General features: G+C 38.3%; 49 protein-coding genes, 5 tRNA genes and 1 riboswitch (1 of these 55 running past the window's edge). Of the genes, 45 read left to right on the top strand and 9 right to left on the bottom strand.

Translation table 11 applies throughout. The annotated features are described in order from the left end of the window. From AC1FXZ_RS16520 to AC1FXZ_RS16395, 26 genes are all read left to right on the top strand, one after another. On the top strand, positions 1 to 723 hold the 3' portion of the coding sequence (locus tag AC1FXZ_RS16520; protein WP_480055632.1) for a YkvI family membrane protein. The gene continues 297 nt to the left of window position 1, outside the view; the window shows 723 of its 1,020 coding nt (coding positions 298–1,020); its start codon lies off the left edge, out of view; it ends in the stop codon at positions 721 to 723. A gap of 70 nt (positions 724 to 793) precedes the next feature. Then, positions 794 to 997, top strand: a complete 204-nt coding sequence (locus AC1FXZ_RS16515) for a DUF951 domain-containing protein (RefSeq protein WP_480055630.1) — start codon at positions 794 to 796, stop codon at positions 995 to 997. Positions 998 to 1,161: 164 nt separating this feature from the next. Then, positions 1,162 to 2,262, top strand: coding sequence for a redox-regulated ATPase YchF (gene ychF, locus AC1FXZ_RS16510; protein WP_480055628.1), 1,101 nt, complete (start codon positions 1,162 to 1,164; stop codon positions 2,260 to 2,262). A gap of 579 nt (positions 2,263 to 2,841) precedes the next feature. Continuing rightward, complete coding sequence (gene rpsF / locus AC1FXZ_RS16505; protein WP_480055626.1) at positions 2,842 to 3,129, top strand: 30S ribosomal protein S6; 288 nt, start codon at positions 2,842 to 2,844, stop codon at positions 3,127 to 3,129. 24 nt (positions 3,130 to 3,153) lie between these two features. Further along, positions 3,154 to 3,660: a single-stranded DNA-binding protein gene (ssb, locus tag AC1FXZ_RS16500; RefSeq protein ID WP_480055624.1), complete on the top strand. Its 507-nt coding sequence runs from the start codon at positions 3,154 to 3,156 to the stop codon at positions 3,658 to 3,660. 68 nt (positions 3,661 to 3,728) lie between these two features. Next, positions 3,729 to 3,962 (top strand): 30S ribosomal protein S18, encoded by a 234-nt coding sequence (gene rpsR, locus AC1FXZ_RS16495; protein WP_480055622.1) that lies wholly within the window; start codon positions 3,729 to 3,731, stop codon positions 3,960 to 3,962. Positions 3,963 to 4,182: 220 nt separating this feature from the next. Next, a complete protein-coding gene (locus AC1FXZ_RS16490; protein WP_480055620.1) occupies positions 4,183 to 5,118 on the top strand; it encodes a YybS family protein in 936 nt (311 codons plus the stop codon). Positions 5,119 to 5,129: 11 nt separating this feature from the next. Beyond that, entirely contained in the window at positions 5,130 to 7,100 is a 1,971-nt protein-coding gene (locus tag AC1FXZ_RS16485) for a DHH family phosphoesterase (protein ID WP_480055618.1), read from the top strand. Continuing rightward, entirely contained in the window at positions 7,097 to 7,540 is a 444-nt protein-coding gene (gene rplI, locus AC1FXZ_RS16480; RefSeq protein WP_480055616.1) for a 50S ribosomal protein L9, read from the top strand. Before AC1FXZ_RS16485 ends, rplI begins: the two co-directional genes overlap by 4 nt. A gap of 160 nt (positions 7,541 to 7,700) precedes the next feature. Further along, positions 7,701 to 9,065, top strand: coding sequence for a replicative DNA helicase (gene dnaB / locus AC1FXZ_RS16475; protein ID WP_480055614.1), 1,365 nt, complete (start codon positions 7,701 to 7,703; stop codon positions 9,063 to 9,065). 333 nt (positions 9,066 to 9,398) lie between these two features. Beyond that, positions 9,399 to 10,685: an adenylosuccinate synthase gene (locus tag AC1FXZ_RS16470; protein ID WP_480055612.1), complete on the top strand. Its 1,287-nt coding sequence runs from the start codon at positions 9,399 to 9,401 to the stop codon at positions 10,683 to 10,685. A 513-nt stretch (positions 10,686 to 11,198) separates the two neighbouring features. Beyond that, positions 11,199 to 11,274, top strand: a tRNA-Lys gene (locus tag AC1FXZ_RS16465). Between the two features lie 13 nt (positions 11,275 to 11,287). Continuing rightward, positions 11,288 to 11,362, top strand: a tRNA-Glu gene (locus AC1FXZ_RS16460). Between the two features lie 11 nt (positions 11,363 to 11,373). Further along, a tRNA-Asp gene (locus AC1FXZ_RS16455) sits at positions 11,374 to 11,450 on the top strand. A 22-nt stretch (positions 11,451 to 11,472) separates the two neighbouring features. Beyond that, positions 11,473 to 11,548 (top strand) — tRNA-Phe (locus AC1FXZ_RS16450). Positions 11,549 to 11,558: 10 nt separating this feature from the next. Then, positions 11,559 to 11,631 (top strand) — tRNA-Thr (locus AC1FXZ_RS16445). A 209-nt stretch (positions 11,632 to 11,840) separates the two neighbouring features. Continuing rightward, a complete protein-coding gene (locus AC1FXZ_RS16440) occupies positions 11,841 to 13,295 on the top strand; it encodes a peptidoglycan DD-metalloendopeptidase family protein (RefSeq protein ID WP_480055610.1) in 1,455 nt (484 codons plus the stop codon). A 149-nt stretch (positions 13,296 to 13,444) separates the two neighbouring features. Then, the gene (yycF, locus tag AC1FXZ_RS16435; protein ID WP_480055608.1) at positions 13,445 to 14,155 is read left to right on the top strand and encodes a response regulator YycF; all 711 of its coding nucleotides are present in this window, start codon (positions 13,445 to 13,447) and stop codon (positions 14,153 to 14,155) included. Beyond that, a complete protein-coding gene (gene walK / locus AC1FXZ_RS16430; protein WP_480055606.1) occupies positions 14,156 to 15,976 on the top strand; it encodes a cell wall metabolism sensor histidine kinase WalK in 1,821 nt (606 codons plus the stop codon). It abuts the gene before it with no gap. Next, positions 15,973 to 17,301 (top strand): YycH family regulatory protein, encoded by a 1,329-nt coding sequence (locus AC1FXZ_RS16425; protein WP_480055604.1) that lies wholly within the window; start codon positions 15,973 to 15,975, stop codon positions 17,299 to 17,301. Before walK ends, AC1FXZ_RS16425 begins: the two co-directional genes overlap by 4 nt. A 1-nt stretch (position 17,302) precedes the next feature. After that, entirely contained in the window at positions 17,303 to 18,076 is a 774-nt protein-coding gene (locus tag AC1FXZ_RS16420; protein ID WP_480055602.1) for a two-component system regulatory protein YycI, read from the top strand. Positions 18,077 to 18,100: 24 nt separating this feature from the next. Continuing rightward, the gene (locus tag AC1FXZ_RS16415; protein ID WP_480055600.1) at positions 18,101 to 18,895 is read left to right on the top strand and encodes an MBL fold metallo-hydrolase; all 795 of its coding nucleotides are present in this window, start codon (positions 18,101 to 18,103) and stop codon (positions 18,893 to 18,895) included. A gap of 201 nt (positions 18,896 to 19,096) precedes the next feature. After that, on the top strand, positions 19,097 to 20,314 hold the full coding sequence (locus AC1FXZ_RS16410) for a S1C family serine protease (RefSeq protein WP_480055598.1): 1,218 nt from the start codon (positions 19,097 to 19,099) through the stop codon (positions 20,312 to 20,314). A 115-nt stretch (positions 20,315 to 20,429) separates the two neighbouring features. After that, positions 20,430 to 20,594, top strand: coding sequence for a CxxH/CxxC protein (locus AC1FXZ_RS16405; RefSeq protein ID WP_480055596.1), 165 nt, complete (start codon positions 20,430 to 20,432; stop codon positions 20,592 to 20,594). A 62-nt stretch (positions 20,595 to 20,656) separates the two neighbouring features. Continuing rightward, entirely contained in the window at positions 20,657 to 21,136 is a 480-nt protein-coding gene (gene rlmH / locus AC1FXZ_RS16400) for a 23S rRNA (pseudouridine(1915)-N(3))-methyltransferase RlmH (RefSeq protein WP_480055594.1), read from the top strand. 295 nt (positions 21,137 to 21,431) lie between these two features. After that, positions 21,432 to 22,967, top strand: coding sequence for a malate:quinone oxidoreductase (locus AC1FXZ_RS16395; RefSeq protein WP_480055592.1), 1,536 nt, complete (start codon positions 21,432 to 21,434; stop codon positions 22,965 to 22,967). Positions 22,968 to 23,186: 219 nt separating this feature from the next. Here the strand turns inward: AC1FXZ_RS16395 and rluF are convergent, their stop codons facing one another. Beyond that, positions 23,187 to 23,894, bottom strand: a complete 708-nt coding sequence (rluF, locus tag AC1FXZ_RS16390) for a 23S rRNA pseudouridine(2604) synthase RluF (RefSeq protein ID WP_480055590.1) — start codon at positions 23,892 to 23,894, stop codon at positions 23,187 to 23,189. Positions 23,895 to 24,388: 494 nt separating this feature from the next. On the opposite strand from rluF, the gene AC1FXZ_RS16385 reads away from it, so the two are divergent. The 5 genes from AC1FXZ_RS16385 to AC1FXZ_RS16365 all read left to right on the top strand — a co-directional run bounded on the left by AC1FXZ_RS16385 (position 24,389) and on the right by AC1FXZ_RS16365 (position 28,651). Further along, positions 24,389 to 25,519, top strand: coding sequence for a betaine/proline/choline family ABC transporter ATP-binding protein (locus AC1FXZ_RS16385; RefSeq protein ID WP_480055588.1), 1,131 nt, complete (start codon positions 24,389 to 24,391; stop codon positions 25,517 to 25,519). Next, complete coding sequence (locus AC1FXZ_RS16380; RefSeq protein ID WP_480055586.1) at positions 25,516 to 26,169, top strand: ABC transporter permease; 654 nt, start codon at positions 25,516 to 25,518, stop codon at positions 26,167 to 26,169. The genes AC1FXZ_RS16385 and AC1FXZ_RS16380 overlap by 4 nt, the downstream gene beginning before the upstream one ends. A 1-nt stretch (position 26,170) precedes the next feature. Beyond that, complete coding sequence (locus AC1FXZ_RS16375) at positions 26,171 to 27,055, top strand: glycine betaine ABC transporter substrate-binding protein (protein ID WP_480055584.1); 885 nt, start codon at positions 26,171 to 26,173, stop codon at positions 27,053 to 27,055. 328 nt (positions 27,056 to 27,383) lie between these two features. Then, a complete protein-coding gene (locus tag AC1FXZ_RS16370) occupies positions 27,384 to 28,271 on the top strand; it encodes a protein-glutamine gamma-glutamyltransferase (protein WP_480055582.1) in 888 nt (295 codons plus the stop codon). A gap of 116 nt (positions 28,272 to 28,387) precedes the next feature. After that, on the top strand, positions 28,388 to 28,651 hold the full coding sequence (locus tag AC1FXZ_RS16365) for a YjcZ family sporulation protein (RefSeq protein WP_480055580.1): 264 nt from the start codon (positions 28,388 to 28,390) through the stop codon (positions 28,649 to 28,651). 48 nt (positions 28,652 to 28,699) lie between these two features. On the opposite strand, the gene AC1FXZ_RS16360 is transcribed toward AC1FXZ_RS16365, so the two are convergent. Continuing rightward, on the bottom strand, positions 28,700 to 29,890 hold the full coding sequence (locus AC1FXZ_RS16360; protein ID WP_480055578.1) for a coenzyme F420-0:L-glutamate ligase: 1,191 nt from the start codon (positions 29,888 to 29,890) through the stop codon (positions 28,700 to 28,702). A gap of 132 nt (positions 29,891 to 30,022) precedes the next feature. Here AC1FXZ_RS16360 and AC1FXZ_RS16355 point away from each other — a divergent pair, with 132 nt between their 5' ends. Further along, positions 30,023 to 30,907 carry a LysR family transcriptional regulator gene (locus AC1FXZ_RS16355; protein ID WP_480055576.1) on the top strand — a complete coding sequence of 295 codons (885 nt, stop codon included), beginning with the start codon at positions 30,023 to 30,025 and terminating at the stop codon, positions 30,905 to 30,907. A gap of 316 nt (positions 30,908 to 31,223) precedes the next feature. Here the strand turns inward: AC1FXZ_RS16355 and AC1FXZ_RS16350 are convergent, their stop codons facing one another. The 3 genes from AC1FXZ_RS16350 to AC1FXZ_RS16340 form a co-directional block, all read right to left on the bottom strand. After that, complete coding sequence (locus AC1FXZ_RS16350) at positions 31,224 to 32,129, bottom strand: nuclease-related domain-containing protein (RefSeq protein WP_480055574.1); 906 nt, start codon at positions 32,127 to 32,129, stop codon at positions 31,224 to 31,226. A 105-nt stretch (positions 32,130 to 32,234) separates the two neighbouring features. After that, positions 32,235 to 34,013: an adenine deaminase C-terminal domain-containing protein gene (locus AC1FXZ_RS16345; protein ID WP_480055572.1), complete on the bottom strand. Its 1,779-nt coding sequence runs from the start codon at positions 34,011 to 34,013 to the stop codon at positions 32,235 to 32,237. Between the two features lie 485 nt (positions 34,014 to 34,498). Then, positions 34,499 to 35,437 carry a nuclease-related domain-containing protein gene (locus AC1FXZ_RS16340; RefSeq protein ID WP_480055570.1) on the bottom strand — a complete coding sequence of 313 codons (939 nt, stop codon included), beginning with the start codon at positions 35,435 to 35,437 and terminating at the stop codon, positions 34,499 to 34,501. Between the two features lie 184 nt (positions 35,438 to 35,621). Here AC1FXZ_RS16340 and AC1FXZ_RS16335 point away from each other — a divergent pair, with 184 nt between their 5' ends. The 4 genes from AC1FXZ_RS16335 to AC1FXZ_RS16320 all read left to right on the top strand — a co-directional run bounded on the left by AC1FXZ_RS16335 (position 35,622) and on the right by AC1FXZ_RS16320 (position 39,379). Then, positions 35,622 to 36,269: a YczE/YyaS/YitT family protein gene (locus AC1FXZ_RS16335; RefSeq protein ID WP_480055568.1), complete on the top strand. Its 648-nt coding sequence runs from the start codon at positions 35,622 to 35,624 to the stop codon at positions 36,267 to 36,269. Between the two features lie 298 nt (positions 36,270 to 36,567). Further along, on the top strand, positions 36,568 to 37,134 hold the full coding sequence (locus tag AC1FXZ_RS16330; RefSeq protein WP_480055648.1) for a DUF6944 family repetitive protein: 567 nt from the start codon (positions 36,568 to 36,570) through the stop codon (positions 37,132 to 37,134). Positions 37,135 to 37,355: 221 nt separating this feature from the next. Further along, the gene (locus AC1FXZ_RS16325) at positions 37,356 to 37,658 is read left to right on the top strand and encodes a phasin family protein (protein WP_480055566.1); all 303 of its coding nucleotides are present in this window, start codon (positions 37,356 to 37,358) and stop codon (positions 37,656 to 37,658) included. 41 nt (positions 37,659 to 37,699) lie between these two features. Continuing rightward, on the top strand, positions 37,700 to 39,379 hold the full coding sequence (locus tag AC1FXZ_RS16320) for an ABC1 kinase family protein (RefSeq protein WP_480055646.1): 1,680 nt from the start codon (positions 37,700 to 37,702) through the stop codon (positions 39,377 to 39,379). Positions 39,380 to 39,450: 71 nt separating this feature from the next. On the opposite strand, the gene AC1FXZ_RS16315 is transcribed toward AC1FXZ_RS16320, so the two are convergent. Continuing rightward, entirely contained in the window at positions 39,451 to 40,596 is a 1,146-nt protein-coding gene (locus AC1FXZ_RS16315) for a GerAB/ArcD/ProY family transporter (RefSeq protein ID WP_480055564.1), read from the bottom strand. A gap of 278 nt (positions 40,597 to 40,874) precedes the next feature. On the opposite strand from AC1FXZ_RS16315, the gene AC1FXZ_RS16310 reads away from it, so the two are divergent. The 8 genes from AC1FXZ_RS16310 (at position 40,875) to AC1FXZ_RS16275 (ending at position 51,471) form a co-directional block, all read left to right on the top strand. Beyond that, positions 40,875 to 41,885: a diguanylate cyclase domain-containing protein gene (locus AC1FXZ_RS16310; protein ID WP_480055562.1), complete on the top strand. Its 1,011-nt coding sequence runs from the start codon at positions 40,875 to 40,877 to the stop codon at positions 41,883 to 41,885. Positions 41,886 to 41,905: 20 nt separating this feature from the next. Next, the gene (locus AC1FXZ_RS16305) at positions 41,906 to 44,980 is read left to right on the top strand and encodes a response regulator (protein WP_480055560.1); all 3,075 of its coding nucleotides are present in this window, start codon (positions 41,906 to 41,908) and stop codon (positions 44,978 to 44,980) included. A 24-nt stretch (positions 44,981 to 45,004) separates the two neighbouring features. Then, entirely contained in the window at positions 45,005 to 45,310 is a 306-nt protein-coding gene (locus AC1FXZ_RS16300; RefSeq protein WP_480055558.1) for an Hpt domain-containing protein, read from the top strand. A gap of 137 nt (positions 45,311 to 45,447) precedes the next feature. Next, positions 45,448 to 45,525: riboswitch (ZMP/ZTP riboswitch) on the top strand. 172 nt (positions 45,526 to 45,697) lie between these two features. Further along, the gene (locus tag AC1FXZ_RS16295) at positions 45,698 to 46,894 is read left to right on the top strand and encodes a phosphoglycerate dehydrogenase (protein WP_480055556.1); all 1,197 of its coding nucleotides are present in this window, start codon (positions 45,698 to 45,700) and stop codon (positions 46,892 to 46,894) included. Positions 46,895 to 47,243: 349 nt separating this feature from the next. Continuing rightward, positions 47,244 to 48,272: a TRAP transporter substrate-binding protein gene (locus tag AC1FXZ_RS16290; RefSeq protein WP_480055554.1), complete on the top strand. Its 1,029-nt coding sequence runs from the start codon at positions 47,244 to 47,246 to the stop codon at positions 48,270 to 48,272. A 155-nt stretch (positions 48,273 to 48,427) separates the two neighbouring features. After that, the gene (locus AC1FXZ_RS16285; RefSeq protein ID WP_480055552.1) at positions 48,428 to 48,976 is read left to right on the top strand and encodes a TRAP transporter small permease; all 549 of its coding nucleotides are present in this window, start codon (positions 48,428 to 48,430) and stop codon (positions 48,974 to 48,976) included. Then, positions 48,976 to 50,280 carry a TRAP transporter large permease gene (locus AC1FXZ_RS16280; RefSeq protein WP_480055550.1) on the top strand — a complete coding sequence of 435 codons (1,305 nt, stop codon included), beginning with the start codon at positions 48,976 to 48,978 and terminating at the stop codon, positions 50,278 to 50,280. Before AC1FXZ_RS16285 ends, AC1FXZ_RS16280 begins: the two co-directional genes overlap by 1 nt. 81 nt (positions 50,281 to 50,361) lie before the next feature. Next, complete coding sequence (locus AC1FXZ_RS16275) at positions 50,362 to 51,471, top strand: Gfo/Idh/MocA family protein (protein WP_480055548.1); 1,110 nt, start codon at positions 50,362 to 50,364, stop codon at positions 51,469 to 51,471. A 190-nt stretch (positions 51,472 to 51,661) separates the two neighbouring features. On the opposite strand, the gene lpdD is transcribed toward AC1FXZ_RS16275, so the two are convergent. From lpdD to AC1FXZ_RS16260, 3 genes are all read right to left on the bottom strand, one after another. After that, positions 51,662 to 52,051 (bottom strand): prenylated flavin chaperone LpdD, encoded by a 390-nt coding sequence (gene lpdD / locus AC1FXZ_RS16270; RefSeq protein ID WP_480055546.1) that lies wholly within the window; start codon positions 52,049 to 52,051, stop codon positions 51,662 to 51,664. Between the two features lie 493 nt (positions 52,052 to 52,544). Then, positions 52,545 to 53,969: an NAD(P)-binding domain-containing protein gene (locus tag AC1FXZ_RS16265; RefSeq protein ID WP_480055545.1), complete on the bottom strand. Its 1,425-nt coding sequence runs from the start codon at positions 53,967 to 53,969 to the stop codon at positions 52,545 to 52,547. 304 nt (positions 53,970 to 54,273) lie between these two features. Next, positions 54,274 to 55,830, bottom strand: coding sequence for a glycine betaine uptake BCCT transporter (locus tag AC1FXZ_RS16260; RefSeq protein WP_480055543.1), 1,557 nt, complete (start codon positions 55,828 to 55,830; stop codon positions 54,274 to 54,276). Between the two features lie 345 nt (positions 55,831 to 56,175). Here AC1FXZ_RS16260 and AC1FXZ_RS16255 point away from each other — a divergent pair, with 345 nt between their 5' ends. Further along, positions 56,176 to 57,558, top strand: a complete 1,383-nt coding sequence (locus AC1FXZ_RS16255) for a YjiH family protein (protein ID WP_480055541.1) — start codon at positions 56,176 to 56,178, stop codon at positions 57,556 to 57,558. Positions 57,559 to 57,671: the final 113 nt, after the last annotated feature.

The following is a 57,671-nucleotide window of genomic DNA, read 5'->3' as shown; positions in this document are numbered from 1 at the left end:
GGGGGAGCAACACTAGAAGTTATCCATGTTCCGTATTGGCTTGGAACCATTATTATTGGTGGAATGGTTGTTGTCCTGTTTTTATGGGATACAAAAGGAATGACTTCGATGAATGCCTTTATCATCCCGATTCTAATTGTATTTTTAATCTCCATTCTAATAGCATTTCAATATTTAAAAGGGTTTCCAATTGAATTTAAGATAGATGCTCAACATAATTGGCCTTCTGCCTTAACATTTACGGCACTAAATATTTTGCCTTTAATTGCTGTTCTTGGAGCAGTTGGAAATGAGATTAAATATAAAGGTGAGATATGGATTGCTTCACTTGGGAGTGGACTAATTCTTGGATCGATTTCGTTTCTTTATAATGAATCGTTGTTGCAAGTGGCTGGTGATATTATGCTCTATGAGATTCCGCTTTTTGCAATTTTAAAGCACTATCCTTACTTTATGATGTTAATTATGTCAGCATTGTTATGGCTTGCGATTTACACTACGGCAGCAGCTGGTGTGTTTGGTCTAATATCTAGAATGCGTGCTTGGATAAAAGGACCAGCTTGGTTAATCGCTCTGTTTTTGATTGCGATCATGGCGCCATTAACAACATTTGGTTTCTCAACGCTAATCTCCATTTTGTATCCTTTGTATGGTGTCTTGAACTTGTTTGTACTAGCTTCAATATTGCTTTACCCAATCATGTTTCACAATGCTTTGAAGTAAGGAAGGCTCGTCTATATTCTTTTTTTCGTGTATAATATACCCATAAAAAAGTTTGTAAGGGGGCCTCTTCATGACAAATAAAGAGTTTGCTCTCCATGATGTTGTCGAAATGAAAAAACAACATCCTTGTGGGGAAAATCGCTGGAAGATAATCCGGATGGGGATGGATATCCGAATTAAATGCCTCGGTTGTGAGCATAGTGTTATACTTCCTCGGAAGGATTTTTCGAAAAAGTTAAAAAAAGTTTTAGAACAGGCACAAAAGCCTGAATAAAAAACAAGGTGATAGAGTGTTACATCCCTCTATTGCCTTGTCTTTTTTATTGGTAATTACTATAATTGTAGAAGTTGTCCAAAGAATTAGCGTGTTTATTTGTTCAATTTACATAAAGATAGTTTTACCATTTTATGATGAATATAAAGAAGGAAGTGAGATGGGTGGCTTTAACAACTGGAATTGTCGGTTTGCCGAATGTAGGGAAGTCGACTTTATTTAATGCAATTACTCAAGCTGGAGCTGAATCAGCAAATTACCCTTTCTGTACAATTGATCCAAATGTAGGGATTGTCGAAGTGCCTGATGTACGTCTTCAAAAGTTAACTGAGCTTGTTGAACCGAAAAAGACGATTCCAACGGCATTTGAATTCACTGATATTGCTGGAATTGTAGAAGGGGCGAGTAAAGGAGAAGGGTTAGGAAATAAGTTTCTCTCTCATATCCGTCAAGTAGATGCTATTTCCCATGTCGTACGCTGCTTTGCAGATGATAACATCACTCACGTTGCTGGTGGAGTGAATCCAATACGTGACATTGAAGTGATCAATTTAGAATTGATTTTGGCTGATTTCGAATCGATTGAAAAACGCATCACCCGTGTAACGAAACTGGCCAAAACAAAGGATAAAGAAGCAGTAGCTGAATTAGAAGTACTTGAGAAATTGCGTGACGCATTTGAAGAAGAACAACCGGCACGCAGCATTGACTTTACTGATGAACAACAAAAAATTGTGAAACAGATGCACTTATTAACGAGCAAACCAGTTCTTTATGTAGCCAATGTAAGTGAAGAAGATTTACTCGCTCCTGAAGATAACGACTATGTAAAGAAGGTAAAGGAATTCGCAACAGCAGAAGGTAGTGAAGTCATTGTTGTTTGTGCAAAGATTGAGTCAGAGATTGCCGAGCTTGAAGGCGATGAAAAAGAAATGTTCCTTGAAGAGTTAGGGATCAAAGAATCTGGCCTTGACCAATTGATCCGTGCTGCTTATGACTTGTTAGGACTGCAAACATATTTTACAGCGGGCGTACAAGAAGTACGTGCATGGACTTTCAAAAAGGGCACAAAAGCTCCACAAGCAGCAGGAATCATCCACTCAGACTTCGAACGTGGATTTATCCGTGCAGAAGTTGTCTCCTATGAAGATTTAGTAGATGCCGGCACGATGGCAGTAGCCAAAGAAAGAGGAAAAGTACGCCTAGAAGGAAAAGATTATACCGTACAAGATGGCGATGTTATCCACTTTAGATTTAATGTATAAGAGAAAAGAACAAGTCCAGCTTTTGGACTTGTTCTTTTCTTTAAGCAATGAGCGTAGCCGACGTAACCGCCGACGTAACGATTTTAAGCATTTTGAGTGCCTTTCTTAAAATGCGCACGGCGAGCGAAGCCATTGTCCATCATCGAGTAGAACTGGCAAGCCCTTGAATTGTTTCTGCTAATAAAGTTTTTGATATTGCTAATAAGTAGATAAAGATGCAAAGAAAAGGGCCAAAAGCGTCTAATAAACTAGTTTCACTGTTAAATTTCGACTTTTGCCGTTATATCACGATTTTTACCGTTATATTTTAAAATTCGCCGTTATATGGTCATTTTCGCTAAAAAAATTAAGAGAAAGGCTGCGAGAGTCTCATTTCTTTGATGTCGCCTATGACATTTATTTCCCTATTTCCTAATCTTTCGCCTGGTATCTACAAATTCCCACATACATAGAAAAACAACTTGCACAGCACAATTCACTCTGTTATAATCTACTAATGCGAGTGCAATGACTCATATAAATGAGTTTTGCTCCTTGCTCCAATTATGGAGCCGCTAGACCAAAAGGAGGTGGACCGGAATGCGTAAGTACGAAATTATGTACATCATCGCTCCAAACCTAGAAGAGGCAGCTACTAAAGAAGTTATCGAACGTTTTAACAACGTTTTAACTACAAACGGTGCTGAAATCGAAAAGGTTAATGAAATGGGTAAGCGTCGTTTAGCATATGAAATCAACGATTTTCGTGAAGGTTTCTACGTATTGTTAAATGTACAAGCTAACTCAGAAGCGATTGCTGAATTCAACCGTCTTGTTAAGATCAACGAGAACATTATTCGTGTTCTTATCACAAAAGACGAAGAATAATTTTATGAAGCGGGAGGGGTTCGGATGCTTAACCGAGTCGTGCTAGTAGGTCGCTTAACACGTGACCCGGAGCTACGTTATACGCCTAGTGGTGTAGCTGTTGCAAATTTTACACTGGCTGTAAATCGTGCATTTTCTAATCAGCAAGGTGAGCGCGAGGCGGATTTCATTAATTGTGTGATCTGGCGCAAACAAGCTGAAAATGTCGCTAACTATCTGAAAAAAGGTAGCTTAGCAGGTGTAGATGGCCGGATCCAAACACGTAGCTATGACAACAATGAAGGCAAACGCGTCTACGTTACTGAAGTTGTGGCTGAAAGTGTTCAATTCCTTGAGCCACGTGGAGCTAATTCCAATCAAGGTCAAGGAAATGACTACTTTGGTGGTGGGGGACCTGGCCCTAGTGGAAACGACTTTGGCAGGCAGCAGCAGAACAATAATCAAAACCGTCAATCAGGTGGATTTAATGATGATCCATTTGCAAATGACGGGAAGCCGATTGACATATCGGATGACGATTTGCCGTTCTAACGTCCTCTCTTGCAATTTTGAGAAAATAACGAGATTGATAAATAATAATGAGAAAGGAGTGCTGTCAAATGGCTCGTCGTGGTCGTCCAAAGCGTCGTAAGGTTTGTTTCTTCACTGTAAATAAGATCCAAAAGATCGATTACAAAGATACAGATCTTCTAAAACGTTTCATTTCTGAGCGTGGTAAAATTTTACCTCGTCGTGTAACTGGAACATCTGCAAAGTACCAACGTCAACTTACAATTGCAATTAAGCGTGCTCGTCAAATCGCATTATTGCCTTACGTAAACGATGTTAACTAATACAAACAAGAAGCATGACAGATCCTTTCTGTCATGCTTTTTATTTTTAAAGGGTGAAATGACACTTTCAGACTGATATTGTTTTATTTTGGCGACAATTGTAAAACGATAGCATAGAGAGCTTTGGACACGAAGCTTTAATTTTATGTGTAAGTACGCTAAAATAGAGCAAGGATTATTAGGACAGTAAAAGTTGTCAGTTTGAAGATGAGGTGTGTGTATGAAAAACACAAGGACATTAACAGAAGGTGCAGTACTTGCTTCTGTTTTTGGAATACTTTTAGCCATTACGACATATGTCCCTTTTGTTGGGACACTAACAGTTTGGGCGCTGCCTTTACCCTTTGTCGTGTATACGTATCGTCGTGGTCTTAAATCAGGGCTATTATTTTGGGTAGTTTCTTTTTTTATTGCCTTCATTATTGGTGGGTTAATTACAATTCCGACTGCTCTTATTTTTGGTAGTGCTGGTATTGTTGTTGGAGAGTTATACCGTCGTAAATTATCGGGATTTTCTGTACTGATAGGAGCTAGTTTAGTTTACACCTTGAATATGCTTCTTACTTTTTTGGCTCTTGTCTTTATTTTTGGTCAGAATCCCATGCAGATGGCAGTCGATTTAACGAAAGAGCAACTTGAATTTGCTGAGTCAACTTTAGGATCTATTGGGCAAGATGCCGATCAATTTGGGGCAATGGCTGATATGGTTCAAAATCTTGTTTATTTAGCTCCAGTTATGATTGTTGGTGTAGGGGTTTTACTTGCAGTAATAACGAAGCTAATTAGTTATTATGTATTAAAAAGGTTAGGCCATGAGGTCAATCCCTTGCCACCATTTCGTGATTGGCAATTTCCAAAATCATTTTTATGGTACTATCTTATTATTTTAATTTTGGCAATGGTTGGGGCAGAAGAAGGTACGACTATGTTTACTATCATATGGAACTTGTTCCCACTACTTGAGATTATTATTGCCATTCATGGATTTGCGTTTATTTTTTATTACTTCTACTACAAAAAAATTAGTGTAGTTGTACCAGTGTTGATTTTAATAGGAGCTCTTGTTTTTCCACTGCTTCTTTATTTAGTTCGAATGGTTGGTATTATAGATTTAGGCTTTGATTTGCGTAAACGTATTTCAGGCGAGAAAAAATAGGAGCTGACATTATGCCTAAGTTTTTACTGAAACGGTGGCATGGCTACCATATCATTACTCTTTTTGTTGTCGCATTTCTCTTTGTAAGCATCTTAACTTGGTATCAATGGCATATTGGAGTAATAGGCTTTATTTCTTTGGGTATGGTTGTCATCTATGCTGTTCAAGCACGTATTCATTTTGAACGTGATTTGAAAGAGTATATCTTAACTTTGACATATCGAGTGTCAAAGGCAGGAGAAGATGCCGTAACAAAAATGCCGATTGGGATTCTTCTTTATAATGATGAGAGAACCATACAATGGGCCAACCCTTATCTATGTTCAGTTATTTCACCTGAATTAATTGGGAAAAAAGTTGATGAGATAAGTGAAGAGCTTTTGTCATTAATAGATAATACGGTAAGTGAAGAGACAATTGAGATTGGCGAACAGTTCTTTCATGTCTCGATTGAAGCAGATGAACGGCTTGTCTACTTTTTAGATGTGACGGAAAAAAGAGAGATAAAAGAATTATACGAAGAAAACCAAACGGCGGTAGCTTTCATCTATCTTGATAATTATGATGAAGTGACGCAAGGGATGGAAGAACAAGTTCGTAGCCAGCTCATGAGTCGAGTTACATTGACTTTGAATAATTGGGCGAATGAAAATTCAATCTTTTTGCGAAGAACATCATCAGATAAATTTATTGCTGTAATGAATGTCAAAGCATTGCAGGAAATTGAGAAAAACCGTTTTGATATCCTTGATCAAATACGCGATTTAACAGGTAAGGAAAAAGTGCCGATTACATTAAGTATAGGTGTAGGTACTGGTGATGATTCAGTAAGAGAATTAGGACATCTAGCTCAATCTAGTCTGGATCTAGCATTAGGCCGTGGTGGTGACCAAGTAGCGATTAAGAGAAAGCATGGAAAAGTTACATTTTACGGTGGTAAATCGAATGCGCTCGAAAAACGGACAAGAGTTCGAGCGAGGGTGATTTCTCATGCGTTACGTGATTTTGTACTTGAAAGTGAAAAAGTGTTTGTAATGGGCCATAAGAATCCTGATATGGATGCGATTGGAGCAGCTATAGGGGTTCAAAAGATTGCTGAAGTAAACGAAACAGATGGTTTTATTATACTAGATCGCGATGATATGAATTATGACGTTCGAAAGTTAATGGAAGAAGTAGATCAGCATGATAATTTATGGTCAAAATTTATTACTCCAGAAGAAGCTTTAGAAGAGATCACGTCAGAAACACTCTTGATTGTTGTTGATACCCATAAGCCGGCGCTTGTGGCAGAATCAGCTCTTTTAGACAAAGTAGAGAGGATTATTGTCCTTGACCATCATCGTAGGGGAGAAGAGTTTATTAAAGATCCTGTTCTTGTATATATGGAACCTTATGCGTCATCAACAGCTGAATTGGTAACAGAGCTACTTGAATATCAACCGAAGAAGTTGAAGATCGATCGTCTAGAAGCAACAGCAATGCTAGCAGGGATTATGGTTGATACGAAAAATTTCGCAGTAAGAACAGGAGCTAGAACATTTGATGCCGCATCATTTCTGCGTTCAAATGGGGCAGACACAACCCTTGTTCAAAAGCTTTTAAAAGAGGACTTGGACCATTATGTAAAGCGTGCTAAATTAATAGAAAGTGCGCAATATTACCGTGAGGGTCTTGTGGTTGCAACAGCTGGAGAGGACGAAATTTATAACCAAGTGATGATTGCTCAAGCTGCAGATACACTACTTATGATGAAGGATGTGCTGGCATCATTTGTTATTTCAAAAAGACAAGATGGCAAGGTTAGCATTAGTGCTCGTTCGCTAGGTGATGTGAGCGTACAACTTATCATGGAACGGTTAAATGGTGGTGGCCATTTGTCGAATGCTGCAACTCAGCTTGAAGATGTAAGCATAGAAGAGGCAACAGAACTACTGCAACATGCAATTGATGATTACTTAGAAGGGGGAACGAAATCATGAAGGTTATTTTCTTAGCAGATGTAAAAGGTAAAGGGAAAAAAGGGGAAACAAAGAACGTTTCTGAAGGATATGCGAGAAACTATTTGCTCCCAAATCAGCTTGCCGTTGAAGCAACACAAGGCAATATAAAGAACTTAGAGGCTCAGAAAAAGAGCCAACAGAAAAAGGCCGATGAAGAGCTGCAACAAGCAATGGCTTATAAAGAAGAGTTAGAAGCTTTAACGATTGAAATCAAAGCAAAATCTGGGGAAGGTGGTCGTCTTTTTGGTGCCATTTCCACAAAGCAAATTGCTGAAACGTTAAAGAAAATGAAGAAAAAAGTAGACAAACGTAAGATTTTACTGAACGAGCCAATTCGTGCATTGGGATACACGAATGTACCAATTAAAATACACCCAGAAGTTACAGCAACAGTGAAAGTTCATGTAGTGGAAGAGTAATTTCCGAGAGAATGTCGATAGCATTCTAGTTTAGAACAGATTTAGTAGATGGTTGATTATGGATCAGCCATCTTGTTTTTCTTTTTAAGGTATGTTTGGAAAATTACTTATGAATTGGAAGGCGTCATAGAGAGTTTGACTCGAGGAGAGGAGAGAGAGCATGAGTGACTTGTTTGCAGACCGTACACCACCACAGAATATTGAAGCTGAGCAAGCAGTCTTAGGTGCGATTTTCTTAGCTGCTGAAGCACTTGTTACAGCTTCAGAGAGATTATTACCAGATGACTTTTACCGTGCATCTCATCAACGCGTCTATGAAGTGATGCTTGATCTAAACGAAAAAGGTGAACCGGTTGATTTGGTTACGGTAACATCAGAATTGCAAAATCGGAAGTGGCTTGAAGAAATTGGTGGAGTTCCATATTTAAGTGACCTTGCTAATGCTGTACCAACAGCAGCCAATGTTGACTATTATAGTCGAATTGTGGAAGAGAAGTCCGTTCTACGTAGGTTGATTAAAGTCGCAACAAATATTGCAGCGGATGGTTATGCAAGTGAAGAAGAAGTCGATACGATTTTAACAGAAGCAGAAAAAACGATCCTAGACGTTTCCCAGCGTAAAAATACAAGTGCATTTATTTCGATTAAAGATGTCTTAATCGAGACTTATGACAAAATTGAAGAGCTTCAGAATCATTCAGGCGAAATAACAGGTATCCCGACTGGCTTCGTAGAGTTAGATCGTATGACAGCTGGTTTCCAACGCAATGACCTAATTATCGTTGCAGCTCGTCCATCGGTTGGTAAGACAGCATTTGCTCTTAATATTTCACAAAATGTCGCGACAAGAGCCGGGGAAAACGTTGCGATTTTTAGTCTGGAGATGGGCGCGAGTCAGCTTGTTCAACGTATGCTTTGTGCTGAGGGCAATATTGACGCTCAACGAATGAGAACTGGAGCGCTAACATCTGAAGATTGGCAAAAACTAACGATGGCGATGGGGAGCCTTGCAAAGGCTGGAATTTATATCGATGATACACCTGGTGTTAAAGTAAACGACATTCGTGCCAAGTGTCGAAGACTAAAACAAGAACATGGTCTCGGAATGATCATGATTGACTACTTGCAGCTTATCCAAGGAAACGGAAAAAGTGGCGAAAACCGTCAACAAGAAGTATCGGAAATTTCCCGTACGTTAAAGCAAATTGCCCGTGAATTAGAAGTCCCAGTTATTGCGTTATCGCAGCTGTCACGTGGAGTTGAGTCACGTCAGGATAAACGTCCGATGATGTCAGATATCCGTGAATCAGGAAGTATCGAGCAAGATGCCGATATTGTTGCTTTCTTGTACCGTGATGATTACTATGACAAGGAAACTGAAAACCAAAATATTATTGAAATTATTATTGCAAAGCAACGTAACGGTCCTGTTGGCACTGTTGAACTAGCCTTTGTAAAAGAATACAATAAGTTTGTAAACTTAGAACGCAGGCATGACGAAAGCAATATGCCACCAGGTGCCTAACAGTGTAGAGAGTACAGAAAAAGATCTGTACTCTTTTTTTGGTGTGGAAGTATAGGTTAGCTGGAAAAAGAGGGAAAACAGCCGGAATAGCAGTGGACTTGACCGGAAAATGAAGAGAAGAGGTCGGAAAAGGAGAAGAACCGGCCGAAAAAAAGAATAGCAGGGAAAATAATTATTTTGCGCCCTATTAAAGCGAACGAATAAACAATAAAACATTCTAATGTTCGTGTTTTTCATTGACGCATGTTTTTAGAGTTGGTATACTTATCAGTGGCTTAGGAAATAGTTAGAATAATTAATCTAGATTCAGTAATAAAGGTGGAGGTGCATCATATGTCATCAGTTGTAGTTGTAGGTACTCAATGGGGCGATGAAGGAAAAGGGAAAATTACAGATTATCTCTCAGAAAAGGCAGAAGTAGTTGCTCGTTACCAAGGTGGAAATAATGCAGGACATACAATTGTTTTCGGTGGAACAAAATACAAACTTCATTTAATACCATCTGGGATTTTTTACAAAGAAAAAAGCTGTGTAATTGGTAACGGAATGGTTATTGACCCGAAAGCACTTATTGAAGAGTTGGCTTATTTACACGAACGCAATGTTGATACGAGCAACTTGCGTATTAGCAACCGAGCTCATGTGATTCTTCCTTATCACTTGAAGTTAGATATCGTAGAAGAAGAGCGTAAAGGCGCTAACAAAATCGGAACGACGAAAAAAGGGATCGGCCCAGCATATATGGATAAAGCAGCTCGTATTGGTATTCGAATTGCTGACTTACTTGATAAAGAAGTATTTGAGGAAAAATTAGAGCGTAACTTAGAAGAGAAAAATCGCCTTTTTGAAAAATACTATGAAGTTGAAGGATTTACAAAAGAAGAAATTCTTGATGAGTACTATGAGTATGGACAACAAATCGCACAATATGTTTGTGACACATCTGTTGTCTTAAATGATGCACTGGACGACGGACGTCGCGTTTTATTTGAAGGTGCTCAAGGCGTAATGCTTGATATTGATCAAGGGACATATCCATTTGTTACATCTTCAAATCCAATTGCAGGAGGAGTAACAATTGGTTCTGGTGTTGGACCAGCAAAAATCAACCATGTTGTTGGGGTATCGAAGGCATATACAACTCGAGTTGGCGACGGGCCATTTCCAACTGAACTGCATGATGAAATTGGTGACAATATTCGAGAAGTAGGGAACGAATATGGAACAACAACTGGTCGCCCACGCCGTGTAGGTTGGTTTGATAGTGTTGTTGTTAGACATGCACGTCGGGTAAGTGGACTTACGGATTTATCTTTAAACTCAATTGATGTGTTAACGGGTATCAAAACACTAAAGATCTGTACAGCTTATAAATACCGTGGTGAGATCATGGAAGAATTCCCTGCTAGCTTAAAAGTTCTTGCAGAATGTGAACCAGTGTATGAAGAGCTTCCTGGTTGGGAAGAAGATATAACGGGAGTCAAATCTTTAGATGAACTACCAATAAATGCACGCCACTATATAGAACGCGTATCACAACTAACAGGCATCCCACTAACAATCTTCTCAGTAGGACCAGACCGCAACCAAACAAACCTAGTACGCGGAGTCTTTGCATAGCTTTAATAAAAAGGCCGCTCTTGCCTTTTTATTAAAGCGTCGCAATGAGCGAAGCCGTTGTAATGTCTTAAAGCCTTTTGAGCGACCTTCTCAAAAGGCGCACAACGAGCGAAGCCATTGCAACCATGTTCGCACAAATAAAGGGTAAAAGGCCGGTTTTGCTTTTTTATGAAACGAAGCAATGAGCGAAATCGCTGCCATGTCTTAAAGCCTTTTGAGCGACCTTCTCAAAAGGCGCACAACGAGCGAAGCCATTGCAACCATGTTCGCACAAATAAAGGGTAAAAGGCCGCTCTTGCCTTTTTATTAAAGCTTGCATCTTTCCTTATTTTTCGCTATTCTATAATAAGTTCCGACAAAAAAATTAGTTTCAAAAAAAATTATAAAAAACCTTGCATTAGAGAAAATGACATGGTATTATAAATCTTGTCGCTAAGAGGTAAGACAAGCGCGACGACGGAGAGTATCATTACTGGTAACAGGATGAACAACATCCAAGAAAACAACAAGCAAGAGCCATTAGCTCAGTTGGTAGAGCATCTGACTTTTAATCAGAGGGTCGAAGGTTCGAGTCCTTCATGGCTCACCACTTTTTATTAAGTGGCCCGTTGGTCAAGCGGTTAAGACACCGCCCTTTCACGGCGGTAACACGGGTTCGAATCCCGTACGGGTCACCATTTATTTATTAGGTCCGGTAGTTCAGTTGGTTAGAATGCCTGCCTGTCACGCAGGAGGTCGCGGGTTCGAGTCCCGTCCGGACCGCCACTTAATTTAATATAGTATGTATGGCTCAGTAGCTCAGTCGGTAGAGCAATGGACTGAAAATCCATGTGTCGGCGGTTCGATTCCGTCCTGAGCCACCATTTTCTATTTGCCGGCCTAGCTCAATTGGTAGAGCAACTGACTTGTAATCAGTAGGTTGGGGGTTCAAGTCCTCTGGCCGGCACTCAAATCCGTGTGGAAATTCCGTGCGGATTTTTTATTTTGTCAAGATTTCCTAAAATATCCAAGAATATGACAAGTGTATTACAATCCCTTGTCTTTTTGTTACATGACTTTTATTAAAAGATAAGTATGCTAAAATGAGAAAGTTGACTATGTTGTCACGTATAGGTTTATATAGATAAATAGTTGTTTTGGTTTTAGGAGGAGAACATGTTAGTTGCAAAGATACATACGAAACGACCTATAAAAGGATTTCCCTTTAATGTTTTTTTTCAAACATTTATAGCCTTTTTGCTAGTTGCAATGGTAGCATTCGCTAGCCCTACGAAAGCTGAAGATCAATCGTTCATCCATACACTCTATCACGTTTATGTTGATGAAACGTACGTTGGAGTTTTGCAAGATGATCAACTTGTCTATGACTATTTTGACTTGATGGAAGAAAAGTACGAGAAAGATTACCCTGACCTTTCATTAAAATTAGGCGAAAATGTTCAAGTGATTCCTGAGTTTGTATTCCATGAAGGAACAGAAGAGGAAGAAAAGGAAGTTTTAACTGTTTTAGAAGAAGAACTTACCATTAAAGCCAAAGTTATTGCGCTAACAATTGATGAAAAACCAGTTGTTTATTTAGCGAATGAAGAAGATGCAAAAGAAACATTGCAGAAGTTAATTACACAGTATATAGATGAAGACCAGTACAGTGATTATATAGAAGAGAAAGTTGAAGAGAGCGAGATAAAAGTTGGAGAAGAACTACTAACGGAAGTTACTCTAACTGAGGAAATTGAGGAAGAAGAGGTTATTACTAACCCAGAAGATGTTCTATCTGTTGAAGAAGCGATCCAAAAGTTAAACAAAGGTGTATTAGAAGAGAAGCCGTACACGGTTAAAGAAGGGGATGTATTAGGGTCAATTGCTAGTGACCATAATCTATCAGTCTCTGAATTAATTGATATAAATAAGGATTTAAATGAGGACAGCTTGCTGCAAATTGGGCAAGAGATTAAAGTAACAGCATATGAGCCATTAGTAGAAGTTGTTGCAACTCATATTGAAAAAGTAGAAGAAGAGATTCCTTATCAAACTGAAGTCATTGAGGATGACTCAATGTTTAAAGGGGAAGAAGAAGTTACTCAAGAAGGACGCGAAGGGAAACAAGTAGTTGAATATGAAATTACTGAACAAAATGGTAGTATCGTTAAACGCGAAGTTCTCTCCGAGGAAGTAACAGAAGAACCTGTGAAAAGGGTTATTAAAAAAGGTACGAAGGTAATGCCATCACGTGGGTCAGGGACGCTTGCTTGGCCAGCTGTTGGAGGATATATTTCTAGTTACCAAGGTATGCGTTGGGGACGATTCCATCGTGGAATTGACATTGCTAGACCGAGTAATTATGACATTCTAGCTGCTGATAATGGGACTGTCTCTTTTGCCGGGACTCAAGGTGGTTATGGCAACTTAGTTAGAATTAATCATAATAATGGAATGGAAACACTGTACGCTCATTTAGACTCTATTGATGTTCAAGTTGGTCAAACGGTATCAAGAGGACAAAAAATAGGTGTAATGGGGCAAACAGGTAATTCGACAGGGATACACTTACATTTTGAGGTTTATGAAAATGGTCAATTAAAAGACCCAATGAATTATTTAGATAGATAATCGAAATCGCTCCTACTCTGTGGGGGCGATTTCTATTGGAATGAGGAAAAAGTTGCAAATTACTAGTTTGCAGTCGAACGAGCAACGAGACGTTACAGCATGTGTTAGAATGTAAGAAAAGACTATTAGCGACGGGAGCGATCTGCAAAATGGAAAAGCGCATTTTAGTTGTAGATGATGAAAGACCAATAGCAGATATATTAAAGTTCAACCTTGAAAAAGAGGGTTATGAAGTAATTTGTGCGAATGACGGTTTAGAGGCGATTGAACTAGCAATAAAGGAAAAGCCTGATCTTATTTTGCTCGATATTATGCTTCCTCATAAAGATGGGATGGAAGTGTGCAGGGAAGTTAGAAAAGAGTCTGAAGTACCAATCATTATGCTAACAGCGAAAGATTCAGAGATCGACAAGGTTCTTGGACTGGAACTAGGGGCAGATGATTATGTCACTAAGCCGTTTAGTACACGTGAACTATTAGCAAGGGTGAAAGCCAATTTACGTAGGCAACAAACGAATACGGAAGAAGCGAATCCTCAAAAAGAGATTATTGTTGGTGATTTAATAATCTATCCAGATGCGTACCAAGTAAAAAGACGGGGAGAAGCGATTGACTTGACGCATCGTGAATTTGAGTTGATTCATTATCTTGCAAGACATTTGGAGCAAGTTATGACGCGAGAACATTTATTGCAAGCAGTTTGGGGTTATGATTACTTTGGCGATGTTCGTACGGTAGATGTTACGGTACGTAGATTACGTGAAAAAGTTGAGGACAACCCTAGCTACCCAGTGTGGATTATTACAAGACGAGGGGTAGGGTATTACCTTTCAACTCCTGAGCAAAAGGAACAATCATAGATGGATCGAAAAGTTGGCTTCTTTAAGTCGATCCAGTTTAAACTAATCATCATTTATGTGTTGATTATCTTTATTGCGATACAAATTATTGGTGTTTATTTTACAAGGCAGGTAGAAAGTCAATTGGTTTCAAATTACTTTGAAATGCTTGAGGAGCGAGCGAATTTGCTCGCTTATAATGTTGCCCAGGAAATGACTGAGAATAGAGATGATCGCAGTACATTAACGTCAAATATCAATGCATTGCTGCGAGACATTTTTGCAATTGAGCAATCCGAAGTACAAGTTATTGATCAAAACCGAGTTGTTGTTAGCACATCAAATTTCTCGAATAGACACCTTGTCGGACAACAAAGCACGGAAGTACGTGTCAAACGGGCGCTATTAGGGAATAAGGCAGAGGATGTGCTGCGTGATCCTGCTACAGGTCACCGAGTGCGCGTCCTTGCAGTACCGATTAAGTATGAAGATGAACAAGTTGGTGCTCTGTACATTGAGGCATCAATGGAAAGTGTCTATGACCAAATTAGGCAGATCAATCAAATACTAGTAAGTGGGACATTTATAGCACTTGTCATCTCTGTTATTTTAGTTATTCTTGTTGCTAAAACGATTACCAGACCGATTATGGATATGCGAAAACAGACGATGCGTATGAGCAGAGGCGATTTCACGAAACAAGTAAATGTGTATAGCTTCGATGAAATTGGGCAGTTAGCTACTTCTTTTAATGATTTGACCATGAGACTTCGAGATGCAACATTGACTCGTGACCGTGAACAAAAAAGGTTGAAGTCTGTCTTGACTCATATGACTGACGGGGTGATTGCGACCGATCAAACTGGGCGTATTATCTTAATGAATAAAAGAGCTGGTGAATTGTTAGATTTATCTAGTCATGCAGTGATGGGAAAATTGTTGCCTGACGTTCTTCGTTTGTCCGATAGCTTTGCTCTTTATGATTTATATGAGCACTCAGACTCAATCTTGCTTGATTTTAGCAATAAAGATGAGGAATATTTATTAGAAGCTCGTTTTTCGGTTATTCAGGAAGAGGATGGTCCTATTAATGGGTTAATTACCGTTTTACACGACGTAACTGAGCAAGAAAAGATTGAGCGTGATCGTCGAGAATTCGTTGCGAATGTTTCCCATGAACTGAGAACACCTCTGACAACGTTAAAAAGTTACTTAGAAGCACTCGAGGATGGTGCGATAAATGATAAGGAACTTGCCCCACGCTTCTTAAGTGTCACGCAAAATGAAACAGAACGGATGATTCGGCTCGTTAATGATTTATTGCAGCTATCAAAAATTGATAGTCATGATTATCAATTAACATTTAACTCAGTTGATTTCGGCATGTACTTGCATGAAATAATTGATCGGTTTGAGATGATTGCTGAGGATAAAGAGATAAAATTTGTTAGAAAGATATCACCAAAGCCAACATACGTTAGGATTGCTGCTGATAAAATGACTCAAGTATTAGACAATGTTATTTCAAATGCAATGAAATACTCGCCAGAAGGAGGCAATATTACAATTGCTATGCTCCATAAAGGCGAAAACTTGCAAATAAGTATTTCAGACCAAGGTATGGGAATTCCAAGAGAAAGTCAAACAAAAATCTTTAATCGTTTTTATCGGGTTGACAAGGCAAGAGCAAGAAGTGTCGGTGGGACAGGTCTTGGCCTTGCAATTGCTAAAGAGCTTATTCATGCCCATAAAGGAGAAATTTGGGCCGAAAGTGAGTATGGAAAGGGAACAACGATTTTTATTACACTTCCTTTAAAAACGCTAGAGGGGGGCAAGCGATGAACTATGAGCGTATAAAGTCTACGATTCTTATCGTTTTGATTGGCATAAGTATTATACTCACTTGGCAAGTTTATACGTTTCAACCTGATATAGCCCTTCTCGATGATACAGGTTCAAGGTATATTCCCGATCACTTGAATGAGGAACGAGAAGAACGGGCAATTGCCGATGTCATTTTACCAGAACAAATCATAATTCATCACCATAATGAACGTGCAATGATTCCGAGTGACTCTGAGAAGTTTGAGCAGCTCTTTAAGCAACTTTGTGATAAAAGTTTATATGAAATTGATCTGCTCCCAACCACTCCGTTTCCAAGGCAAGGAGAAGAAGGTGGTGTTGAAATGATCTTTTCTGCTCCGATCCCAACGGATGTGTTTTTGAGTCTTTTTGAGAAGAATGAAGAGGAAATTGTGATTCCACTTAATGAAGTGAGTCGATTATTTCTTTATGTTGATCAAAGTGAAAGGGTGCATATGCAGATTCTCTCAAGTGAGGATGAACGGGTTGTTGAGCTTGAAACGAGTTTATCTGTGGGCGAGTTTGAGGAATATGTACACGCAACCGATGAGTTTATAGCTGTAACAGCAGTAGCTGGTGTATCTTCCCCCTCTTCTCATTATAAAGAAGAGATTTATGTAACAACAGAACCTGTTCAAGTTGAAAGACTTTCTTTTGCAACAACACCATTATTAGCTGAGTATTATAAACAAGTTCTTTTTACAGATCCGAGTTCTGTAAAGTACTATCAGCAAACAGATGGGGAAGATTCATATACAGATGGCAATCGAATTATTACGATGCAAAATAGTGGCTTATTTATGGAATATATCAATCCCGTTTTCATAGAGACGCAAGATCGAAGTAGTAAACATATCGTGCAAAGTGGGTATGAGTTTATCAATGGCCATGGTGGATGGACAAATGATTATTATCTCTCAAGTTGGGGTTCATCAGACACTCGAGAGGAAGTGACGTTTCTCCTTCATATCAATGGGTACCCTGTTATCAATTTTGAAGGCCTAGGTCATATGGGGCTAGAAGTAAGTCGTTCAGGTACACAAATTGTTAATTACACAAGGCCATTATTTGAAATTGACAATTTACCGATAGATGCCAAAGAAACGATTGAGCTACCACCTGGTGTGGAAGTAATTGAACAATTAAAGAAGCAAGAGTTTTTTGAAGAGGACAGGCTGTCGAAGGTTGCTGTTGGTTATGAAATGATACAAAGGAATAGTTCATTTGTAACTGTAGAACCATATTGGTTTGTGCTCTACGGAAATAGGTGGCAAAAGGTAACTTTTGATGAGGATGGTGAATGATATGGATTGGAGTAGAACAAAGACGATATTCATTCTTACCTTCCTTTTTTTAAATATTTTCTTGACGTGGCAGCTAGTTGAAACCCATAATGTCAACCAAATCAGCATGATTACAGAGGCAACGATCCAAGAGGTACTTCGTGAAAATAATGTTACGATACAAGGTGAACTGCCAGAAGAAGATGGTCCTGGATTTCTTGTCATAGGTAAGAATACGGTTCTATCGAAAGACGAAGTCCCTTCTATTGATCAACAAAAAATAGATGTATTAGATGAACAAATTGTTATTTCTGAATTAAAAGAGCCGGTACCATTGTCTCGTGAGGATTTTTCTCTGCAGCTGAATTCATTTTTGGCCGGGTATGTATACAATGGTGAGGACTATCTATTTAGTAGTTTTGATTCTGAGAAAAATCGCATCTTTTTGAATCAAAGGTACGGTGATAAGGTGGCTCATTCGTTTGATGATGAGCCTTTAGTCATTCAATTAAATGAAGATATGCAAATTACTAGCTATCAACAAAGGTATCTTCAGTTTGAAGAGCAAGACGGGGAAGAGCGGGAAATGCTTTCAAGTTTAAAAGCGATAGAAGTGTTAATGAACGATCAACTAGTTCGTATGAATTCTACGATTACGGATATCGAGTTTGGATATTATAGTTTTTTTAGTCCTACTGGAGATGTACAAGTATTTGCACCAATGTGGCGTGTGACTGTAGATGAGGAAACGTATTTGGTCCATGCTATTGGAGGGTCTGTGCAGCAAGTTACGTAGTAGGGAGAGGGGAAGGAAGGTATTATGACATTACGCTTCAGTGTACTGGCTAGTGGCAGTACAGGCAATGCTGTCTATGTAGAGACAGAAGACCAGCGTTTGCTTATAGATGCAGGTTTGAGTGGTAAGAAAATGGATGAACTCTTTGCAAAGATCAACCGTGATCCAAAGGAGTTAGATGGAATTCTAGTAAGCCATGAGCACTCAGACCATATTAAAGGTGTAGGTATATTTGCTAGGAAGCACAACCTTCCTATCTATGCAAATGAAAAAACGTGGGCAGCGATGGAAGGCCAGCTAGGGAATTTAACAACCGACCAAAAGTTCACGTTTGCTACAGGGCAAGTAAAGACATTTGGGAATCTCGATGTGGAGTCTTTCGGTGTATCTCATGATGCAGCAGAACCGATGTTTTTTACCTTTAATCATGAAGGAAAGAAATTGGTATTAGCTACTGACATGGGGTATGTGAGTGAGAGAATTAAAGGGACGATTGAAAAAGCCGACATGTTCATTTTTGAATCGAACCATGACACGAATATGCTCCGTATGGGACGATATCCTTGGAGTGTCAAGCGCCGTATTTTAAGCGATGTTGGGCATGTGTCAAATGAGGATGCAGCGTTAGCATTGTCTGAAGTAATCTGCGACAAAACAAGCCGGATTTATTTGGCTCATTTAAGCCTTGATAATAATATGAAAGACTTAGCTAGGCTTTCTGTTGAACAAGTGTTAAAAGAGCAAGGAATGGCCGTAGGCGAGCAATTTGAGCTCTATGATACAGATCCCAATGAACCAACAGCCCTCGCTGTTGTGTAGTGAGGTGGGAGGGGGGTCAGACACCTCTTTAATAGAGTAAAGAGGTGTCTGACCCCGACGTAATATACATTAATTTTATTGGGAATTATAGAATAGTATCAAAAATATATGAAAAGCTGTCGGGTCACTAGTATTTGGCCAATTTCTCATTATAATAAAAAGCATATACAACTTTTATAGGTAAAAGGGTGGTGTTTTTAAATGGGATATTATGATGAACATGTACCTGAACAAACAAGAAGAAGTGTAGGGCCAAAACGAGGAGGAATAGGATTAGCTGCGTTTAGTGGTGCTGTCATTGGTGGGCTTGTCGTTCTATTCTCGGTTCCGGTCCTCTCCAATTTTGGTCTATTACCTTATAATAGTCCTAATTCTGATTCCGTTACGATCATTGATGAGCCTCAAAGTGGATTAGAGCAAATGGTCAGTATAGATGTAAATAGCGATATAACACAAGCAGTAGATAAAGTTTCAGATGCTGTTGTCGGGGTTATTAATATGCGTCAGTCAAACCCATTTACTTCATCAGAGAATAATGAAGGCACAGGTTCTGGTGTTATTTATAAAAAGTCGGGTGACAAGGCCTATGTTGTCACAAACCAGCATGTGATCGAACGTGCCAACGAGATTGAAGTTAGTTTATCTGATGGTACAAGAGTGCCTGCAACCCTTTTAGGAAAAGATGTTATTACGGACTTAGCTGTTCTTGAAATCGATGGGGAAAATGTAAATAATGTTGCTGAGTTTGGAAGTTCAAGTACGTTGCGAGTCGGGGAACCGGCTATCGCAATTGGCAACCCACTTGGGTTACGTTTTTCAAGTACGGTAACACAAGGTATTATCAGTGCAACTGAGCGCAGCATACCTGTTGACTTAACAGGTAATGGCCAAGTTGATTGGCATGCTGAAGTTCTCCAAACAGATGCTGCCATTAACCCAGGGAACAGTGGTGGAGCGCTCGTTAATATTGAAGGACAAGTAATTGGTATTAACTCAATGAAAATTGCTCAAAGCTCTGTTGAAGGGATCGGATTTGCAATTCCAACTGAAATTGCGATTCCTGTCATTGAGGACTTAGAGACAATTGGTGAAGTGCGACGCCCACAGTTAGGTGTCGGAATTAGATCGTTAAGTGAGATTCCAAGCGCTTATTGGCAACAATCTCTCAAGCTTCCTGAAGACATAAAAGGAGGAGTTGTGGTCACAAGTATTGCACCTGCTTCTCCAGCTGAAAGAGCTGGCCTAGAGGAGTATGACGTCATTGTCGGAATTGATGAGGAAGATGTTCTTGATAGCCATGATTTACGGAAATACCTTTACACTGAAAAGAAGATAGGTGATGAGGTAGAAATAACATTATTCCGGGACGGATCTCGTGAAACAATTACCGTGCAATTAGCAGAAGAGCAGATCTTCTAGTCAAAAAAGCGTAGTCTGTTTATTAACAGGCTACGCTTTTTTTTCGTCCACATTTATCCACAATGAAAAATCGGGTATGCTATAATGAAAAACGTGTAAAGAAAGGAAGTTGAATATGTATTATGCTTGCAATGAGCATGTAGAATTAGCGATTGATATGGAAGTAGATGAACAAGAAGTAGCACCAGTGATAGAAAAAGTAGAAACGAATCAGGACTCGTTATCCACAACGTGTAGTTTTTGTGAGAGCGCAGCCATCTACATGGTTGGTGACGTTTGAAAATCCGCATGTGCATATGTGGATAACTGCTGTGGATAACACTGTAGGAGGTTATACACATTGTGAATATCCAAGTTATAACGGTCGGAAAGTTGAAAGAAAAATATCTGAAGTTGGGGATAGACGAATATACAAAAAGGCTGGGAGCTTATGCGAAGGTAGAGTTAATCGAAGTCGCTGATGAAAAAGCACCCGAACAAGCAAGTGAAGCAGAAATGCAGCAAATAAAAGAAAAAGAGGGTGTAAGAATTTTAGCAAAACTACACCCTGACACCCATGTGATCGCACTAGCGATTGAAGGAAAGATGATGACATCAGAGCAGCTGGCTGATAATTTGGATAAGCTTGCTACGTACGGTAAGAGTAAAGTAGCTTTTGTCATTGGAGGATCGCTCGGACTCAGTAATGATGTTATGAAACGAGCCAATGAAAGTTTATCTTTTTCAAAGATGACGTTTCCTCATCAATTGATGAAATTGGTATTGCTAGAGCAGATTTACCGGGCATTTCGAATTAATCGTGGTGAACCGTACCATAAGTAAATGAGGTTTTTCTTGTAAACGAGAACAAGTAGTTGATATGTTGGACAGATAATGAGTACTATTTTAAAAAATGTCTTAAAGGTCGTGTTTTATGCCTATTTCTAGGGTTAGAACACGATTTTTTCCACTTCTTACCGGATTTTAAATAGCTTATAACTATCATAATAATAGTAAATCATGATCCCTTAGTTATATTTGATCCAGAAATGATGTGTGACTCGGTCGTACCAAGGCTTACTGTGGTGTCTAAGCAGGAGTACCTACATCCTTTCTGCAAGTCTTAGGGTATAGGAAGGTGAATATGAGCAACAGACAAACTAAAGCTGATGTAATTTTAATTGGTGCTGGAATCATGAGTGCAACTTTAGGTTCATTGTTGAAAGAATTAGCACCGGACTGGGAAATTAAAGTGTTTGAAAGGCTTGCAAGTGCTGGGGAGGAAAGCTCTAACGAATGGAATAATGCCGGAACAGGGCATGCGGCTCTGTGTGAGCTTAACTACACAAATGAAAAGGCTGATGGATCTGTTGATATTAGTAAAGCTATAAAAATTAATGAACAGTTTCAAGAATCCATGCAGTTTTGGTCTTTTCTTGTAAAAAATAACCGGATACGTAACCCGCAGAACTTTATCATGCCATTGCCTCATATGAGTTTTGTACAGGGCAATCAAAATGTATCTTTTTTAAAGAAGCGATTTGAAGCGATGTTTACCAATCCTCTGTTTCAAGGTATGGAATTTTCGGATGACCCGGAAAAACTTATGGAATGGATTCCACTTATTATGCAAGACCGTGAAATGAATGAACCTATAGCGGCAACCAGAATTGACTCTGGAACTGATGTCAACTTTGGCGCTTTAACGAGGATGTTATTTGATCACCTAGAGAGTAAAAATGTCAATATAAACTACAAACATCGTGTTAATGATATTCATCGTACTAGTGACGGATTATGGGAAGTGAAAGTACGGAATGTCGACAGCGGTACTGTCGAACGCCATACTGCAAAATTTGTCTTTATCGGATCAGGGGGAGGAAGCCTATATTTACTGCAGAAATCTGGAATTCCTGAGAGGAAATATATTGGTGGGTTCCCAGTGAGCGGAATATTTATGGTGTGTAATAATCCTGATGTTGTAGCAGCGCATCATGCAAAAGTATACGGTAGGGCGAAGGTTGGGGCCCCTCCAATGTCAGTTCCGCATCTTGATACACGATTTATTGACAATAAAAAATGTTTGCTATTTGGTCCATTTGCTGGCTTCTCACCAAAGTTTTTAAAAACCGGTTCAATGTTTGATTTGGTCACTTCTGTAAAATCAGATAATCTTGTAACGATGTTGTCGGCAGGTGCAAAAAACATACCATTGACAAAATACCTAATCAAGCAAGTTAGGTTATCAAAAGATCAACGCATGGAAGAGATACGTGAGTTTATCCCGAACGCCAAAAGCGAGGATTGGGATTTAGTCGTAGCAGGCCAACGTGTACAAGTTATTAAAGATACAGAAGAGGGAAGAGGAATGCTTCAATTTGGTACAGAAGTGATTAGTGCCTCTGATGGCTCGATAGCTGCATTGCTCGGAGCTTCGCCGGGTGCTTCTACCGCTGTTTCAGTCATGCTTGAGTTAATAAAAAAATGCTTCCCTCAACATATCAACGAGTGGGAACCGAAAATAAAAGAAATGATTCCTTCTTATGGGGTGTCACTAATGGAAAATCAAGAGCTTCTGCATGAAATTCATACTTCAATAGTGCAAACTCTTGATTTAGCTGGTAAAGATCATTTAAATTTAAAAGGAAATACCAATACATTTCAAAAAGCATAAGTTACCGTTTGGGTAATTTATGCTTTTTGAAATGGTAGTAAGGTAAATATGTATCTCGTAAAATAAATACCTCATTTAGATACATCGAATTATGAGCAGGATTGATTGTGGATGGTGATTTTCCAGTAAAGGAGAGAGCGAAGGGCATGTTCATCTAGGAATGCCTAGCCCTCCTATCTGCAAATCAGTTTAAAACTGTAAACAAGTTCACAGATCGCCTTACCATTCCTTAGGTTCATAGTTTAGTTCTCTAAATAATTGTGTGCGTTCTTTTTTTGATAAATCTCTCCATTGTCCAGGAGGAAGATTCCCTAAATGGATATTCATAATTCGAGTTCTTTGTAGTCTATAGACTTCGTAGCCTAACGCTTCGCACATGCGTCGAATTTGACGATTTAATCCCTGTCTTAAAATAATTTGAAAATCAAATTTCGATAAAGGTCTTACTTCACAAGGGAGTGTTTTTGTACCTAGTATTTTAACACCTGCAGACATTTTTTCGACAAATTCAGGAGTGATAGGCTTGTCTACTGAAACGATATATTCCTTTTCATGCTTATTTTCAGCGCGTAAAATTTCATTAACGATATCACCATCGTTTGTTAGGAGTATCAAGCCTTCTGAATCTTTATCTAATCGCCCGATATTAAAAATTCTTAATGGGTGATTCACTAAATCAATAATATTTCCCTTTACTTTTTTTTCTGTTGTACTTGTAATACCTACAGGCTTATTTAAGGCAATATAGACATTATTTCTAGCTACCCGAACCGGTGCCCCATTTACTACGACATCATCCCCAGGCTCGACTTGATCGCCTATTTTTGCACGTTTTCCATTGATTGTGACTCTTCCTTCAGTAATTAATTTGTCCGCCCCACGCCTTGATGCTTTTCCAGCTTCACTAATATATTTATTAATACGCATGTTAATCACGACCTTACGTTTGATAATTGTTTATCCGCGTATCAAATATACCTTATTTTAGAGAGTGAATCAAAAATCGCCATGTAAATAAATTACGAGAACAGATTTTTCACAAAGAAAGCAGAGATGAAATTTCATCATCTCTGCTTCTTATCATTAAGCTGTTATTCTGAAAGCAACCTTTTCAAAAATCCAATTTTATTTCAAGTCTTCAATCGAATCAATCTCAACATACTCTGGTACAACTAGTCCATTCGTCCCTCCATGAAGGTTTCGTCCAAGGTCAACGAAATCGTCCTTATAGGAGAAGAGAAAATCTATCATCTCAAAAAAAATGATGGAAAAGAGTGAAATTGGAGACAGTGTAATAATTGATGAATAGCTGTAAAGCAGTTCTTATTTAGGAAAAGTGCTATCTGTATAATTGTAAGCTTCTAGCACATACTTCTGCTTAAGGAGGCTTTCTTTTATGCGGTAAAAATTAGGAGGTACATATGATCAAGTTTGAAAATGTAAGTAAAATTTATAAAGATGGGTTTAAAGCAGTAGATTCAGTCAGTTTTGAAATTCCTCAAGGAGAGCTAGTTGTCCTTATCGGGCCCAGTGGTTCTGGGAAATCAACGACAATGAAAATGATTAATAGAATGATTCCCCATACAACTGGAACTATTTCTATTGATGGGAATGACATTACAAAGTTAAATGCCGCAGATTTGCGACGTAATATTGGTTATGTTATTCAACAAATTGGACTCTTTCCACATTATACAATTGCAGAGAATATAGCGATTGTTCCTCAACTTAGAGGGTGGGATAAACAGGATATTAAAAAGCGAGTGAAAGAGCTCTTGGAGATGGTGGGACTTGACCCAGAGGTATATAGCAATCGATTTCCAAAAGAATTATCAGGTGGACAGCAACAGCGGGTTGGTGTTGCAAGAGCTTTGGCATCAAATCCAAGTATTATCTTGATGGATGAACCATTTGGTGCACTGGATCCAATTTCTAGGGATCAAATACAAGGAGAATTAATTTCCTTGCAGCAAAAGCTTAAGAAGACAATTGTTTTTGTAACTCACGATATGGATGAAGCGTTAAAACTTGGTGATCGAATTGCTATTATGAAAGAAGGCAGTTTACTTCAAATTGACACTCCAGAGAAGTTATTACAAGAACCTACATATGGCTTTGTCGAAGAGTTCATTGGTAAACATCGAATTATTCAGAATCCTGAGCTCATGTCAGTTGAAGAAGTTATGGTGGATAATGTTTTAACTTCTTTTCCAAGTCGATCTCCTGAAAAAGCTCTTGCCATAATGCGCAAACATAAAAAAACAATGTTAGTTATCGTTGATGAGAGAAATCATATGCTGGGAATTGTCTCTGCTTATGATGTAATAAAGAAAATGGAAGAAATTAAAACAATTGAAGAGATTATGCGAGATTCTGAACCATTTCTATTGAGCTCGCAAAGTGCTAAAGATGCCATTGTGATGATGCAAAAAGCGTCACTCGGAATCATACCGGTCGTCGATGAAACCAAAAGGGTAGTAGGCTTAGTGACTCGTGGAACATTGCTTTCCGCATTGTCTAGTCAATGGACAGAATTGGAGGCAAACGGATGAGGGATTTAAATTTATGGGAACAAATTGTTCAACAAGCACAAATGCGTTGGGCCGATGTGCTAGAGGCGACATTTATTCATATCCAACTTGTGTTTTTTTCGATGTTGATGGCCGTTGTACTTGGCGTTTTCTTAGGTATTCTGATTACGCGCGTAAAATCTCTAGTACCGTTAATACTAGGTGGAACAGGAATTATGCAAACGATTCCAAGTCTTGCAGTACTTGGATTTTTAATACCTGTTTTTGGAATTGGTGTAAGAACAGGGATTGCCGCATTATTTTTGTATTCACTTTTACCAATTGTTCGAAATACGTATACGGGGATCAAAGATGTAGATAAGGCAACGTTAGAAGCCGCCAAAGGAATGGGAATGAAGAGCAAACAGATATTATTTAAAGTTGAGCTTCCTTTGGCCATACCAATTATAATGGCTGGAGTCCGTACTGCTGCTGTTATTAACGTGGGAAATGCGACATTGGCAGCATTTATAGGAGCTGGTGGGCTTGGAGACTTTATATTCTTAGGCATTACACGGGGAATAGATGGTTTAATATTCTTAGGAGCGATCCCAGCTGCTTTATTAGCAATTTTGCTTGAATTTTCCTTTAACAAGCTTGAACGTTGGTCTACACCAGAAGGGTTGAAGTAGGATGAAGAAAAAATTAATTTTACTTTTTACGGCTTTTACTATGGTTATCCTACTAGGAGGATGCATCTTATATAATGACGATACACTATCGATTGGTTCTAGAAATAATACCGAAAGCATTATTTTATCGTATATTATGGGCCAATTGATTGAAGAGCAAACTGATATAAATGTCGTATATAGGGAAAATCTTGGTGGTTCGAATGTTGTCTGGAATGCCTTGATGAATGGCAGTATTCATGTGATACCAGATTATACAGGTACGATTGTGATTACGTATTATGGTGAATCTCCCGGAACAGCTGAAGAAACCTTAGCAAAAACGAAGGAACTTGTGGAAAAGGATAATATTGTAGCATTTAATACATTTGGGTTTAATAATACGTACACACTGGCATTAGACGAAACATCAGCAGAGAGACTTGGCGTAGAGACATTCAGTGACTTTGCGGAGGTTTCCGAACAATTTACGCTTGGGGCCGTTTTTGAATTTATTGATCGTCCGGATGGTTTGCCGGGGTTTCAAGAAGAATATGATCTAGAGTTTAAAGGTGTAAGGGGAATGGACCATGGGATGATGTATCGTGCAATTTCTGAAGGTGAAGTCGATGTAATCAACTCCTACACAACAGATGGCCAATTACAGATCTATGATTTGAGAGTACTCGAAGATGATAAGTCTTACTTCCCACCTTATCATGCCCTTCCTCTAGTATTAGAAGAAGCGCTCGAGAGATATCCCGAACTAGAGGGGGTATTACGGCAGCTAGAAGGTAAAATTGATGAACAGACGATGCAAACCATGAATGCTAAAGTGGATAATGAAGGCATAATGGTTGAAGTTGTAGCAAAGGAATTTTTACAAGAAGCTGGTTTAATTGAGTAGTATAGGTGGCAATATACAAAGAGGATAGTAAATAGGTTTACATAAATTGTAAACCTATTTACTATCCTAAAAAAAAACACCAATATAAGCGTTGCGAATCAGTCTGATGAACTTACTTGAATGTTAAGTTCATTTTTTTTGTTCTAATTGGTTATTCCATAAAATACCTTGTGTGACCGTTCCTGTAATGGGTGTGTCACGCTTTACTAAATAAAGGTTAGGTTAAAAACATTGTATCCAGTAGCAAGTATTCCTCCTTCGTATCATATAGAAGTAGAGATAAACGCTGTATTTTTAATTATTCCAAGAATGAAGTTATAGGAGAAAATTGTCGGAGCAACTACCTATTCGAAATCAAAATGAAATGGGGAATGACATGATACAAGTAGCTGGAAGGCCGTTTCCACAAGAGAGTGTAGTGGACTTCGGAAGGACAGAAAGTATAATCATTCAACAAATGCTTGATTCTCCTGAATTGTTTTTCTATCCTTCCATGAATGAATTTAGGTTTGAAGTGAATATTCGGAAAAATATTTTGGAAAGCGCAAGAGAGATGAATGCGAGTCAAGTGGAGTTTACCACCTTTGAGAATGCTTATTGTAATCCCGCGTATTGGGATTTGACTCATGCTGGTGGTTTTTTGTTAAGACCTGGTGTGTCGCCATCTGCTGCGATACAGGATATTTACCAAAACGGCCACCTTTATGCCTTTGAATGTGCGACGGCAATCATCATTATTTATTATCAGGCCATTTTGAAAAGTATCGGGAGCTGGCGTTTTGATTCTATTTTTCGAGATCTTTATTTATACAGTTGGCATACAGATCCTGATTTAGAATTACACTCCTTCAACTCGAATCGCTTTTTGCCGGGGGATGTTGTGTATTTTAATAATCCTGATTTTCATCCAAATACATCGTGGTTTCGGGGCGTAAACGCTGTTTTGATGAGCGATGGAACGTTTTTTGGTCATGGATTTGGCACCATGACTGCTGAAGAGATGATACAAGAATTAAATACGCAAAGGTTTCCAGGAAGTATGCAGCCGGCTTACTTAGCCAATTTAATCACACGGATTTCTCCTGCAACCATGCATAAACTATTAACTTTACAAAGTACTCGCACTTTCTATAAACAGCCAAAAGCTGTCATCCACCATAATCTTTGTTCCATCTCAAGCATTTATTATCGGTTTTTTCTAAGTGGAGGCAATTAGTAATTATTTTGAAAAATGAGGGCACCCACCCATTTATTGGGTTGACAGGTTCATATTCCAACTAGGTGAGTATACTGTAGTGTAAATATACAAACCGAAAAGGAAGTGTTGCGAATATGTACGGTAACTTCAATGTACACCCTACTATGATGGCAGGAGCAAATGTACCACCAAATATCGCCCCTATGATGGAGAATGTACCACCTAACATCCCTCCTACTATGGTGGCTGGCGAAATGGATGCACCTATGCCATATACTGCCCCTACTGGTTACGGATATGGTCATGTCGCACCAGCTCGTCATGGGCACGGCTTTGTAACAATTGTTGTGTTGTTTATCTTACTAATCATAGTTGGATCTAGCTTCCCTAAATGCTAATATAATAGTCAAAAAAGGATGCCCTGATTTAAAGGGCATCCTTACTGCTTATTTTGTATAGTTATCGAAGTAACCTTGAATGTAGACCATTGGTGTTCCTTTGTCACCACTACCAGAGGTTAAGTCAGAAAGTGACCCAATTAGGTCTGTTAATCTACGAGGTGTAGTACCTTGCGCTTCCATAGCACCGACTAAATCTTCATTTTTATTCTCGATATATCCTGAAATAGCTTGCTTTAACTCTTCGCCACGAAGGTGAGAGAAGTTGTTATCTGCTAAGTATTTTAATTTTACTTCATTAGGTGTTCCATCAAGTCCTGCTGTGAAACCAGGTGATACAACTGGATCCGCGAGTTCCCAAATCTTACCGACTGGATCTTTAAACGCACCATCGCCATAAACCATTACTTCAATTGTTTTACCTGTAGCTTCTTTAATTTTTGCTTGAATGCCATCTACAATCGGTTGACAGTTATTTGGAAATAGCTTTACGCTGTCTTCAGTAGCTTTATTTGAGCCAAGTAGACCATAATCCTCGTTAAAACCACTGCCATTGATTGATTCCTTCAAAATATCATCAAGGCCATATACTTTTTCTGCGCCATTGCTTGTTAAAATACGTTTTGTTCTGAAACGTGAGTGGATATCACATGCTAATACATTCTTAGTATAATCCAAAATCGTTTTTGGATTGTTTGAGAAGATAACTTCACAAGTTACACCTTCTGCTTCAACTAAACCTTTGTAGTATTCGATATAATCAACACCTGTGAATGGGTGTTTGTTATAACCAAAATGCTCACGGAACTCAGCTTCTGATAATACATCTGTCCATGGATTAACCCCTTTAACATCTAACTCATCGATGTCTACAAGGTGGTTACCTACTTCATCAGATGGGTAGCTCAGCATTAAGACGATCTTTTTTGCTCCTTTTGCAATTCCTCGTAAGCAGTTTGCAAAACGATTACGACTTAGGATTGGGAAAATAACACCAACGGCTTCCTCACCGAATTTCGATTTTACATCCGTCGCAATATCTTCAATTGTCGCATAATTCCCTTGTGCACGAGCTACGATTGATTCAGTTATCGTGACAATATCACGATCCTCAATAGAAAATCCTTCAATCTCTGCTGTATTTAATACAGTGTTAACCACGATTTCTTCAATGTTATCATCTTTGTTAATGATTGGTCCGCGAAGTCCGCGTACTACTGTTCCAACTACTCTTTCCAATGTTATCTCTCCTCTAATTAAGAGTTACTTTTTATAAAATACATTCAAAATTTTTTACTCTATGTTACTATAACCTTTAGTATGCTATAAGTGAAATTAATATTTATAATATCGGATATAAGGAGAGCTTATATGATTGGGAAATTGGATTTATATCGTATTTTTAATGTAGTTAGCCGAAATAAAAGTTTTTCTAAAGCTGCACAAGAATTATTCATGACGCAATCCGCTGTTAGTCAAGCGATTTCGAAGCTCGAGAAAGAATTAGAAATACAGCTCTTCTATCGAACATCAAAGGGCGTGATACTCACGAATGAAGGAAATATCTTAAATGAGCATGTGAGTTCTGCTCTTGGAATGATTCATGTCGCAGAGGATAAACTATTAGAATTTAAAACATTAACGACCGGGCAATTACGCATTGGTGTAGGAGATACAATCTCTCGTTATTTTTTATTACCATATTTGGAGGAGTTTCATACAGCTTACCCAGGGATTAAATTAAATATTCTAAATGGCACCACGACCGAAATTTGTGACCTTATAAAATCAGGTAAAGCGGATATTGGAATATGTAATCTGCCCATTTATGAAGAACACCTGGAAGTCATCCCCTGTAAAGAGATCCAAGATGTTTTTGTTTGTGGTGAGAAATATAAAAAGTTAACGGAAAGACCAATTAGTTTAGAATATTTAATGCGAATGCCACTTATTTTCTTAGAAAAGAATTCGAATTCACGAACGTTTGTCGATAACTTCTTTAAGGAGAAGGGCTTACATGTTTCACCAGTGTTTGAACTTGGATCCTATGATTTAGTAGTAGAATTCACAAAGATTAATTTAGGTATTTCGTGTGTCATAAGGGAGTTTTCGAAGGATTACTTAGCAAAAGGAGAATTATACGAGATAAAGTTAGAAGAAAGCATTCCAAAAAGGAGTATTGGAATATGTTATTTAAAAAATGTCTCGTTATCACGTGCTGCAAAAAAGTTTGTAGAAAGCATAAATAAAATGTAAGGTAGGGAGCTTTATTAGAAAGGGTGAAGACTTAATTCGTGAAGAAGGAGAGAGGAAAGCTCCTTTATAGGAGAGATGAAGACCCAAAGTGCGAAAAAGAAGAAGGGAAAGGGTCATCATGAAAGAGATGAAGACCCAAGGAGCGAAAAGGAAGAAGGGAAAAGGTCATCATGAAAGAGATGAAGGCCCAAGGAGCGAAAAAAGAGAAGGGAAAGGGTCATCATGAAAGAGATGAAGACCCAAAGTGCGAAAAAGAAGAAGGGAAAAGGTCTTCATCCTCTCCTTCTATTTGTTGAGGATGTTAACAATAAAGAACTTACTCGTAATAAGACCATTGGCGAACTCCGACTTTATTAAAATTGCTTTTTAGAACTTTTCGTATTCTCCTTTTTGAACTTACAACGCTACACCAATCATGAATAACATTTGTAGTAATTTCTCGTTTCGGGAACAGTAGTTTAAACTCTTGAACATTTCGCATTACGGCAGTCGCAATTCTTTCTTTATGCCCACAGTCTTTACAAATACACTCTCTACCCTCGACGGAAATCAAAAATGAGGTGCACTCTCCACACTGGATACCTTTACGCAATTGATCATATTCATAAGATGGTAATAGTGTATAGGGAGAGTGTTTTATATGCAGTTCCATCAGTTTAGTAGCTAGGCGATTGTGTTTTTCATTTAACTGTGGTGGTATCTTGTTTAGTTTTTTTATATATTTGTTTACCTGAGTTGGGAAAATAAATGGTTTGTTGAGAGGTGTTTGATATAACGTGAATTCGGGATTAATGAATACGACTGAAGCATATATAGGTAGGTCAAATCCTAAGTTTTGGAGTAGTTGACGTAACAAAGATTCGCTTCTTGTTAGTTGGTTAAGAGGGTTGGTAATTTCGGAATTGGGAAGTTTGTATAGTCTATCTGATTCGTAGTAAAAATCACCTTCATAATTTTTGACTTCGAAAATGTAAATCGATTTTTGGAAGATAATCAGTGAGTCGATTTGAAAAAGAGTGTTATTTTGTTTTAACAGCAGGTCATTTAATATCAAGCAATCACTTTCAATCTTTTCTGTCAGAGAATCGAACCGTTTTTCTCCTTCATACCCTTTTTTTAGATTGATATAGTGCTGTTTGTCTTTAGTAGACAAACTCATTCGATCGTGTAACGATTTCAAAATTAGAAGTTCAGAAGAGTCACCACGAGATTTAAAGGGCATTAGTCCACATCCTTCCTTATCTTCATCCTTCAATTCTATTATCAAAAGTTTCGGATCGATCTATACAAAAGGGCTGCTCTTTCATTGAAGCAGCCCTAGCATGTATTATAAGCCTGCTGTTACTGGCACCGGCACTGCTGGAGTTAAAACTGTATCCGTTTTGACTTCATATAATCCATGAGGGATTAAACGTAAGCCAGGGAGGAAATCACATGTTAAAAAGAGTAAGGAATATAAAATGTCATGGAATGGATAACCCCGTTCTTGCATTGCTGTTAAAAATTGATTTTGATAAGTAACAGCTGTATCAAATGAATTGGAAGTTGTCATCATTCCAGCTAACGGCAATGGGATTTCCAACACAATCTCATCATTATCGACAAGGACGACGCCTCCTCCGAGTTCATGCACTCTTGCTGCGGCTTTTGCCATTGCTTTGGAGTCTTTCCCCATGACTAAGAGCTCGGTCGTTGTATTATAAGTGGAAGCAAGGCCGTCTAAGTTTTTCGCGTAGTTTTGTAAAATCGCTCTTGTTACCCATTTTCCATCCCGGTCAATTAGGAATGCTTGCACTAAATCTTCATGTTCAGAAAGATCAACATTACCATCTTTAGTTGGGAGAGTATAATCCACTCGCTTACTAATAACGGTACTCAAAAAGTGAGCTACAGGAATCGTTTTTTCTGTGTCTGGATGCGGGTAACGGTATAGCTCTGGATTTTCTAATACTGATTTTGCAATAGTGAATGGCTGTCGAGCTAAATATTTATCCCAATTCACTTCTGGAAGACTTGTTGTTAGTTCTCCATTTTGAGCAACAGTTTCCCCTTTTGCGATTACTTGTTCAGGACGGAAGGTAGTTAGATCAGGCAAGATAAGAACGTCTGCTTGACGGCCAGGTGCCAATCCTCCGATATATTCATCTAAACGTAAGTAAGTGGCAGGGTTAATGGTTACCATTTGAATGGCTTGAATAGGATCTACGCCTAGTTCAACTGCTTTTCTTACAAGGCCGTCCGCAAAGCCTTCCTCTTCAATAAAAGAAGGATGAGGTCCGTCTGTTGTCATAATGACCCGGCTTGTACTCACTTTTCCTTCTGTAAGTAGTTTAATAATTTCAGGCAGGTCAGGACGAAGAGAACTATTACGTAAGACAGTCCAAATTCCTAAACGTAGGCGGTCAAAAGCTTCCTTTGCTGTAATCGCTTCATGATCAGCACTAACACCTGAAGCTGCAATCGCATTTAACTTTTCATAGTTACAGCCGGCATTATGGCTATCAACTACTTTCCCTAGTTTTTTTACAAATTCAACCGTATCTAAAACAAACGGATCAGCATTATAGAATAAAGGCCAACGAGTTACTTCAGCACTCCCAAGAACTTCATCAAGCTCGAGCAGTGATTGAATGTCCTTTTGATTGAACCACTCTCGTTCCCCTGGATAATCGGCTTGGGAAACAAGACGAATTAACCAAAAGAAATTGCCGGGCAGCACATTTAAATCTTTGATCATATCTTTTAAGCCACTTGCGCCCATGTGTAAATAAAAAAACAAGTTATCATTAACCGTCGTTGTAGTTCCTAATGGCAATACTTTACCTGTTACACTAACTGGATTATAAATCACCCAAGGATGTGCATGAGATTCAATAAAACCTGGAGAAATATACTTCCCGGTTGCATCGATAACTTCCGTATTATCTCCAATTGAAAGCTCGCTCTCACCGATATAAGCAATGCTATCTTTGTAAATGGCTACATTCTGTTTCAGGTATTCTCCAGAGTAGACATTGATCACGGTTCCACCTTTAATATAAATATCTGCAGGGCGAGCCCCTTTTGCAACTTCAATTAACTCTGTTCTCGTCGCTTGTAGTTTCATATGATCTCTAATCCCCTTTATTATGTTTTATTTACCTTCGTCTGTTAAATAGTATTATACTAAAGATTTAGAAAGTTAACAAAATAATTGTAGGGTTTTTTTAAGATATATGAAAAAACTTATTAGAGAGGCCAATGGGGGGACTGGCACCCTGAAAATGGAGAGGGGCGAAAAAGAGGGAGTCAGAGAAGGCGACTGACACCCTGACAACGGAGAAAAGAAAAAGAGAGGGAGTCAGAGAAGGCGACTGACACCCTGACAACGGAGAAAAGAAAAAGAGAGGGAGTCAGAGGAGCTGACTGGCATCCTGAAAACGGAGAAAAGAGAAAGAGAGGGAGTCAGAGGAGTTGACTGGCACCCTGAAAACGGAGAAAAGAGAAAGAGAGGGAGTTAGAGGAGCTGACTGGCACCCTGAAAAGGGAATAAGAAAATAAATCCTGATCTCTACCCCCCCGGTCCAATGATTCCCCTAGGACATGCATCGTTTAAGAGTGTTTTCGGTCGCCGCTGTCGTCGGTAATATAATGCGAAGATTTGTTATGTCCCACCATTTTAAAATTGCTTGAAAGGATGCTGCGAATAGTCTTCTTTGATTTAATGATGTTACACCATTCATATATAATATTCGTTGTTATTTTTTCATTTGGAAAAAGTCTTTTAAACTCTTCTACGCTACGTAGTATAGCTGTACGGTAGTTTTCTTTGCCACCACACGCAGTACAAACAATTGTGCTGCTATTAAATTTTGTTTGGAGCGTGAGGCAGAAGGCACAAGGTATTCCTTTGGCCAGTTGGTGAAAATGATAATTAGGTAATCGTCGATAAGGTGATTCGGTTATATGGAGGGATATTAAATACTGTGTGAGTTTTTTGTGTGTGGCACTTACTTTTAAAGAGTTCGCTTGTAGCGTCGTTTTAAAACGATTAAGTTGCGTTGGGAATATAATGGGAAGATTTAAAGGTGTTTGATATAGTTGAAATTCGGGGTTAATAAAGATGAGATATGTTTCAATTGGTAGAGTAAAGTGAGAGTCTTGAAGCAAACGGCGAAGTAAAGATTCATTGCGTTTTAGCTGAAGGAGGGGATTTTTGATTTCAATATTCGATGGTAACGAGTACCATCTGTCAGCTTTGATGAAAAAGTCACCTTCGTAATTTTTAACTTCAAATATGTATATCGTGTTGGCAGCAATAAGTAACGTATCAATTTGAAAAAACGTGTTATGGCATTCTAACAATAAGTCATGTAGAATTAGTCCTTCATTTAGGAAACCTTCTAACCAAGCATCGAACTTGATCTCTCCTATGTAGCCTTTTGTAAGATTTGAATAGTGGGCTGCATCTTTTGAGGATAATTCTTTGCGCGCATGTAACGATCTCCAAATCATCAGTTCCAATGATTCATAACGAGGTTTGACAATCAATGAATCACATCCATCCCATATTTGAATTTAACGTCTATATTCTTATCATAATGATGATGACATAAAAAGTCACGCCCTTTATACAGCGCAATGAATTATCGATCTCAGCTCTATAAAATAATTAGTTACGTTAAATATGTTATTATAATTAGAATTGACAGAAAAATGTTGGAAGGTTGAATAAATGGAATTTTACAAACGAATGTTTTTAATGCTGGGTGGTCTTATTATTGTTAGCTATGGGATAGCGGTTTCTATACAAGTACAATATTTAGGAATCTATCCATGGGATGTTTTATATGTTGCTCTTACAAATAAATTTGGCCTTACCATTGGGACTTGGAATGTACTAATTGGGTTATTTTTGCTTTTATTTACGTTCTTTTTAAACCGCTCATACATAAAAACAGCAACATTTTTGAATGTTCTTCTCGTTGGACCTATTGTAGATTTGTTTTTATATTTAAATGTTTTTCCTCATTCTCCAAACGTAATGATAGACATTTTACTCCTCATTCTTGCAATTATTGTCATTGGTTTTGCTGCTGGTATGTTTACAGCTGCTAACTTTGGGGCAGGACCAAGAGACGGGTTTATGCTTGTCATTTCAGAGAGATCAAGGATGTCTATTAGAAAAACTCGTATTATCATTGAGAGTTCTGTACTTGGGTTAGGTTTTATTCTTGGTGGACCAGTTTTCATTTTCTCTTTCATTTTTACTTTCATTATGAGCCCGATTTTTCAGTGGTCTTATATAGCCTTTGCTAAGTGGGTAAAGGGAGACGTTGGAAATCATAATCGTGAAAAAGGTGTACGGTCTGATGTTAGTTAATTTGTTGATTTAGAATACGAGATGTGTTTATCTCCCAAATTTTTTATCAAAACCTCAATTTCTCCAAAAGACTAGGTGGCAATGAATCCTCTCAAAAACTTTATAAAATGTAGCGAACCGATTCTTTGCTTCGGGGCTATCCCAAAAGGTCAAATTCAAACCTCTTGGGATAGTCCTATTTTCTTTTTATAGAAATAAACGATGTTAGATATATATTTTTAGGTAAATGGAATCACCGATTTAGATGAGCAAGATTAAAATAAAGTACGGAGAGAAAGCAGAGGTGAAGTGAGAGGTGATGGTTAATTACAATCTGTTAGCAGGTGCATGGATAGAAGCGATTGGGACCATTGTTTCAGCTATTGCTGAAATTAGAGAGCTAAGTGGAATAAATGAAATGAATAACCAGCTTGTCGTTATCGGGGAAGGGCTGCAAGCTGTTGGAGCGTTTGTCACTGGCACAGTTGCAACAGATGATCCTTTAAACTTTGCCGGAAATTGGATTGATGGAGCAGGGGCAGCAACGAGTTCTTTAGCAGCTTATCTCCAAGATCAGGATGAAGAGAATGGTGATGACGCTGTCCGTCTTGAAGTTATTGGGAATTCCTTTCAATCACTGGGTGCTTCGATGAGTGCGTTAGCAGATTACCGTGCAGGTGAAATTATTTATGCGATTGGGAATGGAATAGATGGATTAGGTGCAGGGTTAGAGGCAATCGGAGGTATTTACGAATTAAACGATAGAGAGCAAGAAGGGCAAATCCTTTCAACCATTGGTGCGATTTTACAGGCCATTGGTGCAAATTTAAATGCCGTGTTTACTACGAAGGAATTTCTTTCAGAGGCTACGAATACAACAGCTTAAAAGGGGGAACTAGCCACTGTGAAAAATGAACGGTTTATGACTTTTAGCAGCCACCAATCGTACGTAAAGGATGATTGGTGGTGTAGTTGTCTTTGTTTTTGGTATTATAGATTTATAACGGGTGTTCTTGTTAGCCCATATATGATTATTTAAGTGAAACTGCAACAAGCTAAGATGTAACATACGATATTTCATTACTTGATGAAAGAGAGGTAAGTACAATGAAAGATGCGATGAAAAAAGGATTAGCTTTAGGATTAGGACTGGCAGTTACAAGTAAAGAACAAGCTGAGAAAATCGTAGAAGAGTTAGTGAAAAAGGGAGAATTAACCCAACAAGAGTCGAAAAATTTCATGAGTGAAGTTTGGAGAAAAGGGGAAGAGACCCAAAAAGGCCTTGATGAAAAAATAAATGATAAATTAAAACAATTGTTGAGTGAGTTAAATGTGGCTACGAAGGAAGATGTCGAAAAGTTGGAAAAACGCCTTACTCAATTGGAGAATGAACGAAAAGAAACAGAGTAAGTCAAAGAGCTAGTTGTTCTGGTTTTTAAGGGGGGCTTCTTATTTTCGAAAGAAGAATTCGACATATTCAGCGCTATCGAGAAATAGCAGCTGCTTTTACTCGGAATGGGTTTGGCTTTATTGTAAAGGATTTAGGACTCCATGAACTTTTTTCGTTGCCGAAGCGGTTATTGCTGAAAGAACAGGATGAAATCCATGCAAAGACAACGGGGGAAAGACTTCGGTTATTTTTAGAAGAATTGGGGCCTACTTTTGTCAAAATGGGCCAAATCGCAAGTACAAGGCCTGACTTATTTCCAACTGATATTATTGTTGAGCTTGAGAAGCTACAAAGTCGAGTTTCTCCGTTTCCATATGAGGAAGTAAAGACGATTATCGAACAAGAGCTTGGTGGAACAGTTGAGGAATTATTTGATGAGCTTCATAGTACGCCCCTGGGAGCAGCTTCGATTGGCCAAGTTCATTATGCTGTTTTAAAAACAGGTGAACGAGTTGCGATCAAAATACAACGCCCGAATGTGAAAGTTTTAGTGAAAACAGATTTAGAGATCCTCCAGGAATTAGCGCTGCTTGCAGAGCACCGTTTGGAATGGGCAGCTAGATATCGAATTACGGAGATTATCGAAGAGTTTTCAAAATCACTGTTAGCAGAATTGGATTATACAATAGAAGGCCGAAATGCAGATCAAATTGCTAAGCAATTTAAAGATGATCCAAATATCCACATACCGACTATTTATTGGGATTATTCGACAAAAAAGGTTCTAACGATGGAGTATATTGAAGGAACTAACCTAGATAACTTTAACGAGCTTGATCAAAAGGGCTATAATAAAAAAGTGCTGGCAGAACGGGTTCTTCATGCAGTTCTACATCAAATTTTAATTGAAGGTTTTTTTCATGGGGATCCTCATCCAGGGAATGTTTCGGTACTGCCAAATGAAGTGGTCGCTTTTATGGATTTTGGGATGGTTGGCCGTCTAACTCCAGAAATGAAAACACATTTTGCTTCTTTGATCATTGCGCTGATGCGTCAAAATACCGATGGTGTCATCAGGGCTATTACAAAGATGGGACTAGTACCTGATGATGTTAATATGCAGCTACTTAGAGCTGATATAGGGCAACTAAAGGACAAGTATTATGATGTCCCATTAAGCCAAGTTAGCCTCGGAGAAGCAGTAAATGATTTATTTGAGGTAGCACATCAACACCATATTCGAATTCCGACTGATTTAACGTTATTGGGAAAAGCTTTGCTAACAATTGAAGGAATGGTGACAAAGTTAGATCCCGACATAAGCATTATTAAAATTGCTGAGCCATTTGGCCGCCAGTTGCTGTTCGAACGATACCACCCTAAAAATGTTGCCGAAAAACTTTTGCAGCAATGGTATGAAAATGGCGCTGTTTTAACAGAATTGCCAAGGAATATTAGAGAACTAACTTCAGTAATAAAAAATGGGAAAATACCGTTGGAAGTGACACTACCTAACGTGGAAGTGTTTTTAACGAAGCTGGACCGAATTAGCAATCGGCTATCTTTTAGCATTGTTTTATTGTCATTTAGTATTATTATGGTTGGGCTTATTATTGGGTCCGCTTTAGGGGGGCAACAATCTCTCCTATGGGATATACCAGCTATTGAAATTGGCTTTGTTGTGGCATTGTTAATGTTCTTTTGGTTAATATTTTCCATTTTTAGATCAGGTCGATTTTAAATTTTTATAATGAGAAAGAACCGGCGTGTCACTGCGACACGCCGGTTCCGTTTGTATTTAAATAAAACGCACTAATCTGATGTCGTAACGGTTGAATTTGGTTGATTGTTCGGGGCTGTTTTCTTTTTTTTGATCCACAAGGTAATGTACCCAGCAACAAGGCCGAAAAAGATATTAAACATTACGAAAAAGGAAACAAACCTCGCCAATTGTTCAACCTCGGCGATATTCGAAGGCCAAAAGGCAATCATATAGGATATGAAAACGATAACAGCATGCAAAGTAGTTAGTTTTCTTTTTGGGAACAGTTCATTTCTAACCAAAATAACTGCTACAAACTGTGCCGTTATAATGGTAGTAAACAACGCCATGATCCAAATCGTAATAATAACTATCTCTAACCTTTCAATAAAAGCTCCGGGTATTTCTGTTCCCTTTGCTAATTCGGCAATAGGGAAGGTCGTAATAGAAGTTACTTCTAGACTGAACACAGTGTAAGTCGTAAAGACAATCATCGCGAAAAAGAAAGTAACAACAATGCTGGCAGCACAAAGTGGATATGGAGAGATGTCGCGCTTTCTCATATACTTCATGATAAGAAATAAAAACGGTATTGTACCAAATAAAGGGAGAAACATAGCAGGCAATCCTCTTAGTAGAGGAGCAACTCCTTCTTGTGCTAATGGCCTTACATTATCAATGTCCATATTGCCTATATTGAATAAAATTAATAGAAAGAGAGCTGTAATAATGATCGGTGTAAAGAGCAGATGTAAATGAACAATCCCAATTAATCCTTTCGTGACGGCATATGTGGTAACAAGCAACATAATTGAAACAAGGATTGATATTGGAGTCAATGTTAGCAGATAAAGGTTAATCGTAATAACTAAAACACGGGTAACAAGCCCAACGATAAGGATGCTATAGACAAATAATAAAAGGGTAAGAATCATGGCAACGGCTTTACCAATCGTCCCGACGCGCAAGAATTCTATTAAATTTTGGCCAGGAAAGTTTTTTTGTAAATGAACATAAAGGAAGACCAATGCCATCATCAAACAACCGGATATAATAACCGTTATCCACCCATCAGGTGTTCCAACCTGTTCAGCTAACGTCCTAGGTAATGTTAAAATAGCACTTCCAAAGATAACAGAAATGTAGATGATAGCAATTTCGATTTTTGATATTTGGTAATTAAATTGACCCCTCATAATAGAACCTCATATGTACTAGTATTTATTAAATATAAAGTTCCTTAAATGTTGTATGGTTATTCAAATTTCGACCATTTTATACCCTCTCCATAAAACACCCCTATAATCATATGATTAGTATCTCTAATACAACAATGAAAAATTAGTTTCTCTTACATATTTTGTGTACATTTACGTAATTACCCTTACTTTCTGCCTTGGTGCGAAGTGTATATGATACTATAGAAATAGGTAGATAGATCCATTCGTGGATATATAGTAGGGAGGTGGGGCCTATGCGAAAGACGGAAACCATTTTATTAGTAGATGATTCATTGGATAGTTTATTGTTGCTGCAGAACCGACTCACAAAAAGTGGTTTTGATAACCTTCTATTGGCTCAATCCACAGATGAGGCACTAGAAACATTAGAGAAATCAATCGATGAAAATGGAAAAAGTTCTATTGACTTACTATTACTAGATATTGTCATGCCTGGTCGAGATGGAATTGAAGCTTGTTCAATTATTAAGGGGGAAGAAGAGTTAAAGGACATCCCAATTATCATTGTAACAGCCCTTAAAGAAACTGAAGTCCTTGAAAAAGCCTTTTTAGCCGGAGCAACGGACTTTGTTACAAAGCCATACGATACGCTTGAATTGAATGCTAGAATTTATGCAGCGTTAAGACTGAAAAATGAAATGGATAAAAGAAAAGAACGAGAAATCGAACTTCTGAACGTAACGGAGGAATTGAAATTAGCCAATCTTCAGTTAAAAATGCTATCGACGCTTGATGGGTTGACAGAGATTGCAAACCGGCGTTGTTTTGACGAAGGCGTCAAAGCAGAGTGGGACCGTTCGACTCGCAGTGGAACGCCGTTATCGGTGATCATGCTAGATATTGATAAATTTAAAGCATATAACGATACGTACGGCCATTTACAAGGGGATGAATGTTTAAAAAAGGTAGCATCGATTTTATCTAAGTCGGTGATGCGTATAACTGATTTAGTAGCTCGCTATGGAGGGGAAGAATTTGCGATTATTCTTCCTGAAACTCACTTTGAAGGAGCAAAATTAATAGCAGAGAGGGCAAGGGAAAATATAGAAAAGGCACAAATCCCACATATCTCCTCTCCAGTAAAGAATGTATTAACGATTAGTGTTGGTGCAGCTACTGTTTACCCTAAGACAAATAGCTGTACGCTTGAAGAGCTGATTGACTTAGCAGATAAGCAATTATATGAAGCGAAAAATAATGGTCGAAATCAGGTGAGAGCGACTATGATTGAGCAAGGCGATTGATTTGGAAAGGGGCTACAGGTATGGAAACACCTCATTTTAAGAAAGTAGTTGAGTTCCTTGGTCGCCCATTTTCTTTGCTTTTAGTTGTCACGATGCTGTTAACGGCAACATTAATATTGTGGAACCATTATGATGCGCTTGTAAAAAAGGAAAAAGAAGCCCAATTCAATGAAAAAGTAAATGAAGCAACAGAACAACTTTACCATCAAATGTCAATTTTTGAAGAAACAATCCGAGCGCAACAAAGTCTCTTTATGAGCAATGAATATGTAGACTATGAAATGTGGAGCCGGTTTGTCGACAATAGCAAATTGCTCGAAAAATATCCGGGCCTTCATGTTACGGCGTTTGCTAATTATTTTCAAGAAACGAACCTTCAATTTGTGCAGGAAGCCGTTGAATCTGAAGTGGGCGATTTTCAGATTTGGCCTGAGGATGAAACAGGTGACTTTACTGTAAATGTTTTTGTGAAGCCGGAACAATTCCAAGTACCAGGAGTTGGGTATAACCATCTAACAGATCCTACCCGAAGAGCAGCAATGCTAATAGGACGCGATCTTGGAGAAATTACGGTGACAAATAAGATTACATTAATAACAGACAAAGGAACAGAAGAGCCTGGTTTTATTATTTATGCTCCAGTTTATGATTTGAACAAGAGCACTGAGACAGTGGAAGAAAGACGTCAGGGATGGCGCGGTTCAGTAATTGCAGCCTTTTATGTAGAAGAAATGATTAAAGCAACGAGCCTGAATACAATCTTAAAGGATATTAATTATTGGATTTATGACGCATCCATAAGTGAATTAGAAGTTTGGTCTCAAGAAGAGGCACAAAGTAAGTTGCTATTTAAAAATGTTTTAATGGATGGGGAAGATTCTGAGAATCTAGCATTTACTGAAATCAATATATTAGGAAACACATGGACAATGGCGTTTGATACTGGTGATGGTTTTGCAAGTGGAATTGGAGACGTTGTTCCATCTGTCATCTTGCTATCCGGATTTTTGATTACGTTGTTTACAACCATTGTACTCATTTCACTTGCTAGAGAAAGGAAGCAAGCAGAAAAGCTCGTAAAGCTAAGAACAAAAGAACTTCAAGAGCTTACGTTATTGCAACAATCGATTTTTGATAGTGCCGACTCAATGATTATTACTACAGATGAGCAGGGTATCATTAATTCTTTTAATAAAGCGTGTGAACGTTATTTAGGCTTTACGGCAGATGAGGTTGTCGGAAAAGAAAGCCCTCTCATTTTTCATGATTTCCAAGAGATCAACAGTAGAGCAGAACAATTAACGACTCAATTAAATAAAGAAGTTGCAAGTACCTTTGAGTATTTCATCAATGTATCTAATCACCCAGACTTACAAAATCAAGATTGGACCTATATTCGAAAGGATGGTAGCTGTTTTCCTGTCAAATTAACGGTGACGAACTTGATTGACAATAATGAGAATTCAATTGGTACATTAGGCATTGCGCTTGATTATACAAATCAGAAACAGTATGAACAACAACTTGTTGAACTACGTGACCAAGCGTTGGCTGCTTCTATTGCAAAATCGGAATTTCTAGCTGTGATGAGTCACGAGATTCGCACACCAATGAATGCAATTATCGGTATGGCTGAACTATTGTCAGAAACGAACTTAACGAAAGAGCAAAAAGAGTTCATATCAATATTTCAGTCATCAAGTGAAAAATTACTGCGTATTATCAACGATATTCTTGATCTATCTAAAGTTGAGGCAGGTCATATCGAGATTGCGGAGTCGGATTTCACTCTAAAAGAAGTAATTGAAAATGGAGTTTATATTTTTGCTAATAGGGCTCACAACAAAGGGTTAGAATTAATGGTTCATGTTGAGGACAGCATTCCTGAATGCATAAAAGGAGACCCGGATAGAATTACGCAAGTTTTGTCCAACTTAGTGAGCAATGCTGTGAAATTCACCGATAAAGGAGAAATACTAGTTAAGGTAACTTGTGAGTATACAAGTAATGAAGGTTTTATCCTTGAAGTTTCTGTAACGGATACAGGTGAAGGAATTACAAATGATCAAGTTGAAATGATTTTTGAAAGATTTACACAAGTTGATTCTTCCATGACTAGAAAACAAGGGGGAACAGGCTTAGGATTAACGATTGCCAAACTGTTAGTCGAGAAAATGGGTGGTACAATCACTGTTGCGAGTGAGCTTGGGAAAGGAAGTACTTTCACATTTACGATTCCATTATTGGTAAGCTCTAACTGTAAGGTGGAAAAAAGTCAAAAACTAACCGACTTCTACAATAAAACTATTTTGGTTGTGGATGATATTGAAACAAATCGTTTTATTGTAAAAGAGATGTTAAAGGAGGTTACAAATGACATTGTTGAAGCTGAAGACGGTAGGACAGCTCTTACATTAATAAAGGAAAGAAACCAAAAAGGATCACCATTTGCTCTTGTGATTGTTGATTGCCGTATGCCTGGAATGGATGGTTTTGAGCTTGTAGAGAAAATAAAAAGTGTTTATCCTGACACACTTGTTTTAATGCTAACATCAGATAATAGCTATGGCGATCTTGAAAAGGTAAAACAGCTTAATATTAACTCTTATTTACGTAAACCGATTAGTAAAAAAGAACTTTACAGGGCAATTAGCAGTGCACAAGCAAATAGCAGTAAGGAAGTACAAGTAATAGAAAAGGAAGAATCAAACCTTCCTGTACTCTCAGGCAAGCTACTTCTCGTTGAGGACTCAATTGATAATAGAAAGCTTATCGCTGCGTACTTAAAAAACTCTAACATCACACTTGATATGGCTGAGAATGGACAAGAAGCGATAGATAAGTATAAAGAAAATGAATACGACTTAATTATAATGGATATTCAAATGCCTATTAAGGATGGTTATGAGGCAACTAGGGAAATAAGAGAAATTGAACGGACAGAAGAAAGAAAAGAAACACCGATCATAGCATTAACGGCTCATGCACTAAAGGAAGATAAACAAAAAAGTTTTGATGCTGGTTGTAATGCCCATTTAACAAAGCCGATAAAAAAAGCGATGCTACTAGGAGAAATCAAGAAATATATAGGTTAAAAAAAGGTATAAGAGGGGATTAACATGATTGAGCACTATTTAAAGGCGACAGTCGATGTAGATGTAAAAGAGTTAATTCCAGGCTTTATGGAAAATCGGAAAGTTGAAGTAAAAAAATTACGAGATGCTCTTGAAAATAAAGACTTCGAATTTGTGCGTGTAACAGGCCATAGCATGAAGGGTTTTGGTGCTGGATACGGGTTTCAATACATTTCAATCATTGGAAAAGGACTTGAAAATGCAGCTAAAGAGAAGCATACTATTGAAATTAAGAGATTAATTTATGAATTAGCGTATTACATTGATCATGTTGAGATAACTTATGAATGATCTAAAGGTGTATCGCTATAATAATCACTTTTATAAAGGATATTTGAATATAGAATAAAAATCGAATAATCAAAAAAAAGACACATGTTAGTGGTTGAAGATTGATGAAAGATTTGCTATTATAAAAATAATTAAAAAAGGCTATATGTAACTGGCGAACGTGGATAACCACGAGGGAGCATATAGTGTCGTAGCCGTTCGCCTGGGCAGAGGTAAGGGAAAGGTCCCTTGCCTCTTTCTGCATATTTGGGGGGATAGCTTAACAAAATATCATAAATTGTACTCTAGACTTTCGTAAATGTAACTGTTGGAAGTTGTTTTGTTAAAATTAGTTATAATTGATTTAAGGTTTTATACAATCATAATTAGAAAGAGGAGAGAAACAATATGAGCACTATAACATTAGATAAAGTGAAAACAATTAAAACATTAAACAATATTTCAGAAAGAGGACTAAAAGTATTCAACGATAATTATACAATTGATAATGACAGCCAAAGTCCTGATGCTATTATTGTTCGTAGCTTTAACATGCATTCATTAGAATTTGATAAACAGTTAAAAGCAATTGCTAGAGCAGGAGCAGGTGTTAATAACATTCCAGTTGATAAATGCACAGAAGAAGGAATCGTTGTTTTTAACACTCCTGGTGCGAATGCAAATGCTGTAAAAGAGTTAGTATTAACGTCATTAATGGCATCATCTCGTAACCTGTTCGCTGGTATTGCGTGGACAAAAACACTAGAAGGCGAAGGAGATCAAGTTCCTAAGCTTGTAGAAGCAGGTAAAAAGCAATTTGTCGGAAAAGAAATTAAAGGAAAAACATTAGGTGTTATCGGCTTAGGTGCAATCGGAGCGCTTGTAGCAAATGATGCACTTGATTTAGATATGGATGTTATCGGCTTTGATCCATTCATCTCTGTTAATACTGCTTGGAATTTATCTCGTAATGTACAGCGTGCGATGTCAATTGAAGAAGTATTTGCTAACTCTGATTACATTACTGTCCACGTACCATTAACAGATGATACGAAAGGAATGTTTAACAAAGAGACGTTTAACATCATGAAGGAAGGCGTTCATATCTTAAACTTCTCACGTGATGGTCTTGTAAATGAAGAAGATATGGCTGCTGCTCTTGAAAGTGGACAAGTGGGCAAGTATATTACAGATTTCCCGAACGAAAGCATCTTAAAGATGAAAAATGCTGTGCCGATTCCTCACCTTGGTGCGTCTACAAAAGAATCTGAGGAAAACTGCGCGATTATGGCAGCTCGCCAAGTGAAAGAGTTTTTGGAAACTGGAAATATTAAAAACTCAGTGAACTTCCCAAATGCTTCACTTCCATATACAGGGAAGCGCCGTGTGGCAGCATTCCATAAAAACGTTCCGAACATGGTTGGACAAATCACATCTGCTGTATCAGATTATAACTTGAACATTGCTGATATGGTGAACAGAAGTCGTGGCGATTACGCATACACAATGATTGATATTGAAGATCAAGTAAATGGCGAAGTGATTCCTGGTATAGAAGAGAAAATTAACAAAATCGAGGGAATCGTTACAACTCGTATTATTTAATAGAATTATTTTTTAGGCTATTGAAGAAGGTGAAAGAAACCTTTTTCAATAGTCTTTTTTTTATGAAATGAGAAGGCATAAATACGATAAAGAAACCTTTACAAATATATACATTACCCCCTATTAAATACAATACTTTGAACAAAATATGAAATTGAAAAAAACTATTGAAAACCCTTAACTGGGATGCTAGTATACAAGTATACCTAGAAGGTGATAAGCGAGTTTGTGAAAACGTTTCATTAGAAGTATAAAATAACTCGCTGAGGAAAACGTACTAGTAATGATATTGTTTTCCTTTCCATGAAAGGGATTACAGTTATAAAAATAGAAAAAGGGGAGTAAATCAATGAAAAAGTCACTTATTGGAGCAATACTTGGGTCAATGATGTTTTTAGCTGCATGTGGTGGAGGTGCTGATACAGACACAGATCAACCAAATGATACTGGCGCCGAAGCAGCAGCAGAATACAACTGGAGACTTGCGCATAACTTAGGCGAAGACTATGCGATGCATGCAGGTGCAGTGGAATTCGCAAGACTTGTAAATGAAAAAACGGATGGCGCAATTAACATTGAAATTTATCCAAATGCTATTTTAGGAACGGACAGAGAGGTAATGGAACAGCTTCAAGCTGGAGGGATTGAAATGACACGTATCGGTGCGTCAGCCCTAGCTAATTTCACACCTCAGTTTGAAGTATTTAATGCACCATACTTATTTGAAGACGATGACCATTTCTTTAGAGCAATGAATTCCGATGATGTAATTTCAGACCTTTATATGGGAACAGAAGAGGATGGATATGTTGGACTCACTTACTTCTATGCAGGTGCGAGAAGCCTTTACACAGTAGATGATCCTATTTTAGAGCCTAGTGATTTAAATGGGTTAAAGATTCGCGTTCAAGACAATCCATTACAAAACCAAATGATTACGTTATTTGGTGGAGCACCTACGCCACTACCTTTTGGAGAGATTTTCACAGGCCTTCAACAAGGAGTTGTTGATGGAGCAGAAAGTGTACCTTCCATTTTAACAACAGGAAACCACGGTGAAGTTGCTAAGCATTACTCATTTAATGAGCATTCGATTCTTCCTGATTTCGTTGTTATTAGTGCAAATGTTTGGAACGGTTTAACACCAGAATTACAAGAAGCTCTTAGAGAAGCAGGGAAAGAAGCAACAGAGTATCAAATTGAAGCACAAATGGCAGAAACACAAGAAGCTATTGACACAGCTGAAGAAGCAATGGGAGTAGAATTCCATTACCCAGAAAAACAACCGTTCATCGATGCAGTAGAGCCAATCCACGAGAAAATGCGTGAAAATGAAGACACTGCTGACTTATTTAAAGCAATTGAGGAATTAAAGTAAAAAATATAGGTTTCAAATGAAAAAGTTTTGGCTAAAATGAGCAATTTATAAATAGTGTGGACATGATCGTTGTATGATAAGTCAACATCATGTCTACATCTGTTTTTGAAGCAAAGACAAAAAACTCGCTAAAAAGCAGTGGGGGTGGAATAGAAATGATGAAAACGTTAAAGAAAATACGGTCTATATTAGACTATACGATACTGTCGGTAACCTCACTCTTCATAATTGTTATCGTATTAGGCGCTGTATGGCAAGTTGTAAGTAGATATGTATTAGGCGCGCCAGCTCTTTTCACAGAAGAGTTATTGCGGTTTTTACTAATCTGGATTTCGTTCCTCGGAGCAGCATATGTATTTGGTTTGCAACGGCATTTAGCTATAACTTTCTTAAAGGATAAAACAAAAGGGAAAGCAAACCGTTCTCTTCAATTGGCTATTGATATTATAGTTATTTTATTTGTTGCTGCAGTTTTAGTAAGAGGTGGTTATGCCATCTCGATGAATACTATGGGTCAATTATCTCCTATATTGCGAATTCCGATGGGGTACATTTACAGTATCTTACCAATATCGGGTGTTGTAATGGTTATTTACCAAGTTTTAAATATTTTAGATAGAAAGTTTGAAGGGAATCCCCCTGTAGAGGAAGCATCGACTGCTTCTGTTGAAGTAGGGGATGGAAAGAAAGGAGGGGACAACTAATGGATCTCGCTATGCAAGCAACATTTTTGCTTTTTGGTACATTTTTCTTTTTCCTGCTAATTGGAGTTCCAATCTCAATTAGTATTGGGATTGCTTCACTTGCGACAGTTATTCTTGCTTTGCCTATGGATATAATCATGTTTACGGCTGCTCAACGAATGGTCGCAGGGATTAATACATTTGTGTTGTTAGCTGTTATTTTCTTCATTCTAGCAGGGAGTATTATGAACAACGGAGGAATTGCACTAAGGCTTGTTAACTTAGCCAAGCTGATGGCAGGAAGACTTCCTGGTTCACTTGCTCATACAAATGTTGTCGGGAACATGCTTTTTGGTGCAATTTCCGGATCAGCAGTAGCTTCTACTGCAGCAATTGGATCGGTTATGTCCCCTCTACAAGCAAAAGAAGGGTATAACAAAGCATTCTCTGCAGCGGTAAATATTGCTTCTTCTCCGGCAGGACTTCTTATTCCACCGAGTGGCGTTATTATCCTTTATTCAATGGTAAGTGGCGGAACTTCCATCACGGCACTATTTATGGCTGGTTATTTACCAGGTATTTTAATGGGATTGGCTGTTATGACAGTTGCCTATTTTATTGCGAAGAAAGAGAACTATACAGTTCAAGAGAAACCGACTTTTAAACAAGCAATGAAAGTAATCTGGGATGCGCTTCCAAGTTTATTATTGATTGTTGTTGTAATTGGAGGTATTGTAGGAGGAATATTTACTGCAACAGAAGGTGCAGCGATTGCCGTTGTGTACTCCTTAGTACTTTCAATGATTTATCGCTCTATTAGCTTGAAGGATATTCCTAAGATCTTAAAGGATACAACGATCATGACAGGTATCGTGTTGTTTCTTGTAGGAGCTTCTTCTATTATGTCTTGGGCAATGAGTGTTACACAGATCCCTTCAGCAATCAGTAATACACTACTTGCTGTTTCTGATAATAAAATTATCATCTTACTTATGATTATGTTGATTTTATTAGTTATAGGTACGTTTATGGATATTGCACCAGCTGTATTGATCTTCACACCAATTTTCCTTCCTGTTGTAACTCAATTAGGAATTGACCCAGTTCATTTTGGGATCATCCTTGTATTTAATCTTTCTATTGGGGTTATGACTCCACCGGTTGGAAGTTGTTTATTTGTTGGATGTAGTGTCGCAGGGGTTCCAATTGAAGATGTTATTAGGCCTTTGCTTAAATTCTTCGTTGCCTTAATAATCTCGTTACTATTAATTGTATTTATCCCAGGAATCAGCTTAATCGTTCCTCAACTGCTTGGGCTGATGTAATACTATTTGTGATAAAAGATCTAACTCGTTGGGGTTAGATCTTTTTGTTTTATATAACTGTAATGAATGAGGAGAGGGATGGTGTGTATGGTTAGAGTTGGTGTGATTGGGATAGGAAATATGGGTAAAGAGTATGCACTACTGTTGGAGCAAGGACTAATTAAGGGAGCTAGGTTAACGGCAGTTTGTGGTCGGGAAAGGCAAATTAATTGGGTGAAAGATAATATCAAAAGTAGCGTGCAATGTTATCAAGATGAAGATGCCTTTTTCAATAAATCGGATATCGAAGCGATTATTATTGCAACCCCTCATTACAGTCACCCACAATTAGCAATAAAAGCATTTGCGAAAGGCATGCATGTTCTCCTTGAAAAACCAGCTGGTGTCTATAGCAAAAATGTTATGGAAATGAATGAGGTAGCTATTTCAAGTGGGAAAGTATTTTCCATGATGTATAACCAACGTACAAACCCACTGTATCAAAAAGTACGTCAGCTCATTCAATCAGGAGAACTAGGTGAAATTAAACGGACGAATTGGATTATTACAGATTGGTATCGCCCACAAGGTTATTACGATTCGAGTAAATGGAGAGCAACATGGAAAGGTGAAGGTGGTGGTGTATTATTAAATCAAGCCCCTCACCAATTAGATCTATGGCAATGGACAACAGGTTTGATTCCAAAACGTGTGCATGCTTTCTGTCATAATGGAAAATACCACGATATTGAAGTTGAAGATGATGTTACAGCATATATTGAATATGAAAATGGTGCTACGGGTGTTTTTATTACAACAACAGGTGAAGCGCCTGGAACAAATCGGTATGAAATCGTTGGTGATCGGGGGAAATTAGTAGTTGAAAATAATACACTAACTTTTTTCCGTTTAACACAATCAGAAAGAGAATTTAATGTGTCCTATAAAGGCAGCTTCGGGGAACCAGAATGCTGGAAAATTGATATTCCTGTAAAAGGTGAAATAAGTGGCCATAAAGGCATTATTCAAAACTGGATTAATGCCGTTTTGAAAAATGAGCCGTTACTTGCTCCTGGTGAGGAAGGAAGTAAGGTTGTAGAATTGGCCAATGCCATTTACTTATCATCCTGGCTAAACCAAACTGTTACTTTGCCTATTAATGCTGATTTTTATTTGGAGAAATTACAAGAGAAAATAAATTCGTCAACATAGTGAATTTAAAGAATCTGTTAAAAAAGGGTGACTTTATTAAATAGAGAAAAAATACTCTGGGGAATAGATTAAGCCCAGAGTATTTTTTATATGGAGATAAATGTAAGGTGTAAGGATGGAGTTGGTAAATTGAAGGGGTAACCCCGTTTATTAGTAATGGTTATAAAATGTACGGTCAAACTCAAAATGTCTAATTTCTATGATCTTCAGCCAAGAGTTTCTCTAGCTTTTCTACTAATTGTTTGAAGTGGTTATCGAGAATATCAATTTCCTCTGTAGTAGCGTGATCAATGTGCACACCAACACTAACAGTAACGACGCAGTCAAGTGCTGTCGCCAAAGACTTTGAAGCAAATTGAGCAAACTCATCTTCTTTATGCCCCTGGACACAGATTAGACTAGCAGTGGCACTACGTTTTTTACCATTTTTCACTTCTTTTCTAGGGACAGCGACGCTAACAGCACCAATATGGTAACGGTCGCCACCTCCAATTGTTACATTTATATCATTTCCACAAAATACAGCAGTACCTTCAAGGATATATTTGCCCGAACCAATATGTTCTGTAATGATTTTCATTTCGTTCAACACCTGACTATGTAAAATATGTTTAGCTATATAAACTTATGGTATAACATTTGCGTTGAGATTAAACAATGTCGAATAAATTTTGAGTGGTAGAGGGAGTCAGAGAGGAAGACTGAACCCCTGAAACAAGAGAAACGAGGAGTTGAGGGAGTCAGAGAGAAGGACTGAACCCCTGAAACAGGAGAAACGAGAAGTTGAGGGAGTCAGAGAGAAGGACTGAAGCCCTGAAACAGGAGAAACGAGGAGTTGAGGGAGTCAGAGAGAAGGACTGAACCCCTGAAACAGGAGAAACGAGAAGTTGAGGGAGTCAGAGAGAAGGACTGAACCCCTGAAACAGGAGAAGTGAGAAGTTGAGGGGCTCAGAGAGAAGGACTGAACCCCTGAATTAGGAGAATAGAGAGATAGAGGGAATCATCAAAGAACAGAGGACCCAAAAAGGGTTCAATCCCTTTTTGAGAAGCTCGTTACTATTCTTATCGATAGTTTACGAGTTCACCTTCATGCCATCCCACTCACCGATAAACTCAGCTTCATCGTACTCAAAGAAACGTTTTAATATCTCTTCACGGTCATCGAGAAATAATTGGTCGGCCACTTCAGATACAAGCCTTGCAATTCCAAAGCGCATTCCAGAGAGTGCTGAGGCTGTAATACCACAACTAATTAGAGCAGAATAGTTAAAAGTGAAAAGGCCATGTAGCTTTCTTTCACCAGATTCATTTCTGCTTTTTAACCCAAACCCAGGCGTTAAATATGGATGTGCATCTAGCATTGGATTTGCCATTTCTTTTGGGATATTATAAAGGTCACCCCAGCGTGCAATATGGGGTTCGACGAGACGTAATTCCGGGCGTAAAGCAGGATCTGTTAGAAGTCCGGTACTAATTAGTAAGAAGTCAAATGTAAATGTTCCTTTAGGTGTAGTGATAACAGCGCCATCACCGGCAGGCTTGACATCTAGCCATGGTGAGCCTAAATGTAAATAAAATCCAGGCCAAGATGTAGCGCGTTGGAATGTATCATTAGTTGGTGGTTGGTTGTGTTTAAAGAAGTGCGAGATTGCTGCATATTTATCATCATCAGATAGGGCGTGAAACCGTTCAATTAACCCGGAACTTTCCATTTGTCGAATTGGGTTGATGCGTGGCATCTCATTGCGCCGGATAAAAATATGTGCTTCGCTGACACCTTCTGAAAGGGCAAAGTTGGCGTTGTCAAAGGCAGAAGCCCCTCCACCTAAAATGGCAACTTTTTTCCCCTTAAGAGCCTCAAAATTAATTGTCTCAGACGTATGGGCATAAAGGCGATGAGGGACATTTTCTGTAATGAAGGAAGGTATATACCACTTACCACCACCTTGGATACCTGTTGCTAAAATGACTTTGCGTGTAAGTATTGTATCTGACGGCGCGCCTGGCCCTTCAATATGGAGGCGATGAATACCTTCTTCAGATTCGATTAAATTGAGTGTTACTTCATTTATAATTGGCAAATTGAGAACCTTTCGATACCAACGTAGATAGTTCATCCAATCACCTTTAGGGATTTTGGCGATCTCCTCCCAGCTTTCTGCCCCATGTTGTGCTTCCCACCATGAACGAAACGTAAGAGATGGAATACCTAGATCGACAGACGTTAAGGTTTTAGGTGTACGCAATGTAACCATCCGTGCATACGTATCCCATGGACCTTCTAAGCCTTCTTTATTTTCGTCGATGACGAGGATGTTTGAGATTCTCTCCCGTAACAGACCAAACGCTGCAGCTAAACCACTTTGTCCACCTCCAACGATAACAACATCGTATACATGCCCTTCTGGATGGGAGAGAGGACGTAGCCAGTCTGGAGCTCCAAAATCAAGATAAGCAAGATCCGTTTTTACTCGTTTATTTAATGCTTCTAAGCTCATAGTTCTCATTCCTTCCATTGATTTATAGAAAGCGTTATTTAAACTTATGTTAGAAATAAATGGAGAAACAAGCGTGTAGTATGCGATTATGTTATCAGTTTTGCTAATTTTATTGCATAGTCACTTTAACTAAAATGACTATTATTGACTGTTTATTATAACTAGTTGTATCTCGTTATAAGATCGATAAAATGCAAATAGAAAAGGAGAGCGTTCATGAAGAACGCTCTCCTAAGGCTTTCTCTTTATTTTTTAATTTATCACAAAACGATGTTAGATTATCTTACAGGTTTTGTTTTTTTGCTTATGTTGGATTAGGCTGTTCATCAGACTTACTTACTTTGTCTCTAGCTCGTCCTTTTCCACGTTCCATACCAAGATTTGGTTCCGGTTTCGTTTCACTTCTAAATGCTTTTAACATAGAGAAACACATTAAGAAAAGTACAAATGTAAGTGGAAACGCACTAACAATAATCGCTGTTTGCAATGCTTCTAGCCCTCCGGAAGCCATTAATACTACAGCAGATGCGGCTAAAATAATTCCCCAACTATATTTAACAATATTTGGAGGTTCTGTGCTGCCATTTGTTGTTTGCATTCCAAGGACAAAGGTTGCAGAATCAGCAGATGTGATAAAGAAGATCGTAATCAAAAAGATCGTAACGACAGATAGAACGCCACTAAGTGGAAGCTGTTGGAAGACAAAGAAAAGGGCTGTTTCAAGCGTTTGTCCAGACACGTTGAGTCCAAGATTGTGCTCGAAAAATATTCCTGTTCCCCCAAATACACAAAACCATAGTGTACAAACAAGTGTAGGGGCTACCAAAACAGCTATAACAAATTCACGAATCGTTCTCCCTTTCGATACTCGAGCGATAAATGTACCGACAAATGGTGCCCATGCAATCCACCAAGCCCAGTAAAAGATCGTCCAGCCTTGAAGCCAAGCAGCATTACCAGTGTCAAAGGGCGATAAGCGTAAGCCCATAGCTGGTAGGTTTTGAATGTAGCTTCCTAAAGTAGTTGTAAACAAATCTAATAAAAAGATAGTGGGGCCAAGAATTAAAACGGCAAAGAACAGGATAACAGCTAAAACCAGATTCGTGTTACTTAAATATTTAATTCCTTTTTTAATTCCCGTTCCGGCGCTAATTAGAAATAGGACTGTGACAACCGAAATGATAATTAACTGAACAGTGAAGTTGTTCGGAATCCCCGTTAAATAGTTTAACCCTCCATTAATTTGGGCAGCACCAAGCCCGAGAGAGGCACACACTCCAAACAATGTTGCAAACACTGCGACGATATCAATGATGACGCCTGTTTTGCCTTTGACGCGATCGCCGAGTATAGGTCTAAGGGTAGCACTCATTAACCCTGGATAGCCTTTTCTAAATTTAAAATAGGCAAGTCCTAATGCAATTGTCGCGTAGATCGCCCAAGCATGAAATCCCCAGTGTAGGTAGGTGTAACGCAAACTCATAATGGCTGCTTCACCTGTATTTCCTTCGATAAAAGGAGGGTTGGCATAGTGTGAGATTGGCTCTGACACACCAAAGAATAACAAACCGATCCCCATCCCGGCACTAAATAACATTGCAAACCAAGTTGGGCGACTGAATTCTGGTTTGTCCTCATCTTTTCCGAGCTTGATTTTTCCATGTTTACTGAAAATTAGGTAAAGAGCAAAGACAAGGAAAAAAGTAGCTGCGATTTGATAAAACCATCCAAAATTTTGGAGGACGAATCCTAGCGTAACATCCATGACGGCTCCAAGTTGTTCAGGGAAAAACACACCCCAAAGAACAAAGAAAAGAGCCATGGCAATTGAAATCCAAAATACGGTAGTAACTTTGTTCATGCCTAAAGCCTCCTTTTTTGAGTAGTCTTTGACTAAATTGTTTTTTTATGTACTGCTGATCTGTTGTGGAATCAGTGCTTTTAATGTTTGTTTTACTGTAGATGGCGTGGATCATAAAGAATTGTAATATACTATCCTGGAATAATTAACCATATTTATACAGTTGGTATAAGCTGGAGAGTGTTGGTCTTTTATTTTTGTAAGAAACCTTAAAAAAGTCGTTGAATATTTATACATAAGGATGTTATATTATTAATTATGCAACGGAGGTTGCGCCAGTATTGCGAAGATTAAATTAAAAATTACGCATATATTATACAGAATTTGGTAAGTGGAGAGGTTATTATGGGAGTTCAAAAAGTAAAACAAATCGAAAATGAACAAGTAAAGAAGTTTACAGCAAAGCAATATATGAAGTTTTGGCTTCCATCATTATTGGGGGTATTGCTTTTCCTAGTTCCGATCTCTGTCGACGGAAAAGTGACAATTGGCTTAGGTGTTCTAGCAGATTTACTGCAAGGAGCCATTGCTGATTATATACCACTCTTTATGACTCTCGTCTTATGTGTATCTGCAGTAGGTAGTTTACTCGTAACTTTTTTGAAGCCGGAATTTGTAAAGAGGAGTTTATTTTTATCAAGCGTTTTTGATGTAACCCCCTTTTGGTTAGCGTTACGAGTGCTTGGCGCAGTATTTGCTGTGATGACGATAGCAGAAATCGGCCCTGAGTTTATTTGGTCGGCATTCACTGGAGGAGTTGTCCTTTATGATTTGATTCCGGTATTAATGGTTTGGTTTTTATTTGCGAGCTTATTCATGCCATTATTGCTTGAATTCGGATTAATGGATTTCATAGGTACAATTGTACGTAAGATTATGTATCCTTTATTTAAACTGCCTGGACGTTCTTCGATTGATGCGATGGCATCATGGATGGGAAGCGGGACGGTAGGGGTTATGTTAACGGCACAACAATATGAATCTGGTTATTACTCAAAGCGTGAAGCAGCTGTTGTCGCAACAAACTTCTCAATTGCTTCGATCGCATTCAGTTTAGTAATTGCTAGTTTCTTAAATATTGATCATATGTTTGTTCAATTTTACTTTACCGTTATTGTAACGGGAATTGTTGCAGCGATTATTTGTCCGAGAATTCCTCCTCTTTCACGGAAGAAGGATGAGTATCACGAGCCTGTCGGAAAACAAATTAACGAAGTAGTACCAGACGGTGTTTCTGGATTTCGTTGGGGTGTTGAAAAGGCTGTTGAAAAAGCAGGACAAGTCAAGAGTGCCGGTCCAATTGTGAAAAAAGGGATCTACAATGTACTTGATATTTGGTTTGCATTAATTCCACTTGTCATGGCATTAGGAACAATCGCCCTTGTCATTGCTGAATTTACGCCAATTTTCAACTATCTATCGTATCCATTTGTTCCTATTTTAAATCTCCTGCAAATTCCTGAAGCAGAAGCAGCTGCTCCAGCGATGATCGTCGGATTTGCAGATATGTTCTTACCAGCAGTTATCGGAAGTGGAATTGAATCTGAGCTAACTCGCTTCGTCATTGGAGTTATGTCATTAACGCAGCTCATTTACATGTCTGAAATCGGGATCCTATTACTAAAATCAAAAATTCCAATTTCATTCTTCCAACTATTCATCATCTTCCTACAAAGAACAATCATCACCCTCCCAGTAGCAGCCGGAATCGCACACCTACTACTATAGAGTTAAAAAGGAAAAGGTCGAACTTCACCTTTTCCTTTTTAACTCGAAGCAATGAGCGAAACCGCCGTAATCTTTTAAGCCTTTTGGACGAACTTCCCAAAAGGCGCACGGCG

The organism is Halalkalibacter sp. HAAS-P014, from assembly GCF_056619965.1.
The sequence above is the reverse complement of the archived record's forward strand: the minus strand, read 5'-3'. Positions and strand labels throughout refer to the sequence as shown.

Coding starts and splice junctions, on each gene's coding strand:
- AC1FXZ_RS16515 (WP_480055630.1), top strand. CDS start 794: ATGACAAATAAAGAGTTTGCTCTCCATGATGTTGTCGAAATGAAAAAA.
- rpsF (WP_480055626.1), top strand. CDS start 2,842: ATGCGTAAGTACGAAATTATGTACATCATCGCTCCAAACCTAGAAGAG.
- ssb (WP_480055624.1), top strand. CDS start 3,154: ATGCTTAACCGAGTCGTGCTAGTAGGTCGCTTAACACGTGACCCGGAG.
- rpsR (WP_480055622.1), top strand. CDS start 3,729: ATGGCTCGTCGTGGTCGTCCAAAGCGTCGTAAGGTTTGTTTCTTCACT.
- AC1FXZ_RS16490 (WP_480055620.1), top strand. CDS start 4,183: ATGAAAAACACAAGGACATTAACAGAAGGTGCAGTACTTGCTTCTGTT.
- AC1FXZ_RS16485 (WP_480055618.1), top strand. CDS start 5,130: ATGCCTAAGTTTTTACTGAAACGGTGGCATGGCTACCATATCATTACT.
- rplI (WP_480055616.1), top strand. CDS start 7,097: ATGAAGGTTATTTTCTTAGCAGATGTAAAAGGTAAAGGGAAAAAAGGG.
- dnaB (WP_480055614.1), top strand. CDS start 7,701: ATGAGTGACTTGTTTGCAGACCGTACACCACCACAGAATATTGAAGCT.
- AC1FXZ_RS16470 (WP_480055612.1), top strand. CDS start 9,399: ATGTCATCAGTTGTAGTTGTAGGTACTCAATGGGGCGATGAAGGAAAA.
- AC1FXZ_RS16440 (WP_480055610.1), top strand. CDS start 11,841: ATGTTAGTTGCAAAGATACATACGAAACGACCTATAAAAGGATTTCCC.
- yycF (WP_480055608.1), top strand. CDS start 13,445: ATGGAAAAGCGCATTTTAGTTGTAGATGATGAAAGACCAATAGCAGAT.
- walK (WP_480055606.1), top strand. CDS start 14,156: ATGGATCGAAAAGTTGGCTTCTTTAAGTCGATCCAGTTTAAACTAATC.
- AC1FXZ_RS16425 (WP_480055604.1), top strand. CDS start 15,973: ATGAACTATGAGCGTATAAAGTCTACGATTCTTATCGTTTTGATTGGC.
- AC1FXZ_RS16420 (WP_480055602.1), top strand. CDS start 17,303: ATGGATTGGAGTAGAACAAAGACGATATTCATTCTTACCTTCCTTTTT.
- AC1FXZ_RS16415 (WP_480055600.1), top strand. CDS start 18,101: ATGACATTACGCTTCAGTGTACTGGCTAGTGGCAGTACAGGCAATGCT.
- AC1FXZ_RS16410 (WP_480055598.1), top strand. CDS start 19,097: ATGGGATATTATGATGAACATGTACCTGAACAAACAAGAAGAAGTGTA.
- AC1FXZ_RS16405 (WP_480055596.1), top strand. CDS start 20,430: ATGTATTATGCTTGCAATGAGCATGTAGAATTAGCGATTGATATGGAA.
- rluF (WP_480055590.1), bottom strand. CDS start 23,894: ATGCGTATTAATAAATATATTAGTGAAGCTGGAAAAGCATCAAGGCGT.
- AC1FXZ_RS16385 (WP_480055588.1), top strand. CDS start 24,389: ATGATCAAGTTTGAAAATGTAAGTAAAATTTATAAAGATGGGTTTAAA.
- AC1FXZ_RS16380 (WP_480055586.1), top strand. CDS start 25,516: ATGAGGGATTTAAATTTATGGGAACAAATTGTTCAACAAGCACAAATG.
- AC1FXZ_RS16375 (WP_480055584.1), top strand. CDS start 26,171: ATGAAGAAAAAATTAATTTTACTTTTTACGGCTTTTACTATGGTTATC.
- AC1FXZ_RS16365 (WP_480055580.1), top strand. CDS start 28,388: ATGTACGGTAACTTCAATGTACACCCTACTATGATGGCAGGAGCAAAT.
- AC1FXZ_RS16355 (WP_480055576.1), top strand. CDS start 30,023: ATGATTGGGAAATTGGATTTATATCGTATTTTTAATGTAGTTAGCCGA.
- AC1FXZ_RS16350 (WP_480055574.1), bottom strand. CDS start 32,129: ATGCCCTTTAAATCTCGTGGTGACTCTTCTGAACTTCTAATTTTGAAA.
- AC1FXZ_RS16345 (WP_480055572.1), bottom strand. CDS start 34,013: ATGAAACTACAAGCGACGAGAACAGAGTTAATTGAAGTTGCAAAAGGG.
- AC1FXZ_RS16335 (WP_480055568.1), top strand. CDS start 35,622: ATGGAATTTTACAAACGAATGTTTTTAATGCTGGGTGGTCTTATTATT.
- AC1FXZ_RS16330 (WP_480055648.1), top strand. CDS start 36,568: ATGGTTAATTACAATCTGTTAGCAGGTGCATGGATAGAAGCGATTGGG.
- AC1FXZ_RS16325 (WP_480055566.1), top strand. CDS start 37,356: ATGAAAGATGCGATGAAAAAAGGATTAGCTTTAGGATTAGGACTGGCA.
- AC1FXZ_RS16315 (WP_480055564.1), bottom strand. CDS start 40,596: ATGAGGGGTCAATTTAATTACCAAATATCAAAAATCGAAATTGCTATC.
- AC1FXZ_RS16310 (WP_480055562.1), top strand. CDS start 40,875: ATGCGAAAGACGGAAACCATTTTATTAGTAGATGATTCATTGGATAGT.
- AC1FXZ_RS16305 (WP_480055560.1), top strand. CDS start 41,906: ATGGAAACACCTCATTTTAAGAAAGTAGTTGAGTTCCTTGGTCGCCCA.
- AC1FXZ_RS16300 (WP_480055558.1), top strand. CDS start 45,005: ATGATTGAGCACTATTTAAAGGCGACAGTCGATGTAGATGTAAAAGAG.
- AC1FXZ_RS16295 (WP_480055556.1), top strand. CDS start 45,698: ATGAGCACTATAACATTAGATAAAGTGAAAACAATTAAAACATTAAAC.
- AC1FXZ_RS16290 (WP_480055554.1), top strand. CDS start 47,244: ATGAAAAAGTCACTTATTGGAGCAATACTTGGGTCAATGATGTTTTTA.
- AC1FXZ_RS16285 (WP_480055552.1), top strand. CDS start 48,428: ATGATGAAAACGTTAAAGAAAATACGGTCTATATTAGACTATACGATA.
- AC1FXZ_RS16280 (WP_480055550.1), top strand. CDS start 48,976: ATGGATCTCGCTATGCAAGCAACATTTTTGCTTTTTGGTACATTTTTC.
- lpdD (WP_480055546.1), bottom strand. CDS start 52,051: ATGAAAATCATTACAGAACATATTGGTTCGGGCAAATATATCCTTGAA.
- AC1FXZ_RS16265 (WP_480055545.1), bottom strand. CDS start 53,969: ATGAGCTTAGAAGCATTAAATAAACGAGTAAAAACGGATCTTGCTTAT.
- AC1FXZ_RS16260 (WP_480055543.1), bottom strand. CDS start 55,830: ATGAACAAAGTTACTACCGTATTTTGGATTTCAATTGCCATGGCTCTT.
- AC1FXZ_RS16255 (WP_480055541.1), top strand. CDS start 56,176: ATGGGAGTTCAAAAAGTAAAACAAATCGAAAATGAACAAGTAAAGAAG.